The organism is Pseudomonas sp. WS 5411 (genome assembly GCF_012985595.1).
Lineage (GTDB): Bacteria > Pseudomonadota > Gammaproteobacteria > Pseudomonadales > Pseudomonadaceae > Aquipseudomonas > Aquipseudomonas shahriarae.
In genome coordinates, this window is record NZ_JAARMC010000023.1 from 1 (window position 1) to 54,596 (window position 54,596).

Sequence of the window (54,596 nt, forward strand, 5' to 3'; positions counted from 1 at the left end):
ACTGTCCGGAGGACGTGGCCGAGCGGACGAGAATAGCGGGCTCGTCGCCCGAGTATTTGAAACCCAGCTGTGCCGAGTAATCGTCAGTGATATAGGGGAAGTTCAGCACAGACACATAGTTGCCGAAAGTCGACTCACCACCAGAAAACGAGTGAAAACCACCCCCTAACCCGATCTTGTCGATATCCCCAACCTCGGCAGTGGTGCCGCCCAGGCCTAGATAACCCTTTTGAAGACCATCTGTAATACCGAACCCTTTCAAGGTCGTCGGGTTGCTCCCCGAGACGACGATCCCACGCTTATTGATCGTGACTTTGTAATAACTGCCCGCCGTTTTATCAGCAGGCAATACCGTATCGATCGAGCGATCCACATACTCCCGCGTTGCCAACACAATCGCCGGATCGATCTTCAACACCACATTGGTGATGCTGGAAATGATGAAGTTCATCCGCACAATCTGCGTGCGACCGGAGCCCTGAGACAACATCGGCTTGAAGCTAGGCGCGCAGTTGGCGACCGCAACCAGATCGCCGTCCGCGTCATACAGGCCGATCTCCCGCACCCACCAACCACCGACGTCGGCCGGGATCACCTGCTCGGCAATCAGCACCGAGGGATTGAGCGGGTCGACCATCAACTGATTCAGCGGTGCCCGGCGACGTTCGTTGATCAACTTGGTCTGTAGCCGATCCGGGATCGGATCAGTGCCGTGGGCATCACCAACGCCCATCAGGGAAATGTTCCAGGGAATACCCAACGCATCCGCGTTGGCCTGTTTCGCCTCCCCTACCTTGGTGAGGATGGCGAAGAATTGCGAGTTAAGGTCAATCATGGGTACACGTCCAGGGTGTCAATGGTGTGCTCACGCCCTACCGCGCCAATGTAGCCTGTGACGTCAATGTCACGTTGCATCGGTGGGTAGACGTTGATTTCATCGCCCTCATAGAGGGCGACGCCAATGTTTAAAGCGCCTCGGGTTTCAAGACTGATTGCCAAGCCCGTCATGGAACGACTGACGGGCTTGGCGTCATCTATCAGTCGCTCCAGCTCCTGGTACATCTCTTCGGTAATACCGGAGTCCAGCACGCCCACCTTCAAGGCAAAGGTGCCTGGCACCCCTTCGGGCACCGTCTGCCACCACTCCATGACCTCGATCAGGTAGCCAAGCGGCTCAACGACACGGCGCAGGGCGCCAATAGTTCCTTTGTGCTTGTGGATGTAGTAGGAGGCCTTGATAGCGGCGCGCTTTGTCGCTTCAGACCACCGATAGTCCCAACGGTCTACCGACCAAGCCCAGGCCAAGTGCAGCAGCAAGTGGGCCGGGCAAGTGTCAGCGTTGTAGAGGGTGCGCAACGGAACAATGGTTTTTTCAAAGAACGCCGCCTCCATGGCCCGTTCCAACGGCGTGCTGTTACTCGGCAGTAGACTTTTCATGTCAGCCCGCCAAATTCACATCGAAACCAGTGCAGAACGCCGCCTGTGCTTTCGTTGGCTCCAGATCCTTCCACCCGGTCAACTCCACCCGAGAAACGCCGGCTACGTGCAACTGTGCGTCTACAGCGGAACGCGCAACCACCACCCCCAACCGCTTGCGGGGGTTGATCCATGCTGCCAAGCGGTTCTTTGCTTCGGTCAGACTGGCATCACCCTCAGGCCCGGCACTGTTCATGTGTAGGATGGCGTCAATCCGGTAGGGAAGAATTTGCGCCCCCTGTACAGTCACTCGATCACCAAGCGGACGCACGTCGTCGTCATCGAGCGCCGCCGCGACAGTCGCAAGCAACGCCGGCGACGCTGTACCGTCTCCCTCTGTACTCAGCACCGTTACGGTAACGCGCGCCGGCGAGGGACTTTCCGCCGTGGCATCCCTCACCAACCCTGACGCGTTACGCGCATGCAGGATGTAACTGTTACGCGGTCCCGCCGTCGTCAGCCCCTCGTAAGACAGCTGGATACGCTCTCGAAACGAATCATCATCCTCAAGCACTTCCTCGACGGGTGGCACCGCCAGCAGATTTTCGGGCCGAATGACCAGACGCTTCAGATTGACGTTTGCGCCAAGTTGATCGAGGTCACCGCGTATGGCATGGGCCAGTAGCAACGCCTTGCAGCCGTCGTTAACACGCGCCCGGTTGGAGACCTTGATATAAGCCGCAAGCTCAACCAGCTTGGTGACTGGATCGCTCTCAAGGGCCGCCGTCCAGTTTTCGCCCATGGCGCCGCGAAACGCGGCCAGCCCTTCCTCGTAGGTCTCTTCAAAGTCCAAGGGTTCCAGCACCTCCGGCGCCGGCAATGCCGACAGATCCACGATGCTCATACACTTACCTCCAAGACAAAGCTGTCGCCCAGGTACTCACCGGAAACGCTCATGTTGATTTTCCCGTCCAGCAGAGAAAGCGCTGTAACTTGCTCCAGCTTAAAGCGAGGCTCGAAACGCCCCAGGGCCCGGACAGCCTCTGCCTGGACCGAGCTTTTCCAACCGGCGTTTATTGGTAAATCAACAAACAGGCGCAACTTGCTGCCGTATTCCGGCCGGTGCCGGCGACTGCCCAGGGGAGTGCCCAAAATATCGGCGATGGACTGTCGCAAATGCTCAATGCCGGATATGGGCTGGCCAGTGTGGCGGTCCATTCCGATCATCTGGCTTAGCCCTCCTGGGCGGCGTATTCGGCACTTTTTTGCAGGAAGGCCACAGCCTCTTTGTCAGACTCCGGCACCACTACCAGGCCCTTGGCCACTGGATAGGTTCGGGCCGTTTCAGGCACTACCAGGGTGCGCGACGTGTACACCAGATCGCGGAAGGTCAGCGTCGCCGGCGCAGCCGGGGTTTGATCGTCGGTTACGGGCTTCTCGATGGTCTTGGCCATGATTTCTCCAGGCATGAAAAAGCCCGCGCGCGGCGGGCTGTGAGTGAGTGGGGTTAATGCTTGTGGTTGGGGCTGTTGCCGCCTGCATCCATGATCTTGCCGAGGCCGGTAACATCTCCCGTTACCAGCAAAGGCCCGTCAACTTTGACCGCACCAATCAGGCCGATGTCGCCAGCCGTTACCGTAACGGAAGAATCATCCACCACGGCCGAAGTGCCACCGACCGAGATTGTTACTGTGCCACTGGGCACGGTGATGGTGTAGGACTTGGCCTCCCAGTCGTAGACCAGCGAGCCACCATCGTCAAAGCGCCAAACCTCTACATGGTCGCGGTTATCCGGCTGCCCGCCGGCATTGCCATACAGGCCGGGAATAAACGTCCCCATGCCCGCCTGGCCACTTGGATTGAACAACACCCCCTGTTCGCCCAGACTGGGCGCCCGCCAGTGCCGCGCCTTGCCAGCCGCCAGGCTGTGCCAGCGCACCCAGGCACTTGTCCATTCACCATCACTGACACGCACCGCAGGGGCCGCCAGATCCACGCCGACCACCACGCAGGGCATCAGCATGGCGGCGATCATGCGGTCATGTTCCGCATTGGCATAGTTCACGGCGGGTCACCAGCCGGGAAAAAGTCTTCTCTCGGGTCATCATTGATGCCGAGCATCAGCGAGCCGGGCGGCTCATCGGGCCACGGCCAATGAAATTCACCCACTTCAAATGGCTGAATCCACTGCACCGACCACATCACAAATTGCTCCAGACTCTCCTGGGGGGCTTCTGGCTGGGCGTGAATATGCTCCGGCGGCCCAGTGACAAAATCCAGCCCCCCCCAAAACTGATCTTTCAGAATCACCGCCAATTGAGACGCCAGAATAGCGGCCTGTAGCGATGCCCTGGGGCGGTCGGCCTCAATCAAAATACAAGACTGAAAACGGCCAATCAGCGCCGTTTTACCCTCCCCCCGATCAGTGCCCAAAGTCATGTCGGTAATGCCGTACAGCAGCGCCGGCGTTTGGACGTCGGCGTCCAACTCGGGGAACTGCTCAACGTGCAAAACCTTTGGCATACGCTCGCTGATAATGCGAGTGATCGCATCATGTAATGTCGTCAGTTCGCTCATTGCTCACACTCAACACCAGATCAATCATGCCAGAGCCATCAGGCTTCAGCCGAAAGACCTTGTAGCGACCGCCGCCCAGCGAGGGCGGCAGATCAATGGTCAGGTAGTCACCCTTCTTGACGCCTTGCACGTCGACCACTCGCGCGGTCAGGGTGGGCTCTAACACCTCGTCGGCATTGATTGCCCCGCCCAGGCGTGCAGCACCGGTTTTCCCTCCGCCGATTTCGGCGCCGACAAAGGGGGAGGCAAACGCACCGAAGACTCCACGCCCGTCTGCAAGCGTCGCCGGATCGCCCAGGCGTTCAACCGCCAAGGCGTCCATGCGATCAGCCAGGGCCCGAAAGCTGCCGGGCATTACTGGATCAACAGGGCTTCAGCGAAGCCGCCAGATGCGTCAGTCAGCAACTTGCCGAATGGCACAGCGTCTGCTGTGCCGTCCGCGACCAAACCGCCGGCCAACAGACTGACCTTGGCGCCCAGCTTCAGTGCACCAGTAACCGGCAACTGCCACGAACCGCCCAGCGCGGCCACGCACGTCTCGCCCTTTTTGGTAGTGTCCAGCGGAACCACTACCATGGAGTTTATAGCCAGCGGAACGCCGGAAGTCGTCCCGGCAGTTGGCGAAGTAAAGGTGACCGTCTGCCCGGCGCCTTGATAATTCTTAGACATCGTTCAATTCTCCAGAACGCAAAAACAACAAACCCCGCACTAGGCGGGGTTATCAGGGACAGTGGTTATTACTTGCCGGCGGCGCTGTACAGGCCACGGAAGTCAGCAGGCGCAACACCTGCGTCGATACGCACCTTACTGGCCACACCATCGACGCTGAAGCCGTTTTGCTGCTCCACATACGGCGTATCAATGCCGTTGAGGTAAGCCACTTCAATGGTGTCGCTACCCTGCTTCGCAGCCATGTACCAGGCCGTTGCCGACGCGTCATCAAGGCGCGGCTCACCGATCACTTTGGCAAAGCCGCGGATTGGGTTGATGATGCCAGAGTTAGCATCAGCGCCCGGCACAGAGGCCGAGTTGATGATCTGGTTGGCCTTGTCTTCCAGGGCCACCGGGGTCAGCACGTAAGCAGGGCGAATGTTCAAGGTGCGAGGCTTGCCACCATCAACCTGGGTCTTTTGCGAGGCCATTGCAGTCTTACCAGCGATCAAACTGGCAATGGACAGCTCAGACGCTGGACCGGCCGCGTTGTTCTTACGCGAACTGTCGAACAACGACTTACCGTCGCGCATCTTCGGCGGACTGGTCAGCACCGCGTAAACCAAATCGCCGATGGTCGCGCGCGCTGCCTGGCCCATCTTGTAAGGCACGTCACTCAACATCGACAGGTCATCGTTGATGATCGCTTGACGGGTGATCGAAAACAGCTCGCCGTAGGTGGCCAGCGTGATCGGCTCGCCGCGATCACTCAGGGTGATGTGTTTGTACTCGGCGCCCGGGCGCACTTCGCGCAAGCTCGGGAACTCGCCCAATCCGACACGCGAAGAGGTTTTGAAGTCGCTCAACTGGCCTTTTTTGGTCCAGAGCTGGAACGTCTCGGGGGCTTCTTCCCAGCCGGTCAAAACCGACTTTCCGGCGATATCCAACAGGATTTGCCCGAAGTCGCTGGAGCTGTGAGTGAAGGCCATGCCGACCATCTGCATCGGGTTGAGCGTCGCCACCAGAATGCCACGCTCGGTCAGGGAGGCACGCGCCAGCTCGTTCAGGCGCATATGATTGAGCCCGTTACTGGCTTCGATTTGGGCAATGCCGATACGCGCCTCCAGGGAAGCACGCACCGAATCGCCAACCAGATTGCCGTTGGAAATATGACCGTGCAGGCCCGGAATATTGGACGGTGTGGACTGCTCGCCCAACTTAGCCAGCAGCTGCGTTCGGGCACTTTCAACAGTGCAGGTCATGTCAGCTACGCAAGCCTGCAACAGCTCAGCATGAGCCGTCGCAAAACCGCCGAAAGCGGCAGTGATGCCGGTACGGCGCACGCCTTCCTCGGCAATGACCTGGGCGCGAATCTGATCAGCGGACAAGGAATTTGCCGGAGCCGGTGCAGGCGCGGGTGCTGGAGCCGGGGCCGGGGCCGGGGCCGGCACTTGGTTACGCGGGTTCATCAGGCTGTTAAAAGCTTCTGGCGGCATGTGTTCAAACTCCTGCATGCGTTTCGATTTGAGTTGTGCGGCAGCTACCAGCGGATCAATCAACTGATCAGCGAAGCCGGCTGCCACCGCCTCGCTGCCATCCATCCATGTTTCATCCTTCAATAGCGCGTGGATTTCCTCCGCGCTCTTGCCGGTCTTGCTGCCGTAGGCCTGCACCAACGTACCTTCAACCTTGTCGAGTAGGTCGGCATAGCGGCGCATGTCGTCCGCATCGCCGCCCTGCGCACCCCAGGGCTTGTGGATCATCATCATCGCGTTGGTAGGCATGTAAACCTTGTCGCCTGCCATCGCGATCACGCTGGCCATTGAGGCCGCCAGGCCGTCGATGTACACATCTACGCGGGCCGGGTGGGCCTTGAGCGTGTTGTAAATCGCCATACCGGCAAACACATCGCCACCGGGCGAGTGAATCCGCAGATTGATTTGTGACACGTCACCACAAGCCGCCAGATCCTGGGCGAACTGCTTGGCGGTAATGCCCCACCCGCCGATCTCGTCATAAAGCAGAATCTCGACACTGCCGCGTGCCATGGCACGCATCGAGTACCAACTTTCCACTGGCTGGTTGGCGGCCGTGATTACGGACGAGACCGACGACTGAGTCGACGCCCTGGGCATCAGCAGCAGCGGGGTTTCACGCTTTCTCTTTTTCGTTTGATAAGTCTGCATTGACGGTCACTTTCCCATAGAACTTGTGATAGGCGTCGGAGCTGAAAACCAGCCCTTTCGCCCGGTTGCTTTCGATTTCCGCCTGACGCGAACGCTTAAGCTCTTGCGGGTTGCGCCCACGCGCTCGCGCCACCTCGGCCTCATCGGCAAACCCAGCCTCAACCAGCAAGTTCCAGGCGCCGGCCTCATGCACAGGGTTAATCCAGGGCATCACCGGCCCCTGATAAACCGCGCTGTAAACCGAATCCATGTTCACGTCACGCGGCGGCACAAGTACGCCGCTGACTAATGCCATTTCGATAAAGGCCCGATAAACCTTGCGCGACCAGTAGTCTATGAATTCGTGTTGCAGCAGGTCGTAACCCAGCTGTGACTCCACCAGTTCCTGACGCTGGGCCGAGTAGGTGCCGGTATAGCTTCGGGTCGCAGTGGAATAGCCAACTCGCGTGCCGGCTGCTACAGCCCGCAACTGACCGTTGCGGAAGCTCTCCACAAACTGGCTGGGTCGGTTGCTTTCGATCATCCCAACGTCTTCGCCGGGCAATAGCCCGTCAAACACCATGCCTGGAGCAATCGGAATACTTCGGGCACCAGTGGCCTGTCCGTCCTTAGCGGCAGTCGTAGGCGCAACCACGTAGTCGTCGGTTGAGCCCTTCTTGATGAACATCGCCAAGGCGGCGCTGATACGGGCGGCAATGCGCTCGCTTTCCTCGTAGTCCTTAATATCCGCCAAACGCGTCAGCACTGCGTGCAACAGCGGCTGGCCACGGTTCTGCCCGATCCGCTTGCGGTATGCGATGTGCAGCATCCGATCCGCCGGCACAAACTTGGTATCCACCGACATGCTGAAACCCAAGGCGCTGCCAGGGTGACGCTTCAGCAGGTTGTAACCGGTGACCCGGCGCCAAGCGTCACGCGTAATGCCCTGACAAATCCCTTTTGATTCGTCGTTGTAGCTCCAGGGTAGATAGTCCGGCTCCAGCAACTCCAGGGTGAAAGGCACTTTGTGCAGATGCTTGAAGTTGGGCACCTTGCCCAACAACTGCTGGGCCAGCGCCTCACCATCACGTAGCCAGGTGCGGCACACCAGCCGTTCCATTTGCGCCCGAGTCAACTCACCCGACGTTTCCGGCCGCAACGACCACTCAGCCCACAGGTCTTTAATCTGGGCCGCGAACGCCAAGTGAATATTGCCCGCGTGGTCCAACGGCAGTGGCTCAACCGCAATACCCCCCCCCCCGACTACACGTTCTTCTAACCGGTCATAGATACCGGTAACAAGGTCGTGATCCTCGTCCAGTTTGCGGGACTGGCCGCGCAGCGATTCCGCGTCACGCTGCAACGAGCTGTCAGCGCTTCGGGTTTGTCGCTTTGCCTTGTGTGTGCGGGTGACTTCGGCAGCCTCAAACGCTTGAATGCCACTACGTGCAGCCAGGCGCCGTAACCCAGCACCAGGGCTAACCGCCGCAATACAGCGGTCGAGGAAGTTCAACGAAAGTCAGCCAGGGCATAGCCCGGACTGCCTTGCGCGGCGGCGCGCTGGGCGTTAACCCGCCGCTCCCATTCGCGTCGACCTGATTGGATCTGCGGCAATTCGGCCATGGTGTGGGTCCGCCCATTAAAAATGGTCGTTTTACCCAGCAAAATGGCGGCTTCTGCCTCCAGGTACTTGTCCAGCATCTCCTGCGCGTTTATAGCCATCCGTTACTTTCCACGTTATGCCAGTCGCCAGGAGGCGCGGCTTGAGTTGATGGGGGCTCAGGCCGCGCCGACTCAATCGGAGGCTCTGATTCTTCTGGCTCATCCATCTCCAGCACTTCGGGCACCTCCCACGCGCCGGTAGCCGGGACGAACTGAGCCTCTAAAGCCAATTGCTCCAAATCCAGGCCGAAGCGCTCCTGACTGATCCGCAGAGCGGCCAGTGCGTACACAAAACAGTCGAGGGCTTCGTTTCGGCGGCGGCCGCTGGTCCAGCGTTGAACCCGGCGGCCTTTGGAGACCACCCATTCTTTACGCTCGCTGGTCAGCTGCTTCATTTCGTCTTCGTCACACACCAGCTCGTTAAGCGGCAAGTGGATGCACTCAGGCACCGGGCGGTCGCCGTCCGGTTCGATTTTCAAGCGGCTGTAGATCAGTTCCTTGGCGTTGTCCGTGCCTACCTCAGTGAGGTACACCCGGTCGCCCTTGGTCTTTTTCTTCGGAAAGGTGGCAATCTTCTTGCCGTAGGTCGCAGCGCCGAACACCGGGATAACCCAGGTGACGCCGTGCTTTTTACTTTCCTTACGCACTTCGTCCGAGTAGTGGCCGCCGGAGTCCCAGCACCAGCGCTCTACACGCATTAGCGTGCCGTCTTCGCGGGTGAACTGGCGGCGTATTTCTTGACCTACTTTCTTGCGCAGCTCAACGCTTGCAGGGTCGCCGGTAAGCACCCAACGGTGAATCAACCACGCTTCCTCACCGGCGCCGAATGCCCACACACGGCCTTCATACCGGTCATCTTGCGTATCAATCCCACCGAACAATGCAACGCCACGGGCGGGCACCTTCAGGTAGTTACTGCGCCGTTTGGCCAGCACTTCCCATTCCAGTTTCTCGCCTTGGTCCTCTTCCCAGGCTTCGCCCAAGGTAGTGTTGATAAAGGTCTTGAGCTTTCCCCGGTCCTTGCCGACCTTCAGCCATTCACTGACCACCGAAGCCCAGGTAACGAACTCGGAATACACGGTCCAAATGTGGAACGTGACAGATCGCGGCGTAGTGATCGGCTGATCATCAGCAGAAAACCACTCAATGCCGTCGCGGGTCCAAATGCCTTGGCGCTCGCAGATGTAGCGCCCAGTAACTGATGCCTGGATCATTTCGTGGTACTCAAACGAGCAACCGTTACCGGACTCGCACAAGTACCAGGCCTTTTCTACCTGGCCATACCCATCGAGCCGCCAGCGCATGCCGTAAGGCTTGTCGAAGGCGCCCCACTTCAGGTGCTGTTCTGTGCCGCAGCATGGGCACTTAATGTTGAACCGCAGGAAGTGCGGCGATTCATCCGCCGCGCGGCTGATTTGGCAGCCCTCCCCCACTGACTCGTCGTCCTCACCGCCGGCAACAATCACCCCAGGCGTTGACCCGCGAATCGACTTAGGGAACGTTGCACCCTCAAGGCGCTTATCCCCCAGCATTGTCGGGGAGCCTTCCCCCTCAATATCGGCGTCGAACTTCGACAACTCGTCGTAGATAACTTCATCCGGGCTTTTCTCCCGGTAGTTGCGTGCGGCTTTGCCACCTAGGCACCACAACATTTTCGAGTTATCAAAACGCTTTTCGTCCAGGGTGTTATCCCGGTGCTTCACCCCGTACCAGGGCGCCAAGGCACGCACCAGGGGAACGTCACGGATCATCGTTTCGATGTGCCGCTTCATCATGGTGTCGGCATCGGGGTCCGTTGGGCACCACGACAATACGTTGCGTTTCTTGTGCTGGATTTTGTAGCCCTTGTTGGCCACCAGCATCTTGGTGTAGCCCACCCGCGCCGACTTCAACACGTTGACTACTGCGATCAGGTCATTGCCCATCGCGTTGAGAATGGCGACCTGAAACGGCGCCGTGGTCCATCGCCCTTCCTGATAGGAAGACTCGGAAGACAGATAAAAATGCTTATCGGCCCACTCAACCGCAGTCAGTGGCGGTTCCTTGTAGAGGCCGGTCAGGCCCTTACGGACGCTATCAATCAGCGCCCTCATCCAGGGCTTCGACGAACTCATCTAGAAGCTCCGGCAAGGTGTCGGCCAGGTTGACCGCTTCGTTCCGCGTGACGGCTATTTCACGTTGGATAGCCTCGATGTGACGCACCTCGATATCCGGGTGCTTGCGTTTCACTTTGATGTGAATGGTGTCCAGAGTTGAGCCGAGCATCGCGCTCAACTTGCCCAGGGCGAACAGGCAGAAGTCCACCGGCACCAACTTTTTAGCCTTCACCCTGTTACGCATTTCCTGGGCATCGGCTTGCTCAGTGGTCAACCGCAGTTTTTGCTGTGCTTGCTTGTACTCAATCAGCGGATCAATAGGTTGGCCGCCGTCGTCGAGCGGTTGTTGTTTCTCACCCTTGTGAACCAACCGGTTATCCAGCACAGAACGCACGTCATAAAACGACTCCCTGCCGATCTTGGCGATAGGTGTCACGCCCCATTTATCGAAGGCTTGCGTGGTAATGCCGAGGCTGTCCGCCATGCGTGACTTGTTCAGCCACTCAGGTTTACGGGTGATCGATTGATTAGCCATAACTACACAACAACCAACCTTTGAAAATGGGTCATATATAGCGAAGACGCGGGGCCCGAATTACCCCCATGAGGGGTGGGGCTCCGGGAGTACCTTCGGCTTTTCGTCCTGGCTGACCTGTCAAGCGAAAAAGGCGATAAACCGAAGAAAAGGTCACTTTTTTCACCTTTTCTGATTTCCCGGCAACTACGGTCATCAACGAGCCGAAGCCATCGCTTCAGCCCAGGCAGTCGCCGCGTCAGCCTGATAGTTCGCGTTGACGATGTTTTGCCCGATTTTGAAGAACGGGAAAATGGTTCGATATCTGGGCGCGGAATCACTGAAGATGAACACCGGCCGTACCGCATCGCCCATACCCATCGACTTGCGCTCCCACACGCCTTGCGTGCCGTCGACCTCACCTGAGAAGAAACGATGAGCATTGCCCTTGCGACGACTCCGGGCGCTACCTGTAGCGTTCGCCTGATAGCCTCTCGACGACTCAGCAGCACCAAGGCCCGACAGGATCTTTAGCATCGTGCCGCGAGATACGTTGCCGTATTGGTTCATGAATGCCGTGGCGGGCACTGCGTATTGACCGCTGCGCATGATGCCGCGCGCAATCAACGACTTCTCGAAACGTTTGTGAGGTCGTAGGCCACCGCTCACCGCCTGCTGTAGGTAAGTGTCGGCAGGAATGCCCGACGCCCATGAGTCCTTGAAGTAGACCTCAGCAGCTCGTGTTTTGGTGGCCATCTTCACAAACAGACTGTTCAGCGTGGTCGGGGTCGGCCTGTCCAAACGTTTCTGCATCACCGTGATCGTGCCCTTCTTGATCCGCTGGGCCAACAAGGTCGCGGTACGGGCCATCACAAAAGGTATGTGCCTTTTCTCTAGCTCCCGCATACCCGCAGAAACGGGGAGCGCGTCCAGAGACATATCGACTTTGAACATCGTCCAATCCCCGCCTCGTCGATCTATTGATCGTTAGTAGTGCTACCTGAAGCCGGGTCACTAACACCCGCCTTGCGCGCCAAGAACTGCGTGTAAAGGCCACCTGCAACGTCTGCACCTATCACGGCGATTACGATGCCTAAGCCGGCCGAAAGGTACAGGTTGCTCCAAAGAGCCATTGCGAGCAGCAACGTCGCCATACCCAGCAGGCCAGAAGCGAGGAAACGTAGTGCTACTCGTTGAAGGATTTGGCGTAGGCCGAGGTCGCTGCCTGATGCCCGCAGCATTTCTCCAGACAACCCTGCGAGACTCAGCAGAACCAACAACCACAGAGGTACATCGGTCAGTGCCTGATGCTCGGAGTTCATCTTGAGTCCTCAAATAGGTCGGCCTCCACGTCGCTGGCATCCGCTTTAGGCAAGGAGACAGGCGTGGGGCCGAAAACAAAAAAGCCCTGCTCAAGGGCAGGGCTTGTAAATAGGAACAAAACCCCGGCTCAGTGGCCGGGTTTTGCAGGCGTCTCGCTGCGTTCACAGCAGTTCACGCTGCAATGAAAACAAATCCATTCCGCGCGGAAAAGCTTTTTTCTCACTTATAGTCGACTGAGGATATGCGCTCTCGACAACCCCCTTTAGAATGGCATCAGTAGATAGACTCAGCCCCCAAAAAAGGAAATTTCCAGGCTAATGACTAACAAAAATCCAACCTTTCACGGAGCAGAACCGTCGTGGGCGAACGCCTGTGTCGGTAACAACGGTCAACCTAGTTATGTTGAATATTCGGAAGGCTTCTCGAAAGCTGCAAATATACTAATTGACTTGGTAATTAAAGATCGAAGCATTCACCTCAGTGTCGACGAGTTCGTGTACCCAGTCTGCTTCAATATGCGCCACTCAGTTGAACTAAGACTGAAAGGCGCCATTGATGAATTAATTGAAATTGCCAAATTCAAAAACATCAACATTCAATTCAACTCATCCGGCTCACACGACATAAATATCATTTGGAGTTTCTTCAAAACACAATCAGAGAACATTGACAAAAGATATATAGCTGCAAACCAAAAAGCCGAGACAACCATTTTAGACATTGCAGAAGTTGATCCAACTGGTCAAACCTTTCGCTACCCAATCAGCAATGACTCTCAGAAGCACTTAACAGACATATCCGTAATAAACTTTATACTCCTTAAGGAAAAGTTTAACGAACTCGAAAAAGACCTCGACTCACTTCACAAACTTAATAGATGGCTGCACTCGGAGTACAACCAAGGTTCCTTTACAGAAAAACTGTCTCGGCCAGAAATTTTTAAAATTGCCAAAGCGCTGCCACGAGTAGAGAAATGGAGAGATGCAGAATTCACTACTATAAAAGATCATATAAAAGCAGAGTATCGCCTTGGAAGCAGGGATTTCTCGAAAGCCGTAGACATTATTAAAAAGCATTATAATCTCGCCCCACTAATCAATGCCCCCCTCCCACTCAGAGGGATTTCGGAAGAAAAACTGCTACATTTCATAGATATATGGTTCAAGGAGAACCCCGACTTTCGAAAAGATCGAGACAAGCCATACACTGAAATGAAATTTGACAGAACGAGTATGCTAGCGAGACTCATAGCCAGATCAGCCCCGCAAAATCAAACATGGGACTTATTCAATACTGAAGTTGATGCCGAATATCTCGCGGGAATCGAAACTTTATTTTACTTCGCTCGAGACAGGGAGTTTGTTGAGTATTACGACAGACTCTATGAAAGCCAGCTCGCACAGGCCAATAGCACTTTGGCACACAACGCCAATCTGAAAGACGACTTTATGCATATCTTCAGCAAAAGCAATGCTATTGATAATTTTTTGATATCTCTCTTTGCTCTGCACCACATAGGGCTTGCAGAAAGAATCATTGGTACTTACGGGCTAGAGGGTGCATTCAAATGGTTAGACGACGCCCGATCCGGCAGACTATTTTCTTATCCGGATTTTGCCAGTTATTAATTAGATACCATTCATAGCTGAGGTAAAATATCTGCCGGCGCGAGTTCGGCAGATATGCTTTCAACACATCATGCCACGCTATACATCGGGCATACGACGCAATCAATCCAAGCTACTCCTGCACGGACCAGCTCCCGAGCCTTTCCCTCACTTATTCCGTAGTACTTTCCTACTCGCAACATGGGCCATTTGGCACCAAAGTAAAGCCAGATCACGTCCCCCATCTGCTGATCTCGAAGGGCCAGCCTTGCTACTGCGCGGTCTATTGCCGTCGCCCACTCGTCAGTAATGCAATAGCTCTTGCACGATGATGGGTAAGCAGTAGCCTGCCGCATCAGCGCGAGAGTAGGCGATGTGTAACTTGGCATCCCAACACCATCCATCCGCCACCAACCCCACTGTTCAAGCAGGTACTCGGTATCCCCCAATGGTCGCCCTGCCGGTTTACGAATCATCATGCTCTCAATCCCCTGTGTAATTTGTTCCGCCTGCTCCCAGGCGGTTTGGCTGTTCGTATTGGCTGTGAGGCCCTATAAGTGCTGGAGGTGTCTTTAACGCCAAGACTTCGCGCTGTACATGCTGCAATTTGAAACTCAATTGGGTGACCAATTCTTCGACAGAAAGCACCAACCTGGTCCCCTGAACAACCCAACCTGAGCCGTTGCAATCCGTGCAAACCAGCTCATAAAACACCCCCGCAACTACCGCTCTCCCCTTGCAGATAGAGCAGGGTTCAAGCTCGATCCGCTCCCGCTTAAAGCCAGGCCCCTGTCGTTTCTGCACGTTTTAATACCTCGCCCTTAACAAATTGTGGTTCTGGCTCGCAGGCCCCGCCGTTCAAGGCGTCTACGAGGTTTTGCGAATCTTCATATCTAACGCCTGTCTGCATGTGGATCGCCTTGAAGCCACGCTGATCTAACCAGTTGTGCCACTTCACCAGGGCCAGGCGGCGCTGTTCCTTGGCCTGGGTGTTGATGTAGGTGGAGGCGATCTTGCCCAGGGAGTGGTTGAGCAGCATCTCGCCGATGTGGCCGTCGACGCCGAGGTCGGTCCATGCGGTACGGGCCACCTTGCGCAGGTCGTGACTGGTCCAGGCGCCCTGCCCTAGCCGCGTGAATACCGCGCTCGCTTGGTGGTCGCTGAGCGCCTTGCCACGGCGGGACGGAAACAGGAGCGGCCCCTCGTAGCCCTGGGCGTTTTGTCGGGCGCGGTATAGCTGTAGGAGCGAACACACCTGATCGGTCAGCGGCACCCGCAGCTCGGTTTTCGTCTTGGTGTGTTCTGCCGGGATGAACCACTCACGCTCTGGCAGCGCGATATCAGCCCAGCGGGACTGGCGGGTCTCGCCGATCCGGGTGCCGTGGCACAGCATCATCAAGGCCAGCATGGCGTCACCCGGTGCACTGTCGAAGCGCTCGGCCAGCAGGGTCACCAGGTCCTGCAACTGCACGTCACGCAACCGCGCCGGCTTGGGCAGGATCCGCGCCGTGGTGAAGTTGACGAACTTCAGTTCCGCCATCGGGTTGACCGGGATCAGGTCCAGCTTGCGGGCCTGACGGAAGGCCACCGCGAGCAGCCGGTACAGCTGCTGCACATAGGACAGCGACAATTCGGCCTGGGCCGGCCACATCAGCAGCTTGTCGAGGGTCTGGGCGCTCACGTCGCGTAGCAGCAGATCGTCCAGGCGCGGCTTGAGCTGGCAACTGATAGCCGACTTGCCCGCAGCCCGGCGCTTGTCGGACAGCGAGCGCGACTTGGCCATGCGATCACCGAACCAATCGAGCAGTTCACCCACGGTTACCCAGCCCGAAACACTGGCCGCGCCATCGGCAGCGACCCGCAGGCGCACCGCCGGCAGTGCGGCGATCACCTGCTTGGTATTCAGGCCGGGAAAGCCGCCGATGCGATGCCATTTGCGCTTGTTGAGCAGGTACCAGGAGCCGCGCGTGCGATTCTTGGCAAAGCGGAAGTGCAGCGCCGGGTGGCCGGCGTCCCGCAGGTCGCGCACATGCTCAAGCTTGGCATTGCGGGCAATCTCGGCATCCGACAGCTTCACCGTCAGGGTTTTGATGAGGATGTTCAAAACGCGCCCTCCTCCGGATCAAGGAGGTCGATAACCTCAAACGTCGACGGCCACATCTGGCCGCCGTATCGAACGGCCATGGCCTTATCAAAAAAGAGCGCTAGGGCATGATCTGGTGCGCTCCCCAGGTCTATCTTGGAAGAACAGCAAAACACCGCGTAGCGGTACAGGTCAGGCTTGGGAACGGCAAGGCGGGGATCTGCCATTAGAATTGATCCTTTTGTTTGTAGCGGTCAGCCATGCTGGTGACCTTTGCAGGCTTGGACGGCTCAACCCATCCAGCAGCCAGTTGTTCAAATCGGCTGTACTGCCCGAGGAAAGCGGCACGCACGGTGCCACCGGCGATGTCACGGCCCTTGCCAATGATGATTTCGGCAATGCCCTTCGCTTCGGAATGCTCGTGGTAAACCTCGTCGCGGTAGACGAACAAGATGATGTCGGCGTCTTGCTCAATGGCGCCGGATTCGCGCAGGTCAGAGCACATTGGGCGCTTGTTGGGGCGTTTTTCGCACTCACGCGAGAGCTGGCTGAGCAGAATCACCGGGATGCCCAGTTCGCGAGCCATCAGTTTCGCGGTGCGGGTCATGTGGCTAACTTCCTGCTCTCGGCTGAACGTGCGCGAGTCGGAGTCCACCAGCTGCAGGTAATCGATCACCATCAGGTCCAGGCCGTATCGGCGCTTGTGACGGCGGGCAGCGGCGCGCATCCGGTTCATCGACATCGATGCACGGTCTGACAGGTACAGATTGGAATGTTTGAGTTTCGCGGCAGCACCCATCAACTCGGCGCCGTATTCGTGCGGGGCTTTACCGTTCTTGATCAACTGGAGCGGTACTCGCCCTTCGGATGCCATGAAGCGGTCCATCAGGCCCGTGTTGTCCATTTCGAGACTGAACGCCATCACGCTCTTGCCCTCACGAATGGCGGCATTGGATGCGATGTTCATGGCCAGGGTTGTTTTACCCATGGCTGGGCGGCCCGCGATAATGATCAGTTGGCCAGGCTTCAAGCCCTGCAGCTTCTCGTCCAGATCGGGAATGCCGGTGGATAGGCCATCAATTTCGTCACCCCGGTCAGCTCGAGCCTGCAGTACCTCGATGTAGCCATCCAAGATGTCCTCAGCCTTGATCACCTCGGACGTGGCCGACTGGCTGTCGACCGCCTGGGCCTCGGCCTGCACCGCTGCAACCTTGTCAGCCGTGGGCTGGTCGCCATAAGCGATTTCGTTTATCCGAACGCTCAATTCAATCAGCGACCGGTCCAGGCTTCGCTCGCGGACGGTTCCCGCGTAGGAAGCAGCGTTCGCAACGCTCGGAGTGTTGCGGGAAATCTCGAAAGCGTAGGCGAAGGCGGGAGAGCCACAGGGCAATTCGCCGATGTGAGCGCCGATAGTCACGATATCGACCGGTTGGCCGGCGCCGTGCAAGTCCAAGATGCCGCGATAGATTGCGGCGTTGTCCTCGTAGTAGAAATCCTCAACCGCCAGGTCAGCGCTTAGCAAGTCGATCAGCTCGGGGCGCAGGAACATCGCTCCCAGCACGCCGTGTTCGGCCTCGAGGCTGTATGGATCACGCATTGTAATTACCCTCCACGACCTTGACGAAGTTGCTCGGCTTGATCAGCCAATCGAACGTGGCCCGGAAAGGCTTGGTCCCATCCCTGCCCTCGCCTTCCCCCATCAGAAACGGGCTCGACCCGACTAACTCGAAGAACTCAGCCCAAAACCCCAGGTCCTGGTGAACCGTGCTGTCGTTCCATCGCGCAGAAATCTTTGTGATCCGGTCTTTGGTCAGCATCGCTACCTGAGGGAGCCCGGGAAGCGTTTTGTTGAACAGGTCGACGATTGCTTGTGACGGGCATTTCGGCTTCGAGACTTTCGACGGACTCTCATCGCCGACAGGAGGTGATGGTTCACTTGATGGTTCTATTACGGTTCTGGGTGCATCTGCTGCGGGGGTTTCTGTCGTGAGCTGCGGGGGTGGCGGTGCATCTGCTGCGGGGTGCGTGTCTTGCGGGGGTGCATATGCTGCCGGGGTCAGGGTGTACATTGTCGAGCGACCCATCCGCTCACGGACAGACAAGATGCTCGCTTGCCCTAGCCACTTGATGGCGCCCTGAACGGTCCGTTCTGCGAGACACGTCCGCTCGGCGATACGGGCTACCGAAGGCCAGCAAACACCCTCGTCGTTTGCATTGTCAGCCAGGGATATCAGGACAGCTTTCTGCGGGCCGCTCATTCCTTGCAAAGGCCAGCACAGGCTCATGATGATGGTGCTCATGCGGAAACATCCTGGGCAGGAGCCAGGGACGCCTTCAAGTGATTGAGGCATTCTCGGCGGAATTTGGTTTTGGACGCGAGCGAGTACTGTCCGCCAATCATGAGGGCGGCATTCATCGCGGCGGTTTGATTGATGGTGAGGTGTCGAGACACCTTGTCAGGCTCGTCGAAAAGCGTCTCGACATCCCCAGAACTATTGACTGCGGGGGCGTTGTTGGTCATTATTCACCTCGTTCTAAAGCTGCACCGAACCGCCCTGCCAGGCGGTTTTTTTATGTCTGCGATTTGGTCACTGTATGAATTAACAGCTAACCCCAAATCTCTATCTGGCCTTCCCGCCAAAGCGGAAAATGGCCCCATCAAACGATCAGGCTACTGAGCGCTGAGATGGGAATGGCCGGACCTCTTCCGCAACAAATGAACCGTCTTCACGCTCCGTTACGAAAATGTCGCGGCCGACTCGCAGAGCCTTATTAAGTGCACCCTGGCTCATGCCCAGCAGCGCCGCAGCTCGCGTCTGACCCTTTTCCACCGAGAACTGTTTGAGAGTGATGCGGCTCATCGCCATATCTCCATTGGTATCCATTGCGCGAGATTATCTCCCATGGAGATACATTGCAACTCCATTGGAGATGGCTAACTATTTCCCTTGGGAATATTCTTGCGAAATGAATAAAGAAAGACGCCAATTGCTTGATTGGGAGCGGGACGAGTGCGCAGCCTTGAAAAAGGCAATTGCGGACTACAATTCCGCGCGCCCAAAGGACAAGCGCCTGACTCAAGACGAGATAGCGCATGCCGTGGGGATGAGTCAGGGGACACTTGGAAGCCATCTAAACGGCCATCGCCCCCTAACCCAAAAGCTGGCCGTTTCAATGGCGGAAATGCTTGGTGTGCCTATTGGGTCTTTCAGCAAGAGAATCGAGGGCGACATAGGCCGGATGGCTTCTGCCGCTGGGCTTAATCAAAGTGTCGCTGAACCACGTACCGACGAGCGCACTCCCCCGCGAAGCTTCGACCTCCAGGATGAACCGGCCTACACCGGTGTCTTGCAGCTGACCGCTCGCGGATCTACAGGAGACGGCGACGATAATTCGCATGTCGAGATCCGCGGCGTGATGGCGTTCAAGTCTGCATGGCTGCGGGCAAACCGCCTCAACCAGAAAGACCTCGACGTTATCTACGCCAACGGCCATAGCATGGAGCCAACCATCAATGATGGCGACGTGCTGTTGATCGACGAATCAAAGATAGAGCCGAAAGACGGGCAGATTTTCGCCATGCAGAGCGCTTCCAAGGGGACGATTGTGAAGCGCCTGGTTAAATCCGACTTCGATGGGTGGATCATTCGTAGCGATAACCCAGACAAGGCGCGCTACGGCGACGAGACGCTGCGCGATGGGGAGATAAACGAGGTTCGCATTATTGGCCGCGTAGTTTGGCGAGGCGGGATGCTGTAACGCCTTACTTAGAAAGTAGGTGACGGACTGTTTTTTGGCTCATCAGAGGCCCTCGCATATCAAAAAGCCACCTAATCTGGAAGGGGTAGGAACATGGATAAAAACGAAGAAATGAAGCTCCGCTTGCTCGTATCGCGACTTCATGGCCTGGCGGTGGCCAACCTCGAAACAGTTATGAGCCTGAGCACTGCAATGGTCAACATTCCAGACCTGCCTGACTTTGCTCACGGGCATGCGGTGAAAGCATTCAACAGCGTCCAGAAACAGATCGACATCCTAAAGGAGCTTTCATTCATTTATGGTGTTGACGAAGAGCTGCCATGAAAAATGTTGATTACACCGCTTTCGGCGAGATGATCGAAAAGCGCGAAAAGGAGCTGGAATCAATAAAGGCCGCGGCGAAGGGGGCGGCTGATGACATCAACGCTCAATCGGGAGATACTCATCCTATGAACGATATCACCCGTGACGAACTCAAAGCCCACCTCGAGAACCAGGACCTCAAGGTAGACGCGCGCCTGGCTAAATTTGAGCAACGCGTAGCGGACGGCCTCAACGAAATGAATCACAGCCTGCAAATGCTCGACAAAGATTTAGCGGGGGTGCGGGGACTAAAAAGCACAATTATTTTGAATTCCGTGCTTTCGGTTATTGCCGTCGTCGGGATAGTTATAGCTGTAATGGCCTACGGGATTTCAAGCTTTGACTCTGGTCGAGATACCTCTCAGCTCCTTCAGGAAATGCGGCAGCAATCTTATGAGAATAAGGTCATGCTCGAGCAGATAAGGGCCAACCAACCTCTCCCACAAAAGTAAAGATCAGTAGCAGGCGCTAGTCGCATGGTGTTTTACCATCGCCGATCTGAATCCATAGCCCGCCCTAAGCGGGTTTTTTATTGCCTACAGAAAATATTATCTCCATTGGAGTTGACATGGATATTTCCATGGGAGATATTTGCCCCGTCGCCGGATAACAACCGGCCAGATGGAAGGCAGCGATGAACCGGCCTCAACGGTTCAGAGGGTTGGCAACTGACCCGGGTGTGCAGCGTAAAACACCAAGACGAGTTATCCAGCGGGAGAACAAGCCGAAAGGCCCGCGGCTGGACGAATAATTTGATGGGGCCGGCGGCAGCGCCAGTAGCGGGAAGCCGGCAAGCGACACCAGAAGATTTCACGTCAGCGCCTGTATCGGGCGCTTTCGGAAAACAACCGGGAGTCACAACGATGGAAGCAACAATCGTTAACGGCGCATGGAAGGGTCATCTCGGCCGTGGTCTTGCGCCGCGAGAACTTCAGTACTTGCTGTCCGCTGCCCAGGGCAAGACGGCAAAGGAAATTGCCAGGCAGTACGACGTGGCGGCCTGCACCGTGGCCAAGCGTCTTTCCTGCGCCATGTTCAAGCTTGGCGTAACTCGCCAGACCGCGATGGTGGCCGAGGCCATGCGCCGGCAGATCATCTCGCCGATGTGCTTTGTCTTGGCCAGCCTGATCGCCATGCACACGATGATCGGTGACGACGCGATGCGCCGTGATCGCCGTGTACCGGAGCGCCGTACCGCCCAAGTGCGGATGGTTCGCCGTGCCGAGCAGCCAGTGCTGCTTGCCTGATTCAACCACCAGAGGATCCATCCATGAAGCACTCAGCAGCAATAGCTCAGCTCGAAATCCACGCCTCCAACTGCGAGAACAACGCAGTTATTCAGGAGCGCGAAGGCAAACACGAAGACGCAGCCAACAACCGCTCCAACGCTTCGGACTATCGGCAAGCAATCGAAGCTCTTCAGGCTCAATAGGCATCACTTCTGCCCATTCCATGAGTGGGCAGCGGGATGGCGAAAGCCTACGGAAATGGGCGAACTACACGTATGAACCCCATATAAAAGTAATGGTGACGTGGAAGTCCGGTGCAAGCCCGGGCCCGAGCACCTGGTACTCCCCAGCACCAGGCCGCATCGGATATAGCTCGGCCCTCTGGCGTGATAGCAGGGTGGCCACCTTGCCCCGAGCCTGAGCGGATTCTGTCGCGGCGTAGACGGGCAACACCCAGAGGGATTAGAGCTATATCCGATGCGGACGAACACCCGGCCTTTCGCCGGCCACCTGCATTCAACCCACGCAGCACGGAGGATTGGCAGCCATGTAAACCACACACACCCTAGACGCCGAAGCGTCTGCCTGCGTGACATAGGGAGGTCTATGTAACGCAACGAAAAGCCCAGTCCCTACTGGGCTTTTTTACATCTCGCGTTTACCCGTCAGCACCCTCCCCTGGGCCAACCGGCACCCGCCAGGCGGTCAGGGTGCTGACGAATACACGCAACCCACTGAGGTATCCACCATGCACGCATTAATTCAACAGCGCGTAGACGGGGTTGCGGCCCTGCACGTGCGCTCCCGCATCGCCACCGCCGAGTTCTACGCCCTGATCGGCAAGGAGGCGCCAGTGCAGAAGATTCGCTTTCAGATCCGCACCGCCGGCAAGGCATACCACATCGTGGAGATCGCCACCGGCAAGGTAAAGGGCTTCCGCTGGACCTGGAAGAAGGCAAACAACTTTGCCCAGGAGTTGGAATCTCGGGCCGACGGCGTGAAGGTGACGCTGTCAGGCGGTGCGCAATGATCGGCGCCCCATTGCCCGACCCGCGACACTCGATCATCGACAACCTCAACCAGCAGCTTGAAGCGTTCTTCGGCTCCGGCAAGACCGTCCAGGTTATCCCGAGCGGTGTTGGTGTCGATGGTCCCTTCAACGGCACCACGGCGCACCACGAACGCCTTCGCAAAGAACGCGACAAGCTGGCCCCAGCCGTGCGCGCCGAGGCAGACAAGGGCGTCGTGGCAAGTGTCGCGGCGAAGAACCTGGGCATGCACATCAAGCGCGTGACGCTGATCGCCCAGGAAAACGGCTTCAAGTTCGCCGACACCCCATGAGGCGCCTCAGCAACCAGGTGCGCCAGCGCCTTCGTCAATCGCAATTCAATCTTCCACCCAGCGGCCTCTTGGCCATCCCGGAGAAACAGCCATGTCCACAGCAACAGATACAGCCGAGTTTCTTGAAGAACTCAACGGTGGCGCCTTCGCCAGCCAAATTGGCCACGCCATCTCCGAAGTAGCCGCCGGGGTTGTCGACTATGGCAAGGCCGGCAAGCTGGTTATTACCTTGGACTTCAGCCAGATCGGCGAATCGCACCAAGTGAAGATCAAGCACAAGCTCGACTACAAGGTGCCGACCAAGCGTGGCACCCGCAGCGAAAACACCAGCCTCGACACGCCTATGCACGTTGGGACCGGTGGCCGCGTGACCCTCTTCGCGGAGAAACATGACCAGCTATTCAGCCGCGACGACGCGCCGATCCCTAAGCGCACCTGATCTACCCCTCCCTCCGCAATCCAAGGAAATAACCGATGTCACTCACCAAAGAAGCAATTCAGCTCATCACCGATACGGCGCTGGAAGCCAACGGCAAGAAGCTGCCGACACTGGTCCCTACCGTGGTGCTGCCGGAAAGCGCAAAAGTTGTAGACCTGGAGAAATTCCAGGCTGGCCGTAGCCGCTTCCGTGGCACCTACAGCACCCATTCGCTGGCAGATTTCAGCGCCTACGTGGTTGAGCGCGCAGCGCTTGGCGCACGCGGCTTCATTGATCAGGACGCAATGAGCTGTGCCCTCCTGTTCAACCTGGGCACTGCCGATGTACCTGGCCACGCCGATGACCGCGCCGTCCTCAAGCTGAAGCCAACCGCCGGCTACACCGCAGCCCAGCAAATCGGCGGGCGCGGTATCAGCCAAAAGGATTTGAGCGACTGGATCGAAGACTGGCACCAGTACCTCACCCCGGTTGATGAGGCAGGCAATGCAATCCCTGTCGCCAAGGCCATTGCGGCAGTGCGCACCATCACCATCAAGGCGTCGAGCGAATCGGAAACCACGGTAGGCGAAACCAGCGCCAGCCGTAGCGCCATGGACCAGATCGAGGCGCGCAGTAAGGAAACCCTGCCGGTCTCCCTGCAATTCCGCACGGTCCCGTTTGAAGGCCTGACCGAACAACAGATCACCCTTCGCCTTTCGGTGATCACCAGCGGCTCGCAGCCGGTGTTGAAATTGCGCTGGGTGGGCGAAGAGGTACAGCGCGAAGACATCGCTCAAGAGTTCAAATTGGTTCTTCAGGACAAGATCGGTGAGGCAGCGACGTTGTCTCTCGGCGCGTTCGATCCGAAGTAACCCGCTCCCGCACCACCAGGCGCCTATGGGCGCCTTTCTCTTTCTTGGTGCGACGGACCGAAGGCAAGGACACGCCACCGCGCCAAGTCAGCGATCAGTTGAAGGCCGTGGGCCACCTCGACCTCTAGCCTTTCCTCGGGAAGGCTGAGTAGCCGAACAACCTCATCGCCTATCAGGCGTATCGCTTCAACATCAGTTTTCGCGCTCATCGTTTTAACCGCCGGACCTGTGACGAGTGCAAATTAATAGCCTAGTTTGATGAGCTGCGCCAGGTTCGAGACTAGCCAGGTACTAGTTGCCTCTAAGGAGTTTAGATTTTAATTCCCTATCAGCCTGCTTCGTCAGTTCGTCAATTTTCGTAAGCTGCTGCGCGGATATTTCGAGCCATTTCTCTTGCTCAAACTGCTCATAATATGTGCGCAAGGATTGGGCAAAAACATCAGCGTACATGCCATCTTTATCTAATCGAATCCATTTAAAAAAAGTTCTTAAGCACCCAGAAAAATTCTCTGTGAAATTCAGAAACTCGTTGTACTGGTTAGAAAACTCATTACCCCATATGGCGCGACACTCCAACAACACTGCCAAAAACTCCGCTCTAGAGTTTTGACTTGCTTCAAGCCGCTCTTCCATCTTCGAGATAAAACTATCCAACATGCCTACTGGCAGGCCTTCGACACCAACATTGAATTGCATTACCGCAAATTGCGCATCCCCAAATGCAATCCGGGTTGTCTCTTTATACCTTAGTGCTGCAACCGCAACGCGTTGAGCCAATGCATGGTCTGCCTCAGCGCTAACTTGCTGTCGCCATGCATTCACTCCTACAAACGCAAGACCAACGGCTAAAACCGTTGCTATTGATGAGAAAATTTCGAACAGGTCGTGTACATCTTTTACTTTAAAAAACGCGGTTTCAATCGGAGTCATCCCCCAAACAACTCCGGAAGCAAACAACAGTAAACATACGAACCAAATCATCCAATCATTCTTCAACTCGCTCTCCAAAATCAAAAATTCAGACGATTATGCCGAAGCTACCTGCTGTCGGCGAGGATCTCCTATGCCAGCACAACAGATCGACGAAAAGAAGCTCGAACGCGCAATCCGCAAGATCAAGCACTGCCTAGCACTTGCACGGAGCGCCAACGAGAACGAAGCCGCAACGGCGCTCCGGCAGGCACAGGCATTGATGCGCGAGTACCGGCTGACCGAGATGGATGTAAAGCTGAGCGACGTCGGTGAAGTTGAGTCAGCCCTGTTCCGCGCCAAGCGTCGACCAGCCTGGGATCAGCAGCTGAGCATCGCTGTAGCAGACGCATTCGGCTGCACAACCCTGCGACGCCGGACGTGGTGTTCCGCGAAAGGCCAAATCATTGAATGCGCGACATTCATCGGTGTCTCTCCCGCACAGAACATCGCCCTGTACGCGTATGAGGCACTGCACACCAAGCTTACTCAGGCGCGCAAGGAGTACTGCTCGGCCGTCAGGTCGGGAGTCCATCGCAGCCGGTATTCGGCAGAAACTGCCGGCGATCACTTTGCGCTGGCGTGGGTTTGGGAGGTCCAGTCGAAGCTGAAAGCTCTTGTGCCTCAAGGCGACGATGATCCGCTCGGGCACCCAGCCACCGGCCAAGGCCTGGTCGCGGTTGAGGCGCAGGACAAGGCATTGATCAGCGAATATCTTGCTACCCAGGAAATCGGGAAGTCCAGGAAAGGCAAGGCGGTAGAGCTGGACCTAAACGCCCAGATCGCCGGGATGCTTGCTGGCAGCAAGGTAGAACTACACGCCGGCATCGCGCGTGGTGGTGAGGATGTCCTCGCGCTATCCGCAATTGCCTGATCCCCCTCCCCTCAACCGCCAGGGGATGGCCAGACCGGACTCACCTTACCCGCAGAAAACCTATAGGCCTGCCCCAGCTATCAACCGGGCCCCGACCTCACGCCCAGCAACCTGCGCCAGGCCACGGTCAACATAGGTTCGGTCACCCGCAACAACCGGCACCACCACCTCAGCACCGCGCTTCACCTCGACGTTGATTCGCCAGGTCTCCCGGCCTTCCTCGTCCTTGTCGCACTCCATGTAGTTCCAAACCTGAAAGCCTTCGATCTCATCGTAAATATCGTGCTTGGTCATGGTCCTGCCCATTTGTAGGAAGGGGCCATCGTAGCACCACACCGCCCGGGCATGGCCCGGCAAGGACTCCCCTTGCCTACAGAAACCAAACTCACCCTGAAGCAGCAGCGAGCCGAGCAGGTCAACCAGGTGATCCAGATCATCGGCACCCACGGCCGGCGCTTCTTCTACAACCAGGTCGCTGATCGCTACGCCAGCATGGAAGTGGATCAGCGCGGCAAGGTCTGGTTCATCGACGACTACAGCGCCCGGCGGATCTTCACACACAAAACAACCTGGGGCGGCCGGTGGCGCGGTTTCAGCCATGGCGGCACGCTTCGGGCCCTCGTCGAAGGGTTCAGGGATTACATCCGCACCGGGGAGCCAATGCACCCTGGCTACCTCGGGCCGGAGCGGTTCGACGACAGAAACATCTGGGGTTACGACGCGGAAGGCATGAAGGCTGTACGCGAACAGGCCGGCGCCCTACCAGTGTTTCGCCAGCCAATCGCGGAGGCAGCATGAAGCGAATCTACCTCAGCGGCCCAATGACCGGCCTGCCCGGCCTCAACTTCGCCGCCTTCCACGCCATAACCACCAACCTGCGCGCCGGCGGCCACACCGTCACCAACCCCGCCGAGATCAACCCGGACGGCGGCACCTGGAACGACTGCATGCGCAGCGACATTGCAGCCCTGATGGACTGCGACACCGTGGCCACCCTGCCCGGCTGGCAAGAATCGAAAGGCGCCCAGCTCGAAGTCCTGATTGCCAAGCACCTCGGCATGACGGTTGTGAATGCCCATGATCTGGTAACGAGGGAGGCTGTATGAGCCACAACGAAACGATTGACGGCGTCTCGCGAAAGTCTCTTGAGCAGGCGCTGAAGCTGGCCGCTGTGTTCGATGATGGCGGCGATGGGGCGGATGCGGAAAGCGCTCGCGGCGTTGTCTGGATACTGCGCGCCCTACTGGATGCGGAGCCGGAAGACTATCCACCCTGCGACTATTGCGGAATCGTACCGGCCTATCATCCTTGGCACGGAAGCGGACCTCTCGCAGGTGCCGAGAGTCCGCATATACACGCCTGCAATGAATGCCGACACCTCCTGCCCGCCCCCCAGCCCAAGGGCGAGCCGGTGGCATACGATCCAGCGAAAGAAAACAAACAGTTCGAAGCCTGGGCGCGTACCCAGACTCAGGTTGATCTTCGGTTGTGTGATATAGGCCTGTACTACGAGCGCCAGACGGGGCTTGCACACGATGCGTGGCAGCACCGGGCCAAACTGGCCGATCAGCCCGAGCCGGTAGCGGTGGTGCTGCCTGAGCGATCCAATCAGGACTATGCCATTGAGCATGCCGAGTACATGGCCAAGTCAGCCGACGAGGTGCTGGCGAAGTTCCAGGCATACGGCTTGGCTCTGCTGGCCGTCGATGAGGGCGGTGACGACGGCGAAGATGAGCTGTTTGAGAATATCGACTCCGCTCGCGGCGACCTGCAGGAGTCTCTAGTCGATCTGCGCAGCATGGTTTACGAGTTCCGAAAGCGTGCCGCCAAATCCCGATAGGAGTACATCCGTACTCCTCCCGCAAAACCTGTAACCCCTCCCCCTTCAAAGTCAGCCGCTATAGCGGCAAGGACGAAGTCATGCCTGAAGAAAAAGTCGTGATGTACGAATCCCCACAAGCTGCCAGCATCCAAACCGTGACAGGCTGGGTAGGCGCTGATGGCCGCTTCTGGGGCAAAGATGAGCATATGGCGCGCTGGTGTGGCGCCACCCATCGCCAATGCGAGAAGAATCCGGATCACCCGATCCACGAGATTCGGAGCTACTGCCAGCAGTGTCACCAGGAAAGCCGCGAAGCGAAGTTCGCAGCGATGCCTGTCAAGGAGTGGTCCGGCGAGCCTCTGGTTATCTTCGATGGTGACCAATACTTCTTCGACGAAGACAGCCTGCGCGACTACCTCATCGACAGCGATATCGATCTGGCCGACCTGCAGCTCTGCATCTGCGAGCCAAACTACCCCAGTCAGATCGACCCGGCGGACCACTTCTGCGACGACTTGCCGGAGGACGGAGAAATCCGCGACGACCAGTTGCTCGCGGCATTCGAGCTGCTGAACGAGATGATCCGCCAATCTGAGCCGTTGTCGTGGAGCGAGGGAGAGTTTGCTGCAAAGCTCCCCCAGGCACTCCTCGATGAGATCGCCGCAGCCAGGGTGGCGTGATGCGCCTGAAGAAAGCTGAGCGCGAGCAAGTGCGCCTGAAGTACGGCGGGCACTGCGCCTACTGCGGCGTGCTGCTGGGTGAACGGTGGCACGCCGATCACCGAGAGCCGGTGATCAGGGTCAGTGATGAGCGCGTGGCCGAGCAGGCCGAGAATCACAACCTCGACAACATGATGCCGGCCTGTGCGCCCTGCAACATCAGTAAGGGGCGGCAGACGCTGGAGGGCTGGCGGTCCTGGATCGCCGGGCACATCAACTCTCTCAACAGCTACCACCCCATCTATCGCCTGGCAAAATCCTACGGACTGATCGCAGAGACAGGCGCGCCAGTGGTGTTCCACTTCGAAAAGGTGTCGCCATGAAGCTCACAGAGAAGCAGCAACTCGTCCTCGATGAGTTGCGCAAGATCGGACGTGAAAACGCATATCGCTATCGCGGCGTCACGCCCTGCCTGCATAACGATGCATGCGGCAGGATCGAAAGGGGTGATGAAGCCTGCGCCTTCGGCCTGGGCGGCCTGACATATCAGGTTGGTGGCCGACTCAGTATCGAGGCTGGCTCTGTGCTGAGCGTCTTCAAAGCGCTTCAGCGCAAGGGGCTGGTGCTTCGTGAAGAAAGCTATCCGGAGTACCAGCGCCCGCGCTACTGGTGGCCCGTGGGCTTGGCTGCCGAACTGGCCGAAGAGCTGATCCCGAAAGCTGAAGGGGTGACGCCATGATCGCCACCCTCTGGTTCGCCTACGTCTTCATCTACAAGGGGCCGAGGCCATGAGCATCGTTCGCGAAAACTTGATGACTCGTCCCGGCTACACCCCGTACTGCGGCAACAGCCATTGCAGCATGCCGCGCACCAATTGGACGGGCGAACAGTTCAAGTGCCCCTACTGCAACTGGGTATCGCAATTCCCGGCGGACTTCATCGCCGAGTACAAAGCGAAGTGGCACGCTGGATTTAGGCCGTGAAGCGGTTCCTCCGGCGCAAAGCCGAGGCATGGCTGATCCTGCTGGCAGCCAAGATCCTGATCGATCGCAACGTCCAGCGCGCAGCAGTGGTATCCCGTCGCGACAACAACGACATGTGGAGCATGGCCGAAAAGCTCGAAGCCATCGCCCAGCGCATCAGCAAGAACTACCCCTAACCCCAATCCCCCTACATGCCTGCCGGTGAGCGAACTCACGGTAACTGGCTGTCGATCCATCGTTCCGCAGCTGCCATTGCGTCACCCAGCGCCGCCGGATAGTCAGGCCATGGGCCCGTCAGCTCGGCGGCAACTTCGCCCAATCCTTCAACGGATGCCGGCTCAATGATTCTGGCAAATGCGGGTACGTCATCGTTTGGTCGCCTCCATTCGAACTTGAGAAACAACGTATGCCCCCGATAGGCGTGAACAACTGGAACATCGAGATTGTGTGACACGCGCCCTCCCTGACACATGAGCAAGTTGAACAGTATTTGTAGCTCTTTTTCGCACCCTTCGCCATCGAGGCACTTCGCTATCAACTTCTGCTGCCCAGAGCGGCAAGGACACCCCATGTACGCAACGAAACTCACCCTGCTCCTGACGGCCATCGTGTTGTACGTGGCGGGGTCCACCTTCTGGTTTTTCTGGCAGGTGCCGGAGCTGCTCTCGACCGGTACCGACCAGACCCTGGTCGCAGCTTTCGCCGGCACCGTCGCCTGGATGCTGCTCACCTTCGGTTTCATCATCCACATCATCAAGACAGCGCGGCCCACTGCGGCCGGCGGGAGGCAGTAATGGCAGAGGCCCAGGAAAGACCGGAAACGTTTCAACTCGACAAAGTGCCAGAGGCGCGAATGGCCGAGATCATCGGAACCACCAAGCGGGCGCTGGAGGGAAAGCGCGACCGTGGGGTAATCCCAGAAGGTGTCTGGAACAAGATAGATGGGCGGATTTTTTACAGCATCAGGAGATATGAGACATGGCTAGAAAGCCAATGGGCCTGCCCACAGGAGTTGAGTTTGCCGGCCAGTCAGTCCGAATTCGCTTTACTTGGCGAGGGGAGCGACGCTGCGAGACTCTCGCACATCCCCAAACACCAAAAGGCATCAAGGCGGCAGCCGATCTACGTGATCAAGTAATCAGCCTGGCGAAACATGGGGTTTTGGATGATCAGCGATATGCTGAACTGTTCCCAAACTCCAGCTACAACCCGATGTCGCTGGTGATGACCTTCGGCGAATACGCCCAAGCATGGATCAATAGCCTGGAGATCGTACCTGGGACACGTAGAAACTACCTGGCAACGATCAACGCCTACTGGATGCCTTGGCTGGGCCAGCTCCCTATCAACGCAATCACGCCAATGGTCCTGCGCAAAGTAATCAGCCGGACGGTGTGGGAGTCCCCGTCAGTCAAGCGTGAGGCAATCTCCCGCGTAACATCCCTGCTAAAAGCTGCTGTCCAGGACGAGTTGATAGATCGGAACCCGGCCACGCCCATAAAACTGCCCAAGAAGGTGCGGAAACAGGTAGAGCCGTTTTCAAGCGAGGAAGCGGACGCAATCATTGAATGGATGTATGCGAACTTTCAAAAGCCAGCGGCACGGATCTATGCAGCCTACTTTGAATTCGCCTTTTACAGCGGGATGAGGACTGGGGAGTTAGCGGCGCTGCGCTGGGAAGAGGTCGACCAACAAAAGCGCGTAGCGCACGTTTGCCGGATCGTTGTTGATGGGGAGGTAGAAGAGCGCACTAAGACCAAGTACGCAAGAACGGTGATGCTCAACAGTCGTGCGCTGAAGGCACTTGAACAGGCCCGGCAGATTGCGGAATCCCGGGCGACGCAGCGGCGAAGAGTGAGCAAGGAGTCGCCGTACGTGTTTCCACCATCGGGAGGCTCGGAGTTTATCCGATGGGCAAACCGGTCAGGTGACCAGTTCGTCAAGGCTCTGGAAGCCCTGGAAATAGCCCCACGGCCTCAGTACAACTGCCGCCACACATATGCCACTATGTGCCTAATGGCCGGCATGAACCCGGCATTCATCGCGGACCAGCTTGGACACAGTGTCCAAGTGCTTCTGACAACCTATGCCAAATGGCTGTCGTCAACTACCGACTGGTCAGAAGTTGGCAAGCTTGAACAATCCATGATTGGTACAAAATTGGTACAACCCTAACCAATCATCGGCTTACAGCCTTTATTTAAAGGCTCTCTATCAGTTTCTGATCCATACTAATAATATGTAACGTCATTTTTCATATAGCCGGTCACACCCGGTATTTTTCTACCTTTTAGCGAGTTCATCCGCGTGAATATTCGTCTTTCTCTTGTCAGCCTGTTCTTCGCATTCGCAGGCACCGTCGCCAACGCCAGCGAAACCACCCTGGCCCCACGGGACACCTCGCAACTGCACATCGCTTCGGGCAGCGCGATGTTGGTGGACCTGCAAACCAACAAGGTGATCTACGCCAGCAACCCCGACGTAGTGGTGCCGATTGCTTCCGTCACCAAATTGATGACCGGCATGGTGGTGCTGGACGCCAAGCAGAATATGGACGAGTACATCTCCATCAACATCAGCGACACCCCGGAAATGAAAGGGGTGTTCTCGCGGGTCAAGCTCAACAGCGAGATGCCGCGCAAGGAGATGTTGCTGATTACCCTGATGTCCTCGGAAAACCGCGCCGCCGCCAGCCTGGCCCATCACTATCCGGGCGGCTATGCCGCGTTTATTGCCGCGATGAACGCCAAGGCCAAGGCCTTGGGCATGAACAGCACGCGCTATGTCGAGCCGACCGGTCTGTCGATCCATAACGTGTCTACCGCCCGCGACTTGAGCAAGCTGGTGCAGGCCGCGCGCAAGTACCCGATGCTCACGCAATTGAGCACCACCAAGGAAAAAACCGTGTCGTTCCGCAAGCCCAACTACACCCTGGGCTTTTCCAACACCGATCACCTGGTCAACCGTGCCAACTGGGATATCAAGCTGACCAAGACCGGCTTCACCAACCAGGCCGGCCACTGCCTGGTGCTGGTGACCAGCATGGGCAATCGCCCGGTGTCGCTGGTGATCCTCGATGCCTTCGGCAAGTTCACACACTTTGCCGATGCCAGCCGCATCCGCAAGTGGATTGAAACCGGCAAGAGCGGCTCGGTGCCGGACGTGGCCCTGCAATACAAGGCCGACAAGAACCTCAAGGCCCGCCAGACCGGGGTCGCCCAGTCCCACTGAGGCACGGTTGGCAGGCACAAAAAACGGCGCCCTCGGGCGCCGTTTGCATTATGGCTGCTTCGGCCTTTCGGCCATCACCTTGAGTGCCTGGGCGGCCGCCTGTTCCTGGCCGGCCTGGGCCGTGGCATTGGCGGCCTGCTGCCATCTACCCACATCCAGGTTGGCCGGCAACTGGCTTGGCCGCTGGACCAGCACCGCCCACTGGCCGGCGCTTTTCCAGGCGGACTCGAAGTCGCTGAACGCCACTGGGCGTCTCCGGTCCCTGGCAACTCGCAACACCACCGTACTGTTTTGCTGATTAAACCCCACCAGCACCGCATAACGCGGCTCGGCCCATAGCGTCGAGCCCTCGGTAATCCGCACCATCACCGGGTAGCCCGCCGCCACCTGCGCCAACAGCGCGGTCAGCTTGGGGTCCAGCGGATACACCAGCATCCCGTACTCACGCGCCAGTACCTGCATATTGCGCTCAAGGTCGGCTTCCCCGCCCGGCAAGTGCAATGGCTTATCCAGCAAGCCCGGTGTAATCACAATGCCTTGTTGCGACAGCATGCTAGCCAAAGCGGCCGGACCACCCTGATAGGTGTCACCGCGAAACGCCGGCACCCCGTTGAGCTCTACGCGCTCGGGCAAACCGCGGAGGTTCGAGGGAGTGGGATGCCCCGCACACGCGGCCAAGCCGAGGACGCAGGCAGCCACCAACAAGGATGTTTTGAGGTTCGACCGTAAACGCAACTTCTTCACTCTCTTGATCATCTGCGGGCTGGGGCGTTGATCATAGGGCGCCCGGGGACGCGGGTATAGCCTTGGGCCACAGTAAAAAGCCCGGCATAGAGCAAACAAGTTGGATGTACACGACCATTGGTCAATAGCACGCAACCGGGAGGCAGCTAGACTGTCCATTGCAAAGACAGTGAGTGCCCTGCACAGGGCAAAAGGAGGCACTTATGAGCCTGACAACCACGATTTTCATGCTGGTGCTTGGCTGGCTGGCCGTCGCCGGCGCCATGTTGTGGGGGGTGTTGCGCGTGACCCGCCGGCACCATCATCCACAACCCAAACCCGCTGCACACGCCAAGAGCCACAAGCCGGTCGCGCATCACGCCTGAGCCCAGGCAGGAGCCGGCAGGCAGCCGGCCCCTACAGATCTAGGCCAGCTGTTTGCGAGCGACCGCAACTGACGCTGCCAGCATCGCCCGCAGTAATACCGCGCACCCCGCCGCCAGGTCATCCGGTGCCGCATTTTCGATCTCGTTATGGCTGATCCCGCCTTCACACGGCACAAATATCATCCCCGCCGGCCCCAGTTCAGCGACGAAGATCGCGTCGTGCCCGGCGCCACTGACGATATCCATATTCGACAACCCCAGGCCATTGGCCGCCTCACGCACTGCATCGACACAGCCCTCATCGAAATACAGCGGTGGGAAATCGGCGGTGGGCACCATTTCGAAGGTCAGGCCGTGCTTGGCGCAGGTGTCGTCGATCACCTGCCGCACCTGGGCAATCATCGAATCCAGGCGCGCCGGTTCCAGGTGGCGGAAGTCGAGGGTCATGCGCACTTCGCCGGGGATCACATTGCGCGAGCCCGGGTAGGCTTGCAGGCAACCCACGGTGCCACAGGCATGGGGCTGATGGCCGAGGGCTGCGGCATTGACCGCAGCCACCACTGCCGAAGCGCCGACCAGAGCGTCCTTGCGCAGGTGCATCGGCGTCGGCCCGGCATGAGCCTCAACGCCGCGCAGGGTCAGGTCGAACCATTTCTGGCCAAGCGCCCCCAGCACCACGCCGATGGTTTTGCGTTCGTCTTCCAGGATCGGCCCCTGTTCGATATGGGCTTCGAAATAGGCCCCCACCTTATGCCCGCTGACCGGCCGGGTGCCCGCATAGCCAATCGCATTCAGTGCATCGCCCACCGTGACGCCCTCGGCGTCGGTCTTGGCCAGGGTGTCTGCCAGGGTGAATTTCTCGGCGAACACCCCGGAGCCCATCATGCACGGTGGGAAGCGCGAGCCTTCTTCGTTGGTCCACACCACCACCTCCAGCGGCGCCTCGGTTTCGATCTTCAGGTCATTGAGCGTGCGCAACACCTCCACACCCGCCAATACACCGAAGCAACCATCGAACTTGCCGCCAGTGGGTTGGGTGTCGATATGGCTGCCGGTCATCACCGGCGCCAGCGCCGGGTTGCGCCCCGGACGACGGGCGAAAATATTGCCCACCCCATCGACGGTCACAGTGCACCCCGCCGCCTCGCACCACTGCACAAACAGATCCCGGGCCTGACGATCAAGGTCGGTCAGGGCCAGGCGACACACACCGCCTTTGGGGGTAGCGCCAAGCTTGGCGAGGTCCATCAACGACTGCCACAGGCGGTCGCGGCTGATGTGCTGATGGGTGGATTGCAGAACGTCGATGGCAGCGTTCATGGGGATCTCCTCAGGCAATATTATTGTTTGAGTCGGCGCGATATCCGTGGGGGCTGGCTTGCCTGGGATGGCGGCGGGTCAGTTACCACCGCTATCGCAGGCAAGCCAGCTCCCACATTGACCGCATTTACGACGGAAATTTAGCGGCGATAGGACTGGTTTTGCGCTTGCTGCACAGCCCGTAATACAACACCCCGCCCAATGCCGATCCGGTAAACCAGCCGTAGCTGTAGAACCAGCTGAAGGCATCGCTGCCCAACGACAGCAAGGTCAGCACCACCGGCACACCGAAAGCGATAAAACCCGCCACGTTCCAGGCCGGGTACACGTCATCGCGGTACAGCCCCGCCAGGTCCAGTTGCTGGCGACGGATCAGGAAATAGTCCACCACCATGATCCCGGCAATCGGCCCCAACAGGCTCGAATAACCCAGCAACCAATTGGAATACACGGTTTCCAGACTGACATCGGACACGATCAGGCCGAGCTTTTTCAGCAGTTCGTGGGCCATCAACGCCAGCCCCACCAGGCCGGTGAGTATCACGGCGGTGGTGCGGTTGATCAGCTTGGGCGCGATGTTCTGGAAGTCGTTGGTGGGCGAGACAATATTGGCCGCCGTGTTGGTCGACAGCGTGGCAATGATGATCAGCGCCATCGCCACCGCAACCCACACCGGGCTCTGGATGTGCCCGATCAGGGTCACCGGGTCGGAGACGCTGACCCCCACCAGTTTCACCGAGGCGGCGGTCATGATCACGCCCAGGGCGGCGAACAGGAACATGGTCAGCGGCAGGCCGAAAATCTGCCCCAGGATCTGGTCCTTCTGGCTTTTGGCATAACGGCTGAAGTCAGGAATATTCAGGGACAAGGTGGCCCAGAACCCGACCATCGCGGTCAGCCCGGCCATAAAGTACCCCGTCAGGCTCGCCCCTTCGGGCCGCTTGGGCGGGATCGCCATCAACTCGCTGAGCGACACATTGGGCAACGCCCACACCAGCAGGCCGATACCCACGGCCACCAGCAGCGGTGCCGACAGGGTTTCCAGCCATTTGATCGACTCGGCACCGCGCAGCACCACCCACAGGTTCAGCACCCAGAAGATCATGAAGCCGATCACCTCACCGGTGCCGCCCAGGCTCTTCCAGCCCTCGAAGATCGAGCCGAGGAACAAGTGGATCGCCAGCCCGCCGAACATCGTCTGGATACCGAACCAGCCGCAGGCCACCAGCGCTCGGATCAGACACGGCACATTGGAACCAAGGATGCCGAAGGATGAACGCAGCAGCACCGGGAACGGAATGCCGTACTTGGTGCCCGGAAAGGCATTCAGCGTCAGGGGCACCAGCACCACGATATTGGCCAGCAGGATCGCCACCAGCGCCTCGCCCACCGACAAGCCGAAGTACGCGGTGAGCACCCCGCCCAGGGTGTAGGTCGGCACACAGATCGACATGCCGACCCACAGCGCGGTGATGTGCCACTTGTTCCAGGTTCGTTCGTGCACCTTGGTCGGTGCCATGTCGTGGTTGTAACGGGGGCTGTCGAGGACGTCGCTGCCGGCGTCGAGTTCATACAGGCCGTCGCGTTCTATGACTTGCGATCTGTTCTGTTGCATGGCCGCTCCACGGTTTTTTTGAATTATTGTTGCTCATCCGGCGTTCAACGCTGGATGGCCGCAGTCCCGCATGGACAACATGACATCACGGACCCGGCCAACCGGCAGCGCACTCAATTACCGTGCCGCACACCGTCACCGCATCCGTACCGCTTATATAACTGGCTGATGTTTATCAGCTTTATTTTGTTTACCGAAAAGTCCCACGGCACTTTCAACGTTACTCAGGCCAAATAACGCAGAAGTTGTCCGAACAATCAGGACTCAATCTGGTGCAACACAATTATTTTTATTACTGCCTGCCGTCAAGAGGCAACTCTCAAGCGTCTGATTTGCAATAGGAAATGTTGCTCATATTGGGAACCTGTCAAGTGCGTCAAAATGGTGAGAGGTCGCTACATTTTGGTGATTTTCAGTTTTTATCCTTATAAATCAATAAGTTATTACAGATATATACTTATAAAAAATAATCTTGATCATTCGAAAAACTCGGGCTAGTTTCTATTCCTGTCACCGATGACAAGAATAGATTCTGTACGGTGAGCAGAACTACAACACTTAGAACTGGCATAAGCCGGTCAAGCCCCTGAGGAACTCGGCATGTCTCTGTTGATCCGTGGCGCCACCGTTGTTACCCATGATGAAAGTTATCCAGCCGATGTCTTGTGCGCAGACGGTCTAATCCGCGCTATTGGCACTGATCTGGAGGTGCCCGCCGGCACCGAGATACTCGATGGCAGCGGCCAATACCTGATGCCCGGCGGTATCGACCCCCATACCCACATGCAACTGCCCTTCATGGGCACCGTGGCCAGCGAGGACTTCTTCAGCGGTACGGCAGCAGGCCTGGCGGGCGGGACCACGTCGATCATCGACTTCGTGATTCCCAACCCGCAACAGTCGTTGCTGGAGGCCTTCCATCAGTGGCGCGGCTGGGCCGAGAAGTCGGCGGCCGACTACGGGTTTCATGTCGCGATTACCTGGTGGAGCGAACAGGTGCGCGAGGAAATGGCCGAGCTGGTAAGCCACCACGGCATCAACAGCTTCAAGCACTTCATGGCCTACAAGAACGCGATCATGGCCGCCGACGACACCCTGGTCGCCAGCTTCGAACGCTGCCTGGAACTGGGCGCGGTGCCCACCGTGCATGCAGAGAACGGCGAGCTGGTGTATCACCTGCAACGCAAGCTGATGGCCCAGGGCATCACCGGGCCCGAAGCCCATCCGCTGTCGCGCCCTTCACAAGTGGAAGGCGAAGCGGCCAGCCGGGCGATCCGGATTGCCGAAACCATCGGCACGCCGCTGTACTTGGTGCATGTTTCGACCCAGGAAGCCCTCGACGAAATCACCTACGCCCGCGCCAAGGGCCAGGCGGTCTACGGCGAGGTCCTGGCCGGGCACCTGCTGCTGGACGACAGCGTGTACCAGCATCCCGACTGGCAAACCGCAGCGGGCTACGTGATGAGCCCACCCTTCCGCCCCCGCGGGCATCAAGACGCACTGTGGCGCGGCCTGCAATCGGGCAACCTGCACACCACCGCGACCGACCACTGCTGCTTCTGCGCCGACCAAAAGGCCGCCGGGCGTGACGACTTCAGCAAGATCCCCAACGGCACCGCCGGCATCGAAGACCGCATGGCGTTGCTGTGGGACGAAGGCGTCAACAGCGGGCGCCTGTCGATGCAGGAGTTTGTCGCATTGACCTCCACCAACACCGCAAAAATCTTCAACCTCTACCCACGCAAGGGGGCGATCCGCGTCGGTGCCGATGCCGACCTGGTGCTGTGGGATCCCCAGGGCACACGGACCATCTCGGCCAAGACCCACCACCAGCGGGTGGACTTCAATATCTTCGAAGGCAAGACCGTACGTGGCGTACCCAGCCACACCATCAGCCAGGGCAATCTGGTGTGGGTCGATGGCGACCTGCGCGCCGAGCGTGGTGCCGGGCGCTATGTCGAACGGCCGGCGTATCCGGCGGTGTTCGAGCAGCTGCGCAAGCGGGCCGAGCATTCCAGGCCAGTCGCGATAAACCGCTGAAATCGCCACTCGCAGGCAAGCCAGCTGCCACCCGTTGATAGGTGAACCCGATCAAATGTGGGAGCAGGCTTGCCCGCGATGAGGCCAGTGCAAACAACAAAAAACCAATGCCCGCCAGAGGCAAAAAAAACCGTGAGGCCCTTACCGTGATCCAGACCCTGAACCACCTCCCCCACCCCAACGAAGATGGGGCGACCCTCGCCAGCCATTTCACCGACCTGGCACCGCCCCTCAATGCCCGCCAGGCCCACCTGGAAGCCTCGCGCTGCCTGTATTGCTACGACGCGCCGTGCGTCAACGCGTGCCCCAGCGAGATCGACATCCCCTCGTTCATTCGCAATATCCACACCGACAACGTCCAGGGCGCGGCGCAGAAGATTCTCTCGGCCAATATCCTCGGCGGCAGTTGCGCCCGGGTCTGCCCGACAGAAATCCTCTGCCAGCAGGCCTGTGTGCGCAACCACAGCGACGAATGCGCCCCGGTGCTGATCGGCCTGTTGCAACGCTATGCCATCGACAACGCGCACTTTGAGCAACACCCGTTCCAGCGCGCCGCCCCTACCGGCAAGCGCATCGCGGTGGTCGGTGCCGGGCCTGCGGGGCTGTCCTGTGCCCATCGCAGTGCCTTGCATGGGCATGACGTGGTGATTTTCGAAGCCCGGGAAAAGGCCGGCGGCCTCAATGAATACGGGATCGCCAAGTACAAACTGGTGGATGACTTCGCCCAGCAGGAGCTGGATTTCCTCTTGCAGATCGGCGGCATCGAAATCCGCCACGGCCAGCGCCTGGGCGACAACCTGAGCCTGAGCGACCTGCACCAGCAATTCGACGCGGTTTTCCTCGGCCTGGGCCTGGCCGCCAGCAAACACCTGGGCCTGCCCCACGAAGACGCCCCCGGCCTGCTCGCCGCCACCGACTACATCCGTGAGCTGCGCCAGGCCGACGACCTCAGCCAACTGCCCCTGGCCGACCGCTGCATCGTGCTCGGTGCCGGCAATACCGCCATCGACATGGCCGTCCAAATGGCTCGCCTGGGCGCGCGGGACGTCAACCTGGTATATCGCCGTGGCCTTGCCGACATGGGCGCCACCGACCATGAACAGGAGATCGCCAAGGCCAACCAGGTCCGCCTGCTGACCTGGGCCCAACCCGACACCGTGCTGCTGGACGACCACGGCCAGGTACGCGGTATGCGCTTTGCCCGCACGCGCCTGGAAAACGGCCGACTGCACACCACCGGCGAAACCTTCGAGCTGGCGGCCGATGCGATCTTCAAGGCCATCGGCCAAGGCTTCGACGAGCAGGCCTTGCACGATCCCCTGGCCCAGCAACTGCAACGCCAGAGTGAACGGATCTTTGTCGATGCGCAGCTGCAAACCAGCATCCCCGGCGTGTATGCCGGCGGCGATTGCATCAGCCTCGGGCAAGACCTCACCGTCCAGGCCGTGCAACACGGCAAGCTGGCCGCCGAGGCCATGCACGCTCAACTCATGCTCAACGTGGAGGCTGCGTAAATGGCCGATCTCTCGATTGTCTTCGCCGGTATCAAAGCCCCCAACCCGTTCTGGCTGGCCTCTGCGCCACCCACCGACAAAGCCTACAACGTGGTCCGCGCCTTTGAGGCCGGCTGGGGTGGCGTGGTCTGGAAAACCCTGGGTGAGGACCCGGCGGCGGTCAACGTCTCGTCCCGTTATTCGGCGCACTTTGGCGCCAACCGCGAAGTGCTGGGTATCAACAATATCGAGCTGATTACCGACCGTTCCCTGGAGATCAACCTACGGGAAATCACCCAGGTGAAAAAGGACTGGCCGGACCGCGCACTGATTGTGTCGTTGATGGTGCCGTGCGTCGAAGAGTCATGGAAAAACATTCTGCCCCTGGTAGAAGCCACCGGTTGCGATGGCATCGAACTGAACTTCGGCTGCCCCCACGGCATGCCGGAACGGGGCATGGGCGCGGCCGTGGGCCAGGTGCCAGAGTACGTGGAACAGGTGACACGCTGGTGCAAGACCTACTGTTCGCTGCCGGTGATCGTCAAGCTCACGCCCAACATCACCGATATTCGCGTGGCCGCCCGTGCCGCGTATCGCGGGGGCGCCGACGCGGTGTCGCTGATCAATACCATCAACTCCATCACCAGCGTCGACCTGGAACGCATGGTCGCCCTGCCGATCGTCGGCACCCAAAGCACCCACGGCGGCTACTGCGGCTCGGCGGTCAAGCCGATTGCCTTGAACATGGTCGCCGAAATTGCCCGTGATCCCCAGACCCAGGGCCTGCCGATCTGTGGGATCGGCGGCATCGGCAACTGGCGCGATGCCGCAGAATTCGTCGCCCTGGGCTGCGGTGCAGTGCAGGTGTGCACGGCGGCGATGCTGCATGGTTTTCGGATTGTCGACGAGATGAAGGATGGCTTGTCGCGGTGGATGGACAGCCAGGGCTACAGCAGCCTGCAGGATTTTTCCGGGCGCGCGGTGGGCAACACCACGGACTGGAAGTACCTGGACATCAACTACCAGGTCATCGCCAAGATTGACCAGGCCGCGTGCATCGGCTGCGGGCGTTGCCATATTGCCTGTGAAGACACCTCGCACCAGGCGATTGCCAGCCTCAAGCAGGCCGATGGCACCCACGTGTACCAAGTGATCGACGACGAATGCGTGGGCTGCAACCTGTGCCAGATCACCTGCCCGGTGGCGGATTGCATCGAGATGGTGCCGATGGACACTGGCAAGCCGTTTCTCAACTGGACTCAGGATCCGAGGAACCCCTATCGGGAGGCGGTGTAACCTTTTAAATCGCTATCGCAGGCAAGCCAGCTTCCACATTTCAATGGTGTGAATCCAATCCAATGTGGGAGCTGGCTTGCCTGCGATGAGGCCCTCAACCTCTCCCCAAAGCTCAGGGTTCCAAGCCAATCCCCCGCAAAATCACACTGGTCACCGTCTGCACCGCCCGCTCGAACTGCATATCCGACAGCGCCTGATGGTCGTTGAGGATCATCACCTGGTGATCGAAGTCGGCATAGTGCTGGGTCGAGGCCCAAATCATATACAGCAGGCTCGACGGCTCCACCGCGAGGATGCGCTTGTCTTCCACCCATTGGCGGATCTTCGCTTCCTTCATCTTGGCCCAATCGTAGAGGCTCGCATCCAGCGCTTCGCCGAGGGTCGGCGCGCCGTGGATGATTTCATTGGCCCAGACTTTCGAGCCATAGGGGCGGCTGCGCGAGTGCTGCATCTTCGCCCGGATGTAGCTGCTGAGCACCACCCGTGGGTCATCGAACATTTCGAAGCACAGCGCATCCTGCTTCCACACTTCCAGCAGGTCGAACAACACCGCGCTGTACAACTCGCTCTTGGTGCTGAAGTAATAATGCAGGTTGGAGCGCGGCAGTTGTGCCTGTTCGGCAATGTCGGCCATGGCGGTGCTGCCATAGCCTTTTTCGGCGAAGACCTTTTCAGCGGCCAGCAGAATCTTTTCGACGTTGACCCGACGGATACCGATCTTGTGATTGCCCATAGGGGCTCCCTGACAACGACATGCCTGGAAGACTACCATCCGCTCTAGATCGGGGCGACAGCCTGAGTGGAAACTTCGTACACTGCCCGCTCCTCCCCTTGATAGGTAGTGCACGATGTTGATCAAGAACACGTTGATGGCGGTTGCCTTGCTGACCTCTCTGCTGGGCGCCCAGGCGGCCTTGGCCCACGCCCACCTGAAAAGCACCACGCCGGCGGCCGACAGCACCGTCGCGGCCCCCGCCGACGTGCGCCTGGTGTTTTCCGAAGGCGTCGAAGCCACGTTCACCAAGGTGTCCCTGAGCAAGGACGGTACCGAAGTGGCGGTCAAGGGCCTGGAAACTCCGGACAAAGACAAGAAAACCCTGGTGGTGACCCCGGCCGCCCCGTTGGCTGCCGGCACCTACAAGGTCGAGTGGCACGCCATCTCGGTCGATACCCACAAGAGCGCAGGCAGCTACAGCTTCAAGGTCGGCCAATAAGCCATGGCAACCCTGCTGGTGCTGTGCCGTTTTCTGCACTTTATGGCGGTGCTGCTGATGTTCGGGGCCAGTGTGTTCCGGCCCTTGCTCCTGGGCACCAAGCCCCAGCCGGCAGTGGACCGGCAACTGGCGCGCCTCACCGGGCCACTGGCCTGGCTGGCCCTGGGCAGCGGCGTGGCGTGGCTGCTGTTGATCAGTGCCAGCATGGCCGGCAGCGACTTGCTGGCGCTGGACCTTGCAACGGTGCAATTGGTGCTGGGCAAGACTTTTTTCGGCCAGGTCTGGAGCGTGCACCTGCTGTTGAATGGCCTGTTGGTGCTGAGCCTGCTGACACGTTGCAACCGCGCGCGCCTGCCCCTGACGGCGCTGCTCCTGGCAACCCTGGCCCCCGTGGGCCATGGCGCCATGCTCAGTGGCCTGAGCGGGCAATTGCTGATCCTCAACCAGGCGGTGCACCTGCTCTGCGTCGGTGCGTGGCTCGGTGGGTTGCTGTTGTTGGTCCTGCTCCTGCGTCAAACGCAGCACACGTCCCTGCAAGAGATTCTGCAGCGCTTCAGTGGGGTCGGTTACGGGCTGGTGGCGGGTTTGCTGGTCACCGGGCTGATCAATATCCGCGTGCTCACCGGGCAATTCTGGCCTACCCCGCTGTTCAGCGGGTTTGCCTTGATCCTGTTGATCAAGGCGCTGCTGGTGGCGGGCATGCTCGGCCTGGCATTGCTGAACCGGCTACGGACCCAGGATTGCCAGCAGCGACGTGGCCAATTGCAGGCCAGCGTGTTGCTGGAATGGCTGTTGGGCGCGGCGGCGGTGGCGGCCGTTTCCCTATTGGGCACCCTGCCACCGATGCTGTAGGAGCATCATCTAGTTCAAGGCGGACTGTTCTTCAAGCGCCCCGCCGTGTCGATACTCACCACCACCGACAGCCCCGGTCGAAGGCGTTCGCTTTGCTCCTGATCGGGGTCCACCGTGATCCGCACCGGCACGCGCTGGGCGATCTTGACGAAGTTGCCGGTGGCGTTATCGGCCTGCAACAGGCTGAACTCAGACCCCGTCGCCGGCGAAATACGCTGCACCGTGCCATGAAACTTGCGGTGGTCCAGGGCATCCACGGTAAACGTCACAGGCTGGCCCACCTGCACGTTGTCCATCTGGGTTTCTTTCATATTGGCGATCACCCACAACTGGTTCGGCACCAGTGCCATCAACTGCGCGCCGGAGTTGACGTAGGCCCCCAGGCGCACACCAATCTGCCCTAGCTGGCCGTCCCGGGGGGCCAGGACGCGGGTGTTCGACAGGTCGATCCGCGCCAGCTCCACCGCTGCATCGGCACTGGCCACCGCCGCTTCCAGGGAACCGCGATTGACGATTACCGTCTGCAGGTCCTGGCGGGCGATTTCCAGGCTGGCCTGGGCCTGGGCCACAGCGGCGATGGTTTGCGCGTTGGCGGCGCGGGTCACGTCCAGTTCTCGGCGCGACACCGAGCCGTCGCTGATCAGCTCTTCGTTGCGACGCAGGTCCGCAGTACTTTTGCGCGCCTGGGCCTGGCTATCAGCCAGGGCGGCCTGGCGCAGCTTGATGGTCGCCTCGGCACTGTTGCGCTGTTGCACCACGTTGGCCAGGGCCGCTTGCTGCACCGCCAGTTGCGCCTGGGCCTGGTCCAGGCGTTGCTTGTAGATGCGGTCGTCGAGGCGTACCAGCAAATCCCCAGCCTTGACGTGCTGGAAGTCCTGCACCGGCACCTCGAACACATAACCGCCCAATTGTGGGCTGATGATCGTCACCTGGCCGCGTACCAGAGCGTTTTCGGTGGTTTCCACGGCGCTGCTGAACGGCGGCAATTGCCAGGCGTACAGCACAATCAACACGCCAACGATGGCAATCGCGGCAAAGCCCAGGGACGAGACGATGCGCACGCCCAGGGAGCGCGGTTCGGTGGCCGTCGCACCCGGTGGCGTGGTGCCCTCCGGGGTGGCGGCAATGGCATTGGTGGTGGTAGCCGTAGGTTCGCTCATGAAGGAAGTGCGCCGCTAGGTTGAACGGAAGGCGCTGCACTGGCGGCAGCTTTCTTGGTGGTGCTCATCAGCCACAGGCTGCGGGTAAAGATCCACAACATGGTGAGGATCGCGATGATCGCGATCAGCATAAACACGTCGTTATAAGCCATGACATTGGCCTCGCGGGTGGCCGCCGTGGCCAGGCTGCGAATGCCCATCAGGTTGCGCAGTTCCGGATCGGCAATCACCGAGCCGTAGGCCGAGCCGCCGCTTTGTACACGGGCCGCGACCCGCGGATCCAGCAGGGTCAGGTGTTCGACAATCATGCTCGAATGAAATTTCTCCCGCACCACCTGGAAGGTGCCGAGCAACGCCGCGCCCAACAGCCCGCCGAGGTTCTGGCAGATCCCGAACAACACCGAGAAACTCACGAGGTTGCGCGGGTTGGCCAGCACATTGCGCATGCCCAGCACCATGGTCGGGCCGAGGAAGAAGGTACCGCCAAACCCCAGCAGAAACTGGCTCAGGTACATGTTCTGCGGCCGCGTCAGGTTGCTGGAGAAGCTGTCCATCACCGAGCCCGTGGCCATCAGCGCCAGGGAAATCACCAAGGGCATCAGCAAATGTGCCGGGTTGATGGTCAACGCGCTGATCACCAGGCCACTGATCGCCCCCAACAGCATCACCAGGTACAGGGTGCGCATCTGCTCACTGCTCATATTCAGCGCCTGCAAAAAGCCCACGGCGCCGGTGGATTGCTCCGACAGCACCATGCGGATCAGGATTACCGCCAGGGCCAGGCGAATCATCACCCCGCCGCCCAGCCAGCGGGTCATCAGCAGCGGGTTGGCGCGGTTATGTTCGATGGCCAGCCCGGCCATGATCAGCACCAGGGAACAGGCCGAGGCCACGCCGATCCAAGGGGCTTCCAGCCACCAGTCGATGCGCCCCAGGGACAGTACCGCGCAGAGCAATGCCACGCCTGAGGCGAGCAAAGCAAAGGTCAGGAAGTCGAGCTTTTCAAAGGTCTTGAAGCGATCGCCCGGCGGCAACTTGAGCAGGAACACACAGCCCAGGCAAGTCAGCGCCATGCCCAGCTCAAACAGGTACAGGCCGCGCCACTCGGCAATCTGCAGCAAGTCTTCGGAAAACAGCCGCGCCATCGGCAACGCCAGTTGCGCGGTACCCAGGCCCAGTACCAGAGCCTTGAGCCGCCACTTCGCCGGGAACGCCTGGACCATGTAGTACAACCCCAGGGAACTGAGGGCCGCACCCACCATGCCGTGGGCGGCACGCACGGCGATTGCCGAACTGAGGTCATTGACGAACAGATGGCCAAAGGTGACCAGGGCGTAGAGCACCAGGAACACTTCGGTAAACGCGCGCAAGCCGAACTGCTGGCGGAACTTCACCAGCAGCAGGTTCATGGACACGTTGGTCATCACATAGGCGGCGGGTAGCCAGGCCATTTCGGCGGTGGTCGCGCCCAATGCCCCTTGCAGATATGGCAGATTGGCGATCACCAGCGCATTGCCCAGGCCGCCGGTGATTGCCACCAGCACCCCAACCAGGGCAAAGGCCCAGCGTTTGAGCGTGGGGTGATGGGGCGTCGACGGCGACCCCGGCAAGCTCGGACGCTCGTGGGGTTGCCAGGTGTGCGGGGTGTATTTATCCATTCGTGACCTTGATGACCGACGCACGAGGCCGGTAAAACCCTGACTCAGAGCTTAGTAGACCTGAGCGGGGTTCATCTTGTCATCTTTGTGGGAGCTGGCCTGCTCCCACATTTGATTTGTGATGTGGCGCAAATACGTGCCCAGCCGCCCCCCCTGTGGGAGCGGGCTTGCCCGCGATAGCGGCGGTTCAGGCGCTATTTCTGGCGGCTGACACACTGCCATCGCAGGCAAGCCAGCTCCCACATTTGATTTGTGATAGGGCGCAAATATGTGCCCAGCCGAGCCCCCCCTGTGGGAGCGGGCTTGCCGCGATAGCGGCGGTTCAAGCGCTATTTCTGGTGGCTGACACACTGCGATCGCAGGCAAGCCAGCTCCCACATTTGATTTTTGATGTGGCGCAAATATGTGCCCAGCCGCCCCCCCTGTGGGAGCGGGCTTGCCCGCGATAGCGGCGGTTCAGGCGCTATTTCTGGTGGCTGACACACTGCCATCGCAGGCAAGCCAGCTCCCACATTTGATTTGTGATGTGGCGCAAATTATGTGCCCCAGCCGAGCCCCCCCCTGTGAGAGCCAGCTCCCACAGGAGGTTTTAGATCCAGCCCAGCCAGCTCCAGTAGGTGGCGGCAAACAGCAGCATCAGCAGATAGCCAATCACCGTGACCAGCAAGCCCACCTTGGCAAACTGCCGCGCGGTAAAGGTGCCGGTGCCCAGGCACACCATGTTCTGCGGGGCGTTGATCGGCAGGATAAAACCGTAGCTGACCACAAACCCGAGCAACATGGTCATGCCCAGCCGGCTGAAGTCTCCCGGCAGGGTTTGCAGTACGGCAATCAGGATCGGCAACAACGCCGAGGTCAGCGCGGTAGCGCTGGCAAAACCCAGGTGAATCACAATCAGGAATGCGCCGAGGATCGCAAACACCCCCAGCGGCCCCAGTTGATCCAGGCCGGTATGCCCCACCACCTGCGCGCCCAGCCATTGCCCGGCCTGGGTGGTGAGCAACGCGGTACCCAGGCTGATGCCCACACCGAACACAATCACCGTGCCCCAGGGGATACGCGACTGCACGTCCTTCCAGGTCATCACGCCGATCCCCGGCAGCAGCAGGAACACCAGGCCGGCGTAGGTGGTGGAGGTGGTATCGAAGCTGTGCAGGCGCCCTTCCGTGGCCCAGGCCAGCAGCAGCAATACCGAAACGGTCAGCAAGCGCTTCTGCGGCCCGGTCATCGGGCCGATCTCCACCAGGGACTGCGCCACAGCTTCCTTGCCACCGGGAATGCTATTGCTTTCCGGGGGCAGCAACTTGAGCACCAGAAACAGCAGTACCGCCGACATAATCAGCGCCCACGGCGCCCCGGCGATTAACCAGTCGATCCACGACACGCGCTGGCCGAGCATCTTGTCCATAAAACCGACCGTCAGCAGGTTCTGCGCGGCGGCGGTCTGGATCCCGACGTTCCAGATACTGGTGCCCTGGGCGACGACGATCATGATTCCGGCGGCGATATTCGAGCGTTTGTCCACGCCAAACGCGGCAATCACCCCCATCATGATCGGCACCACGCAGGCGCTGCGGGCGGTGGCGCTGGGCACCACCAGGCTGAGCAGGATGGTCACCGCAATCGCGCCCACCAGGATCCCGCGAGTGCTGGTGCCGACCCGGGTCAGGGTCACCAGGGCAATACGCCGGTCGAGGCCGGTGTGGGTCATGGCGGCAGCGATAAACAACGCACCGGCCACCAGGGCCAGGGCCGGGTTGGCAAACCCGGTGAGCGCCATGCTGATAGCGGGGCTGGAACCGATCAGGTGCGTCGGGTCCTGCAAGGACGGTGCGGTGCCCAACAGAAAGGCCATCAACGAGGTGATCATGATCGCACTGGCTTCGTAGGACACCGCTTCGGTGATCCACACCACCACGGCAAACGCGAGGATCGCCAGCATCCGCTGGCCGGCCACCGGCAAATCGGCGGGCAGCGGCAACAGCAGCACGCCGACCATCACCAGTACGGCAATCACCAGGCCCATGGGCAACTTGAATGATGCAGCGGTTGTTGCGGGGCCGTTCATGGGGTTCTCCGTCAGCCTTCAAATCAGGCCGACAGCATGAGGCAAAGCACCGCACGCCGTGTTGACGGGTATCAACGTGCCAGGCCAACACGTGAGCCCAGCCCCCTCCTATCGGCCAGCCGGCCGCAGCAGAGCATCGACCTGCTCAGCCACGCTTAGCAAAAGGCTGTCGTTTCTAAATCCTCCGATTATTTGCAGCCCTACCGGCAGCTCTGCAGTTTTGCGCACAAGAGGAATATTCACTTGCGGCAATCCAAATGCCATCCAGAACTTGATGAAATCCGACGGCCCAGTGGCGCCAAGGCCCAACGGGGCGACGATGCCGCAGCTCGCCCCCAGGACGGCGTCAAACGGGCTGAATATCTCCTCCAGCACCGGCGCCAACTGTGCCAGACGCCTCTTGGCCGCTGACTCTTGCTCCCAACTGGTCCGCTCGGCGCGGGCGAACATATCGAGGATTTCCATGCTCATCTTGTCCGGATGTCGATTGAGCTCAGCGGCCAATGAGCGGGCGCCCTCACAATCGTTTATCAGCAGATGGTCATCAAACACTCTGGCAAACCCCTCGGGCAACACCACCTCGCTCACTCGGTGCCCTGCCGCACGCAGCGTATCCATAGCGGCTTCCAGTGCCAGGGCCACGTCCTTGTCCACCTGATCCCAGCGCGCCGTACGGCAAAAACCCAACGACCGTAGCGGGCTTTCCGCGGGGCGCGCCGGGAACCCCGGGATCAGGACTTGCGCAATCAGGCTCAAGTCACGCACCGAACGCCCAAACCAGCCGGCCGTGTCGAAACTCGGAGCCAGTGGCTTGACCCCCTCAAGCGAGACCAGCCCATAGCTGGGTTTGAAGGCGTGCACCCCACAGTAAGCGGCAGGTTTGATCAATGATCCGGCCGTCTGCGTACCCAGGGCGATGGGAAAGAATCCAGCCGCCAGCCCCGCCGCCGAGCCCGCACTCGAACTCCCAGGCGTGCGTCGGGGGTCCCGGGGATTGCGCGTCGGCCCGGTGTGCATATAGGCGAATTCGGTGGTATGGGTCTTGCCCATAATCAGCGCCCCCGCCTGGCGCAGCAGCGAGACAACCTGTGCGTCACGGGACGGGCGGTTGTCCTCATAGATCGGCGAGTAAAAAGCGGTGGGATGATCCACGGTGTCGTAGTTATCTTTGACCCCCACCGGAACACCTGCCAACAGACCTCGGGCACGCGTCCCGGTCAATTGCCTCGCTTGAGCACGAACCGCGTCGGGGTCGAACGAAACAAAGGCCTGTATTGTCGACTCCTGGGCCTCGGCACACCCAAGGAAGTGTGCGGCGACTGTCTCTTCGCTCACCTCACCCGCACAGACCCGCTGTGCCAGGGTGGTGGCATCCAAATGATCAAAACGGTACATGGCATTCCTCTGTTACAGGCCTGTCTGCCCAAGGGCTCAATGCAAAATCTGCGGGTTGTCGAAGAAGTCATTGGGCGCCGAGGTCGGCTCGTCGAACAGTATGATTTTCGGCTTCATGCACAGGGCACGGGTAATCGCCACGCGCTGTTGCTGGCCGCCCGACAATTGCCCCGGCAACTTGTGGGCCTGCTCCGGGATGCGCACGCGCTCCAGGTTCCGTCGCAGCCATTGAGCAACTTGACGAGTTCACGTCCTACCGTTGGCTGGCGTGCCCAAAAGACTTAAATCAACTTAACGTCGTTTGCGTAACATGCGTTAAACAGCGAACGCCGATTGCAAATCACAGAAGCCTTTTATCTCGATGGGATTGCCGGCCGGATCCAGGAAGAACAGGGTTGCCTGCTCGCCCGGTCCGCCGGCAAAGCGTAGATAAGGGGCGAGGACAAACTTCACCCCGCCCGCGATCAAACGGTCCTTTAACACCAGCCAGTCCGGCATCTCCAGCAACACCCCCAGATGAGGCATCGGTACCAGATGGTCGCCGACCCTGCCTGTATCAGTGACGGCAAAGGGCTCACCCAGGTGCAGGGATAATTGATGCCCGAAGAAATTCACGTCCATCCATGTATCCGTGCTGCGCCCTTGTGCGCAACCCAGCAAGTCACAGTAGAACTGACGTGAAACTTCCAAATCGCGAACATGGTAGGCCAGATGAAAAATCGACTGCATGGAGCGCTCCTTAAATCACCATCTATTTAAATGACAGTGGAATAAGGCAAAGTTTGTGCTGCTTTTACAGAAACACACAGCATGTAATTTTTATTCAGAGCGAAAGAATTTTTAACGATAGCCCCGTACAAGAGCAGGGAGTATTGCCCTACCCCAGTAACTGGCTCAACACCGCCCGCAACTTACCTGGCTTGACCGGTTTGTTCAGCAACGGTGCTTCCAGGCGGCGCAGGGCGCGGCGGCACTGGTCGGTGCGGTCCGCCGTGATAATCACAGCGGGAATGTTCTGGGCGAAATGCTCGCGCAACTGCTTGACCACCGCACACCCCACCACCCCATGGTCGAGGTGATAGTCAGCCAGGATCAGCTCCGGCGCCCGGCCCTGCAACGCCAGCAAGGCACCGGCCTGGTCGGTGGCGGTCACCACCTCGCAGCCCCACTGCCCGAGCAGCGCGCGCATGCTTTCAAGGATGCTCAGCTCGTTATCGATCACCAGCAGGCGCCGCCCGGGCAACGGATTACCGGTGCTCGGCTGTGTCGGCAACTGACTGATGGCCAGGGGTACCTCGGCACTCAACGGCACCTCGATGCTGAACATCGAGCCGCGCCCCGGCCATGAGCGTACTGCCACCGGGTAACCCAGAATCAGCGCGATACGCTCGACAATCGCCAGGCCCAACCCAACGCCCTTGCGATCCGCGGCGCGGCCGACATCGAGTTGGTTGAACTCCAAAAAGATCGAGCTCAACCGGTCCGCCGCAATTCCGCGCCCGGTGTCCCAGACCTCCAGGCGCAGGCGATCACCGCGTCGCCGCGCGCCCAACAGGATGCAACCCTCATCGGTGTAGCGGCAGGCATTGCTGAGGAAGTTGCGCAAAATACGCGTCATCAAGCGCAAGTCCGTGCGGATCGCGTAGCCGGCAGTGCGCGCCCGCAGCTTGAGGCCCGCCGCCTGGGCCACCGAATGGAACTCCGACACCAGCGGCGCAAACAGCTCATCCAGGCGGTACAGCGCCACGTCCGGCTTGACCGCCGCCTGGTCCAGGCGCGAGATATCCAGCAAGTCGGTCAGCAGGTCCTCGGCCCCTTCCAGGGCCTGATGGGTGCGCTCCACCAGCACTTGCTCGACACTGGGCAGGTTGCGTTCACGCAGGGTAGAGATCAACAGCCGCGCCGCGTTGAGCGGTTGCAGCAGGTCATGGCTGGCGGCGGCCAGGTACTTGTCCTTGCTGCGATTGGCGGCCTGGGCGGCGTCACGGGCGTCGCGCAGGTCTTGTTCAGTCTGTTCGCGCCGGGCGATCTGCTGTTGCAGGTTGTGGTTGGCTTCGAGCAGCTCATCGGTGCGCGCCGCCACCCGCTGTTCCAGCTCATCGTTGAGGCGGATATAGCGTTTGCGCTCGGCCTCCAGTTCATCCAGCCGCGCCGTCAGCTCCGGGTAGTGGCTCTTGCGCGCCGAGTGATCGCCCAGCCCCAACAGCCCGGCCAGAGCCCGCTGCTGGTCGTCAGAGAGCTTCGCCATAGACGACCTCGACGTCACGCTGGCTCGACTCACGCGGGTTGGTCAGGATGCACGGGTCATGCATGGCGTGTTGCGACAAAAACGGAATATCTGCCACCCGCACCCCGTGCAGGCCGAGAGTTTCATGGAAGCCGATGGCGTGCTTGAGGGCAATCAGGTGCTCCACCAGCCGCCCGCAGATCTGCCGGTGGTTGAGGCCCCGGCAGTCGATGCCGAAGGTCTCGGCAATCACCTTGAACCGTTCCGGCGCCGAGTTGTAGTTGAACGCCACCACATGCTCCACCAGCACCGCGTTGCACAGGCCATGGGGCAAGTCGAGAAAGCCGCCCAGGCTGTGGGACATGGCATGCACCGCGCCGAGGATCGCATTGGAAAACGCCAGGCCGGCCTGCATGCTGCCGAGCATGATTTTCTCGCGCAGGGCGATATCGCCGGGGTTGGCGATCATCTGCACCAGGTTGCCATTGATCAGGCGCATGGCTTCCAGCGCATGGGGGTCGGTCAGTGGGCCGTGGCCGGTGGACACAAAGGCTTCGATGGCATGCACCAGCGCGTCGATCCCGGTACAGGCCGAGAGGAACGGGTCCATGCTGGCGGTGGTTTCCGGGTCGATCAGCGACACATCCGGCACCACTGCCTTACTGACGATGGAAAACTTCATGCGTTCCTGCTGATTGGAAATGATCACGAACTGCGACACATCGGCCGAGGTGCCGGCGGTGGTCGGGATCAGGATCAGCGGCGGGCTGGGCACGCGGATGGTGTCCACCCCTTCGAACTCAAGAATGCTGCGCCCATGGGCGACCACAATACCGATGGCCTTGCCGCAATCCATCGGGCTGCCGCCGCCGACGGCGACGATCACATCGCAATGGTTCTCGCGGTAGACCTCGGCGCCCTGCATCACTTCTTCGACACGCGGGTTGGGTGACACCGCGGTGTACAGGCAGTACTCGATCCCCAGGGCCTGCAGGCTGGCCTCGACATCCGTGACCCAACCGGCAGCGACCACACCCGGGTCGCTGACCACCAGGACCTTGCGCGCACCAAAGGTCTTGGCGTAATTGCCGACATTGTGCCGGGAACCGGCGCCGAAGATGATTTCTGGGGAGACGAATTTACGCAATTGGCTGAGGCTATGGCTCATTGGAAAGCCTGTTTTTATTGTTTTGGAAGATACGGGCCACACTAACGCATCCGCTGGCGAATGCAATCAGACCAATGGGCTAGCCCTTATCCCTGCAGGAGCCGGCAGGCCGGCTCCTGGGATGGTTTCAGCGGTTGGCGAAATACATGGTCACTTCAAAGCCGATACGCAGGTCGGTGTAGGCGGGTTTGGTCCACATGGGAGCGTTCCTCTTGTTATACCGGGAGAGTCCGGTACAGGCATTAATACATGGGTGGGCTGGCGAGCGAATGCTACTTTCGAACGAACCGGTCGCAGTCGTTAGTCTCGGATGGACATGGATCAAACTGTGGGAGTTGGCTTGCCTGCAATGGCCATAGGTAACTACATATCTCTTTCGTGGTTCTTAGGTTTGTGTACATATCCGTTGCTGCGGTAACGGCGGCTATTGGTTCCGCCCTTACGGCGGGTCACTTTTGGAAAAGAGCCCCAAAAGTAACCAAAAGGGCTCTTGCCCCACCACTCGGTGCCTCGCCTAGGCTCGGCATGCCCGCAGTCAGGCATTGCTCCGTGGGCCCGCCGCGATCGGCCATCCATGGCCGTGTCGCGGCTACCCCGGCATCCATGCCGGGGTGCCCACTGCGCAATACCTGCCTGCGGCCAGCGTGGTTTAACGGGGCGCCTGAGATCAAGATCAAAAGCCAGATCAACAGCAGAGCAACAGCAATGCCAGAGCGCGAAGCTGCATTCCCCCCTGTGGGAGCTGGCTTGCCTGCGATGGCGGCGGGTCGGCCAGTACATTTATCGACTGATACACCACCATCGCAGCGATGCGGCGATCCGACAAGCCAGCTCCCACACTTGATTGCATTTCAAGCAGGGAGGCTGATGTCTACCCATCAAAGGGTGGAAGCTGGCAGTTCAATCAGGCGATCAGAAGAACCCCAGCGGGTTGATGTCGTAGCTCACCAACAGGTTCTTGGTCTGCTGGTAATGATCGAGCATCATCTTGTGGTTCTCACGCCCTACCCCAGACTTCTTGTAGCCACCAAACGCAGCATGCGCCGGGTACAGGTGATAGCAGTTGGTCCACACACGCCCGGCCTTGATCGCCCGGCCCATGCGGTAGGCGCGGTTGATATCGCGGGTCCACAGCCCGGCACCCAGGCCGAATTCGCTGTCGTTGGCAATCGCCAGGGCTTCGGCTTCGTCCTTGAAGGTGGTCACACCCACCACCGGGCCGAAGATTTCTTCCTGGAACACGCGCATTTTGTTGTGGCCCTTGAGCAGGGTCGGCTGGATGTAAAAGCCGCTGGACAGGTCGCCCGCCAGGTGTTCGGCGGCGCCACCGGCCAGCAGTTCGGCGCCCTCTTCCTGGGCGATGGTCA

67 protein-coding genes and 1 pseudogene (1 of these 68 running past the window's edge) are annotated in these 54,596 nt (G+C 59.2%); 28 read left to right on the plus strand and 40 right to left on the minus strand.

Annotation, left to right across the window (positions count from 1 at the left end):
• From HBR93_RS22270 to HBR93_RS22345, 16 genes are all read right to left on the minus strand, one after another.
• Positions 1-835 (minus strand): phage tail protein (locus HBR93_RS22270; protein ID WP_169961082.1); only part of this gene is annotated, 835 nt, incomplete at its 3' end.
• A complete protein-coding gene (locus HBR93_RS22275; RefSeq protein WP_169877884.1) occupies positions 832-1,437 on the minus strand; it encodes a phage tail protein I in 606 nt (201 codons plus the stop codon). The genes HBR93_RS22275 and HBR93_RS22270, both read right to left, overlap by 4 nt.
• Before the next feature lies 1 nt (position 1,438).
• The gene (locus HBR93_RS22280) at positions 1,439-2,320 is read right to left on the minus strand and encodes a baseplate J/gp47 family protein (protein ID WP_169877883.1); all 882 of its coding nucleotides are present in this window, start codon (positions 2,318-2,320) and stop codon (positions 1,439-1,441) included.
• Positions 2,317-2,643: a GPW/gp25 family protein gene (locus HBR93_RS22285; RefSeq protein ID WP_169877882.1), complete on the minus strand. Its 327-nt coding sequence runs from the start codon at positions 2,641-2,643 to the stop codon at positions 2,317-2,319. Before HBR93_RS22285 ends, HBR93_RS22280 begins: the two co-directional genes overlap by 4 nt.
• A 5-nt stretch (positions 2,644-2,648) precedes the next feature.
• Positions 2,649-2,870 carry a hypothetical protein gene (locus tag HBR93_RS22290; protein ID WP_169877881.1) on the minus strand — a complete coding sequence of 74 codons (222 nt, stop codon included), beginning with the start codon at positions 2,868-2,870 and terminating at the stop codon, positions 2,649-2,651.
• A 53-nt stretch (positions 2,871-2,923) separates the two neighbouring features.
• Positions 2,924-3,481, minus strand: a complete 558-nt coding sequence (locus tag HBR93_RS22295) for a phage baseplate assembly protein V (RefSeq protein ID WP_169877880.1) — start codon at positions 3,479-3,481, stop codon at positions 2,924-2,926.
• Positions 3,478-3,993 (minus strand): hypothetical protein, encoded by a 516-nt coding sequence (locus HBR93_RS22300; protein ID WP_262377359.1) that lies wholly within the window; start codon positions 3,991-3,993, stop codon positions 3,478-3,480. Before HBR93_RS22300 ends, HBR93_RS22295 begins: the two co-directional genes overlap by 4 nt.
• Positions 3,968-4,348, minus strand: a complete 381-nt coding sequence (locus tag HBR93_RS22305; protein ID WP_169877879.1) for a hypothetical protein — start codon at positions 4,346-4,348, stop codon at positions 3,968-3,970. The genes HBR93_RS22300 and HBR93_RS22305 overlap by 26 nt, the downstream gene beginning before the upstream one ends.
• The gene (locus HBR93_RS22310; protein ID WP_169877878.1) at positions 4,348-4,662 is read right to left on the minus strand and encodes a capsid cement protein; all 315 of its coding nucleotides are present in this window, start codon (positions 4,660-4,662) and stop codon (positions 4,348-4,350) included. The genes HBR93_RS22305 and HBR93_RS22310 overlap by 1 nt, the downstream gene beginning before the upstream one ends.
• 68 nt (positions 4,663-4,730) lie before the next feature.
• Positions 4,731-6,779 (minus strand): ClpP-like prohead protease/major capsid protein fusion protein, encoded by a 2,049-nt coding sequence (locus tag HBR93_RS22315; RefSeq protein ID WP_169877904.1) that lies wholly within the window; start codon positions 6,777-6,779, stop codon positions 4,731-4,733.
• 16 nt (positions 6,780-6,795) lie between these two features.
• Positions 6,796-8,322 carry a phage portal protein gene (locus HBR93_RS22320; protein ID WP_169961083.1) on the minus strand — a complete coding sequence of 509 codons (1,527 nt, stop codon included), beginning with the start codon at positions 8,320-8,322 and terminating at the stop codon, positions 6,796-6,798.
• Complete coding sequence (locus tag HBR93_RS22325) at positions 8,319-8,531, minus strand: primosomal replication protein PriB/PriC domain protein (protein ID WP_169877877.1); 213 nt, start codon at positions 8,529-8,531, stop codon at positions 8,319-8,321. Before HBR93_RS22325 ends, HBR93_RS22320 begins: the two co-directional genes overlap by 4 nt.
• Positions 8,522-10,585 (minus strand): terminase gpA endonuclease subunit, encoded by a 2,064-nt coding sequence (locus HBR93_RS22330; RefSeq protein WP_169877876.1) that lies wholly within the window; start codon positions 10,583-10,585, stop codon positions 8,522-8,524. Before HBR93_RS22330 ends, HBR93_RS22325 begins: the two co-directional genes overlap by 10 nt.
• Positions 10,548-11,102, minus strand: a complete 555-nt coding sequence (locus HBR93_RS22335) for a terminase small subunit (protein ID WP_169877875.1) — start codon at positions 11,100-11,102, stop codon at positions 10,548-10,550. The genes HBR93_RS22330 and HBR93_RS22335 overlap by 38 nt, the downstream gene beginning before the upstream one ends.
• 195 nt (positions 11,103-11,297) lie before the next feature.
• The gene (locus tag HBR93_RS22340) at positions 11,298-12,035 is read right to left on the minus strand and encodes a hypothetical protein (protein WP_169961084.1); all 738 of its coding nucleotides are present in this window, start codon (positions 12,033-12,035) and stop codon (positions 11,298-11,300) included.
• A gap of 23 nt (positions 12,036-12,058) precedes the next feature.
• Positions 12,059-12,403 carry a phage holin family protein gene (locus HBR93_RS22345; protein WP_138726046.1) on the minus strand — a complete coding sequence of 115 codons (345 nt, stop codon included), beginning with the start codon at positions 12,401-12,403 and terminating at the stop codon, positions 12,059-12,061.
• 318 nt (positions 12,404-12,721) lie between these two features.
• Between HBR93_RS22345 and HBR93_RS22350 the strand changes: the two genes are divergently transcribed.
• On the plus strand, positions 12,722-14,032 hold the full coding sequence (locus tag HBR93_RS22350; protein ID WP_169961085.1) for a hypothetical protein: 1,311 nt from the start codon (positions 12,722-12,724) through the stop codon (positions 14,030-14,032).
• 68 nt (positions 14,033-14,100) lie between these two features.
• Here HBR93_RS22350 and HBR93_RS22355 read toward each other — a convergent pair whose 3' ends face one another.
• The 7 genes from HBR93_RS22355 to HBR93_RS22385 all read right to left on the minus strand — a co-directional run bounded on the left by HBR93_RS22355 (position 14,101) and on the right by HBR93_RS22385 (position 18,955).
• Entirely contained in the window at positions 14,101-14,490 is a 390-nt protein-coding gene (locus tag HBR93_RS22355; protein WP_169961086.1) for an antiterminator Q family protein, read from the minus strand.
• Positions 14,491-14,786: 296 nt separating this feature from the next.
• Positions 14,787-16,115: a site-specific integrase gene (locus HBR93_RS22360; RefSeq protein WP_169961087.1), complete on the minus strand. Its 1,329-nt coding sequence runs from the start codon at positions 16,113-16,115 to the stop codon at positions 14,787-14,789.
• The gene (locus HBR93_RS22365; protein ID WP_092239141.1) at positions 16,112-16,321 is read right to left on the minus strand and encodes a hypothetical protein; all 210 of its coding nucleotides are present in this window, start codon (positions 16,319-16,321) and stop codon (positions 16,112-16,114) included. The genes HBR93_RS22360 and HBR93_RS22365 overlap by 4 nt, the downstream gene beginning before the upstream one ends.
• A complete protein-coding gene (gene dnaB, locus HBR93_RS22370; RefSeq protein WP_169872145.1) occupies positions 16,321-17,691 on the minus strand; it encodes a replicative DNA helicase in 1,371 nt (456 codons plus the stop codon). The genes HBR93_RS22365 and dnaB overlap by 1 nt, the downstream gene beginning before the upstream one ends.
• Complete coding sequence (locus HBR93_RS22375) at positions 17,684-18,394, minus strand: helix-turn-helix domain-containing protein (RefSeq protein WP_169961088.1); 711 nt, start codon at positions 18,392-18,394, stop codon at positions 17,684-17,686. The genes dnaB and HBR93_RS22375 overlap by 8 nt, the downstream gene beginning before the upstream one ends.
• Positions 18,391-18,615 carry a hypothetical protein gene (locus HBR93_RS22380; protein ID WP_169872147.1) on the minus strand — a complete coding sequence of 75 codons (225 nt, stop codon included), beginning with the start codon at positions 18,613-18,615 and terminating at the stop codon, positions 18,391-18,393. The genes HBR93_RS22375 and HBR93_RS22380 overlap by 4 nt, the downstream gene beginning before the upstream one ends.
• Positions 18,616-18,760: 145 nt before the next feature.
• Entirely contained in the window at positions 18,761-18,955 is a 195-nt protein-coding gene (locus tag HBR93_RS22385; RefSeq protein ID WP_169961089.1) for a Cro/CI family transcriptional regulator, read from the minus strand.
• A gap of 106 nt (positions 18,956-19,061) precedes the next feature.
• Here HBR93_RS22385 and HBR93_RS22390 point away from each other — a divergent pair, with 106 nt between their 5' ends.
• The 9 genes from HBR93_RS22390 to HBR93_RS22430 all read left to right on the plus strand — a co-directional run bounded on the left by HBR93_RS22390 (position 19,062) and on the right by HBR93_RS22430 (position 24,076).
• Positions 19,062-19,853: a LexA family transcriptional regulator gene (locus HBR93_RS22390; protein WP_262377360.1), complete on the plus strand. Its 792-nt coding sequence runs from the start codon at positions 19,062-19,064 to the stop codon at positions 19,851-19,853.
• Between the two features lie 93 nt (positions 19,854-19,946).
• The gene (locus HBR93_RS22395; RefSeq protein WP_169961090.1) at positions 19,947-20,177 is read left to right on the plus strand and encodes a hypothetical protein; all 231 of its coding nucleotides are present in this window, start codon (positions 19,947-19,949) and stop codon (positions 20,175-20,177) included.
• On the plus strand, positions 20,174-20,668 hold the full coding sequence (locus tag HBR93_RS22400; RefSeq protein WP_169961091.1) for a hypothetical protein: 495 nt from the start codon (positions 20,174-20,176) through the stop codon (positions 20,666-20,668). The genes HBR93_RS22395 and HBR93_RS22400 overlap by 4 nt, the downstream gene beginning before the upstream one ends.
• A gap of 411 nt (positions 20,669-21,079) precedes the next feature.
• Positions 21,080-21,463: a LuxR C-terminal-related transcriptional regulator gene (locus HBR93_RS22405; protein ID WP_169961092.1), complete on the plus strand. Its 384-nt coding sequence runs from the start codon at positions 21,080-21,082 to the stop codon at positions 21,461-21,463.
• A gap of 23 nt (positions 21,464-21,486) precedes the next feature.
• Positions 21,487-21,648, plus strand: a complete 162-nt coding sequence (locus tag HBR93_RS22410; protein WP_169961093.1) for a hypothetical protein — start codon at positions 21,487-21,489, stop codon at positions 21,646-21,648.
• 545 nt (positions 21,649-22,193) lie between these two features.
• On the plus strand, positions 22,194-22,475 hold the full coding sequence (locus HBR93_RS22415) for a hypothetical protein (RefSeq protein ID WP_169961094.1): 282 nt from the start codon (positions 22,194-22,196) through the stop codon (positions 22,473-22,475).
• A complete protein-coding gene (locus tag HBR93_RS22420) occupies positions 22,472-22,786 on the plus strand; it encodes a hypothetical protein (protein ID WP_169961095.1) in 315 nt (104 codons plus the stop codon). Before HBR93_RS22415 ends, HBR93_RS22420 begins: the two co-directional genes overlap by 4 nt.
• A 91-nt stretch (positions 22,787-22,877) precedes the next feature.
• Positions 22,878-23,225: a hypothetical protein gene (locus HBR93_RS22425; RefSeq protein ID WP_078467578.1), complete on the plus strand. Its 348-nt coding sequence runs from the start codon at positions 22,878-22,880 to the stop codon at positions 23,223-23,225.
• A 35-nt stretch (positions 23,226-23,260) separates the two neighbouring features.
• On the plus strand, positions 23,261-24,076 hold the full coding sequence (locus tag HBR93_RS22430; protein ID WP_169905305.1) for a DUF2303 family protein: 816 nt from the start codon (positions 23,261-23,263) through the stop codon (positions 24,074-24,076).
• Positions 24,077-24,367: 291 nt separating this feature from the next.
• Here the strand turns inward: HBR93_RS22430 and HBR93_RS22435 are convergent, their stop codons facing one another.
• On the minus strand, positions 24,368-25,072 hold the full coding sequence (locus HBR93_RS22435; RefSeq protein WP_169961096.1) for a hypothetical protein: 705 nt from the start codon (positions 25,070-25,072) through the stop codon (positions 24,368-24,370).
• 67 nt (positions 25,073-25,139) lie between these two features.
• Here HBR93_RS22435 and HBR93_RS22440 point away from each other — a divergent pair, with 67 nt between their 5' ends.
• Positions 25,140-25,919, plus strand: coding sequence for a DUF2786 domain-containing protein (locus HBR93_RS22440; RefSeq protein WP_169961097.1), 780 nt, complete (start codon positions 25,140-25,142; stop codon positions 25,917-25,919).
• Positions 25,920-25,979: 60 nt separating this feature from the next.
• Here HBR93_RS22440 and HBR93_RS22445 read toward each other — a convergent pair whose 3' ends face one another.
• Complete coding sequence (locus HBR93_RS22445; protein ID WP_169961098.1) at positions 25,980-26,213, minus strand: hypothetical protein; 234 nt, start codon at positions 26,211-26,213, stop codon at positions 25,980-25,982.
• A gap of 72 nt (positions 26,214-26,285) precedes the next feature.
• On the opposite strand from HBR93_RS22445, the gene HBR93_RS22450 reads away from it, so the two are divergent.
• From HBR93_RS22450 to HBR93_RS22485, 8 genes are all read left to right on the plus strand, one after another.
• The gene (locus tag HBR93_RS22450; RefSeq protein ID WP_169961099.1) at positions 26,286-26,717 is read left to right on the plus strand and encodes a hypothetical protein; all 432 of its coding nucleotides are present in this window, start codon (positions 26,286-26,288) and stop codon (positions 26,715-26,717) included.
• Positions 26,714-27,025, plus strand: a complete 312-nt coding sequence (locus tag HBR93_RS22455; RefSeq protein WP_169961100.1) for a DUF4406 domain-containing protein — start codon at positions 26,714-26,716, stop codon at positions 27,023-27,025. The genes HBR93_RS22450 and HBR93_RS22455 overlap by 4 nt, the downstream gene beginning before the upstream one ends.
• A complete protein-coding gene (locus HBR93_RS22460; protein ID WP_169877855.1) occupies positions 27,022-27,759 on the plus strand; it encodes a hypothetical protein in 738 nt (245 codons plus the stop codon). The genes HBR93_RS22455 and HBR93_RS22460 overlap by 4 nt, the downstream gene beginning before the upstream one ends.
• A gap of 80 nt (positions 27,760-27,839) precedes the next feature.
• Positions 27,840-28,421 carry a hypothetical protein gene (locus HBR93_RS22465; RefSeq protein ID WP_169877854.1) on the plus strand — a complete coding sequence of 194 codons (582 nt, stop codon included), beginning with the start codon at positions 27,840-27,842 and terminating at the stop codon, positions 28,419-28,421.
• Positions 28,421-28,783 (plus strand): HNH endonuclease, encoded by a 363-nt coding sequence (locus tag HBR93_RS22470; protein WP_169961101.1) that lies wholly within the window; start codon positions 28,421-28,423, stop codon positions 28,781-28,783. Before HBR93_RS22465 ends, HBR93_RS22470 begins: the two co-directional genes overlap by 1 nt.
• On the plus strand, positions 28,780-29,139 hold the full coding sequence (locus HBR93_RS22475; protein WP_169877852.1) for a hypothetical protein: 360 nt from the start codon (positions 28,780-28,782) through the stop codon (positions 29,137-29,139). The genes HBR93_RS22470 and HBR93_RS22475 overlap by 4 nt, the downstream gene beginning before the upstream one ends.
• 49 nt (positions 29,140-29,188) lie before the next feature.
• Entirely contained in the window at positions 29,189-29,383 is a 195-nt protein-coding gene (locus HBR93_RS22480) for a hypothetical protein (protein WP_169877851.1), read from the plus strand.
• Positions 29,380-29,559 (plus strand): hypothetical protein, encoded by a 180-nt coding sequence (locus tag HBR93_RS22485; RefSeq protein WP_169961102.1) that lies wholly within the window; start codon positions 29,380-29,382, stop codon positions 29,557-29,559. The genes HBR93_RS22480 and HBR93_RS22485 overlap by 4 nt, the downstream gene beginning before the upstream one ends.
• A gap of 35 nt (positions 29,560-29,594) precedes the next feature.
• On the opposite strand, the gene HBR93_RS22490 is transcribed toward HBR93_RS22485, so the two are convergent.
• Positions 29,595-29,837 carry a hypothetical protein gene (locus HBR93_RS22490; RefSeq protein ID WP_169877850.1) on the minus strand — a complete coding sequence of 81 codons (243 nt, stop codon included), beginning with the start codon at positions 29,835-29,837 and terminating at the stop codon, positions 29,595-29,597.
• A 115-nt stretch (positions 29,838-29,952) separates the two neighbouring features.
• Between HBR93_RS22490 and HBR93_RS22495 the strand changes: the two genes are divergently transcribed.
• From HBR93_RS22495 to pbpG, 3 genes are all read left to right on the plus strand, one after another.
• A complete protein-coding gene (locus tag HBR93_RS22495) occupies positions 29,953-30,177 on the plus strand; it encodes a hypothetical protein (protein WP_169877849.1) in 225 nt (74 codons plus the stop codon).
• A gap of 184 nt (positions 30,178-30,361) precedes the next feature.
• Entirely contained in the window at positions 30,362-31,558 is a 1,197-nt protein-coding gene (locus HBR93_RS22500) for a site-specific integrase (protein ID WP_169961103.1), read from the plus strand.
• Positions 31,559-31,690: 132 nt separating this feature from the next.
• Positions 31,691-32,614, plus strand: a complete 924-nt coding sequence (gene pbpG, locus HBR93_RS22505; RefSeq protein WP_057441495.1) for a D-alanyl-D-alanine endopeptidase — start codon at positions 31,691-31,693, stop codon at positions 32,612-32,614.
• A gap of 48 nt (positions 32,615-32,662) precedes the next feature.
• Here the strand turns inward: pbpG and HBR93_RS22510 are convergent, their stop codons facing one another.
• Entirely contained in the window at positions 32,663-33,349 is a 687-nt protein-coding gene (locus HBR93_RS22510; RefSeq protein ID WP_169961123.1) for a peptidase C39 family protein, read from the minus strand.
• A 212-nt stretch (positions 33,350-33,561) separates the two neighbouring features.
• Between HBR93_RS22510 and HBR93_RS22515 the strand changes: the two genes are divergently transcribed.
• Positions 33,562-33,723: a hypothetical protein gene (locus HBR93_RS22515; protein ID WP_164844848.1), complete on the plus strand. Its 162-nt coding sequence runs from the start codon at positions 33,562-33,564 to the stop codon at positions 33,721-33,723.
• A 39-nt stretch (positions 33,724-33,762) separates the two neighbouring features.
• Here the strand turns inward: HBR93_RS22515 and HBR93_RS22520 are convergent, their stop codons facing one another.
• Together HBR93_RS22520 and HBR93_RS22525 are read right to left on the minus strand one after the other, a co-directional pair.
• Positions 33,763-35,043, minus strand: a complete 1,281-nt coding sequence (locus HBR93_RS22520) for a Zn-dependent hydrolase (protein ID WP_169961104.1) — start codon at positions 35,041-35,043, stop codon at positions 33,763-33,765.
• A 127-nt stretch (positions 35,044-35,170) separates the two neighbouring features.
• Complete coding sequence (locus HBR93_RS22525; RefSeq protein WP_057441488.1) at positions 35,171-36,658, minus strand: NCS1 family nucleobase:cation symporter-1; 1,488 nt, start codon at positions 36,656-36,658, stop codon at positions 35,171-35,173.
• 600 nt (positions 36,659-37,258) lie between these two features.
• Here HBR93_RS22525 and hydA point away from each other — a divergent pair.
• The 3 genes from hydA to preA all read left to right on the plus strand — a co-directional run bounded on the left by hydA (position 37,259) and on the right by preA (position 41,487).
• The gene (hydA, locus tag HBR93_RS22530) at positions 37,259-38,698 is read left to right on the plus strand and encodes a dihydropyrimidinase (RefSeq protein WP_169961105.1); all 1,440 of its coding nucleotides are present in this window, start codon (positions 37,259-37,261) and stop codon (positions 38,696-38,698) included.
• Between the two features lie 146 nt (positions 38,699-38,844).
• Positions 38,845-40,212 carry an NAD(P)-dependent oxidoreductase gene (locus HBR93_RS22535; protein ID WP_169961106.1) on the plus strand — a complete coding sequence of 456 codons (1,368 nt, stop codon included), beginning with the start codon at positions 38,845-38,847 and terminating at the stop codon, positions 40,210-40,212.
• A complete protein-coding gene (preA, locus tag HBR93_RS22540; RefSeq protein WP_057441482.1) occupies positions 40,213-41,487 on the plus strand; it encodes an NAD-dependent dihydropyrimidine dehydrogenase subunit PreA in 1,275 nt (424 codons plus the stop codon).
• Between the two features lie 112 nt (positions 41,488-41,599).
• On the opposite strand, the gene HBR93_RS22545 is transcribed toward preA, so the two are convergent.
• Positions 41,600-42,220, minus strand: coding sequence for a TetR/AcrR family transcriptional regulator (locus HBR93_RS22545; protein WP_029298440.1), 621 nt, complete (start codon positions 42,218-42,220; stop codon positions 41,600-41,602).
• A 115-nt stretch (positions 42,221-42,335) separates the two neighbouring features.
• Between HBR93_RS22545 and copC the strand changes: the two genes are divergently transcribed.
• Both copC and copD read left to right on the plus strand, forming a co-directional pair.
• On the plus strand, positions 42,336-42,701 hold the full coding sequence (copC, locus tag HBR93_RS22550; RefSeq protein ID WP_169961107.1) for a copper homeostasis periplasmic binding protein CopC: 366 nt from the start codon (positions 42,336-42,338) through the stop codon (positions 42,699-42,701).
• A gap of 3 nt (positions 42,702-42,704) precedes the next feature.
• Positions 42,705-43,553, plus strand: a complete 849-nt coding sequence (gene copD, locus HBR93_RS22555) for a copper homeostasis membrane protein CopD (RefSeq protein WP_120733518.1) — start codon at positions 42,705-42,707, stop codon at positions 43,551-43,553.
• Between the two features lie 14 nt (positions 43,554-43,567).
• Here copD and HBR93_RS22560 read toward each other — a convergent pair whose 3' ends face one another.
• From HBR93_RS22560 to HBR93_RS22605, 10 genes and pseudogenes are all read right to left on the minus strand, one after another.
• Positions 43,568-44,713 carry an HlyD family secretion protein gene (locus tag HBR93_RS22560; RefSeq protein WP_169961108.1) on the minus strand — a complete coding sequence of 382 codons (1,146 nt, stop codon included), beginning with the start codon at positions 44,711-44,713 and terminating at the stop codon, positions 43,568-43,570.
• Positions 44,710-46,371, minus strand: coding sequence for an MFS transporter (locus HBR93_RS22565; protein ID WP_120733519.1), 1,662 nt, complete (start codon positions 46,369-46,371; stop codon positions 44,710-44,712). Before HBR93_RS22565 ends, HBR93_RS22560 begins: the two co-directional genes overlap by 4 nt.
• A gap of 589 nt (positions 46,372-46,960) precedes the next feature.
• Positions 46,961-48,439: a DASS family sodium-coupled anion symporter gene (locus tag HBR93_RS22570; RefSeq protein WP_120733520.1), complete on the minus strand. Its 1,479-nt coding sequence runs from the start codon at positions 48,437-48,439 to the stop codon at positions 46,961-46,963.
• A gap of 108 nt (positions 48,440-48,547) precedes the next feature.
• A complete protein-coding gene (locus tag HBR93_RS22575; RefSeq protein WP_169961109.1) occupies positions 48,548-49,834 on the minus strand; it encodes an amidase in 1,287 nt (428 codons plus the stop codon).
• Positions 49,835-49,912: 78 nt separating this feature from the next.
• Positions 49,913-50,059: pseudogene (locus tag HBR93_RS22580) on the minus strand (ATP-binding cassette domain-containing protein); the annotation flags it as partial.
• Positions 50,060-50,149: 90 nt separating this feature from the next.
• On the minus strand, positions 50,150-50,563 hold the full coding sequence (locus HBR93_RS22585; RefSeq protein WP_057439400.1) for a VOC family protein: 414 nt from the start codon (positions 50,561-50,563) through the stop codon (positions 50,150-50,152).
• Between the two features lie 148 nt (positions 50,564-50,711).
• On the minus strand, positions 50,712-52,082 hold the full coding sequence (locus tag HBR93_RS22590; RefSeq protein ID WP_115128518.1) for a hybrid sensor histidine kinase/response regulator: 1,371 nt from the start codon (positions 52,080-52,082) through the stop codon (positions 50,712-50,714).
• The gene (gene ercA, locus HBR93_RS22595; protein WP_057960071.1) at positions 52,066-53,229 is read right to left on the minus strand and encodes an alcohol dehydrogenase-like regulatory protein ErcA; all 1,164 of its coding nucleotides are present in this window, start codon (positions 53,227-53,229) and stop codon (positions 52,066-52,068) included. The genes HBR93_RS22590 and ercA overlap by 17 nt, the downstream gene beginning before the upstream one ends.
• A gap of 127 nt (positions 53,230-53,356) precedes the next feature.
• Positions 53,357-53,428, minus strand: coding sequence for a pyrroloquinoline quinone precursor peptide PqqA (gene pqqA / locus HBR93_RS22600; RefSeq protein WP_003243383.1), 72 nt, complete (start codon positions 53,426-53,428; stop codon positions 53,357-53,359).
• Between the two features lie 713 nt (positions 53,429-54,141).
• A protein-coding gene (locus tag HBR93_RS22605; protein WP_169961110.1) for an aldehyde dehydrogenase family protein crosses the window boundary here: on the minus strand, positions 54,142-54,596 show its final stretch. It continues 1,066 nt past the right edge of the window; only the last 455 of its 1,521 coding nucleotides appear in the window; the start codon falls outside the window, past its right edge; the stop codon is at positions 54,142-54,144.

Coding starts and splice junctions, on each gene's coding strand:
- HBR93_RS22350 (WP_169961085.1), top strand. CDS start 12,722: ATGACTAACAAAAATCCAACCTTTCACGGAGCAGAACCGTCGTGGGCG.
- HBR93_RS22465 (WP_169877854.1), top strand. CDS start 27,840: ATGCCTGAAGAAAAAGTCGTGATGTACGAATCCCCACAAGCTGCCAGC.
- HBR93_RS22345 (WP_138726046.1), bottom strand. CDS start 12,403: ATGAACTCCGAGCATCAGGCACTGACCGATGTACCTCTGTGGTTGTTG.
- HBR93_RS22470 (WP_169961101.1), top strand. CDS start 28,421: ATGCGCCTGAAGAAAGCTGAGCGCGAGCAAGTGCGCCTGAAGTACGGC.
- HBR93_RS22325 (WP_169877877.1), bottom strand. CDS start 8,531: ATGGCTATAAACGCGCAGGAGATGCTGGACAAGTACCTGGAGGCAGAA.
- HBR93_RS22305 (WP_169877879.1), bottom strand. CDS start 4,348: ATGCCCGGCAGCTTTCGGGCCCTGGCTGATCGCATGGACGCCTTGGCG.
- HBR93_RS22400 (WP_169961091.1), top strand. CDS start 20,174: ATGAAAAATGTTGATTACACCGCTTTCGGCGAGATGATCGAAAAGCGC.
- HBR93_RS22315 (WP_169877904.1), bottom strand. CDS start 6,779: ATGCCCAGGGCGTCGACTCAGTCGTCGGTCTCGTCCGTAATCACGGCC.
- HBR93_RS22460 (WP_169877855.1), top strand. CDS start 27,022: ATGAGCCACAACGAAACGATTGACGGCGTCTCGCGAAAGTCTCTTGAG.
- dnaB (WP_169872145.1), bottom strand. CDS start 17,691: ATGCGTGATCCATACAGCCTCGAGGCCGAACACGGCGTGCTGGGAGCG.
- HBR93_RS22585 (WP_057439400.1), bottom strand. CDS start 50,563: ATGCAGTCGATTTTTCATCTGGCCTACCATGTTCGCGATTTGGAAGTT.
- HBR93_RS22280 (WP_169877883.1), bottom strand. CDS start 2,320: ATGAGCATCGTGGATCTGTCGGCATTGCCGGCGCCGGAGGTGCTGGAA.
- hydA (WP_169961105.1), top strand. CDS start 37,259: ATGTCTCTGTTGATCCGTGGCGCCACCGTTGTTACCCATGATGAAAGT.
- HBR93_RS22285 (WP_169877882.1), bottom strand. CDS start 2,643: ATGATCGGAATGGACCGCCACACTGGCCAGCCCATATCCGGCATTGAG.
- HBR93_RS22290 (WP_169877881.1), bottom strand. CDS start 2,870: ATGGCCAAGACCATCGAGAAGCCCGTAACCGACGATCAAACCCCGGCT.
- HBR93_RS22455 (WP_169961100.1), top strand. CDS start 26,714: ATGAAGCGAATCTACCTCAGCGGCCCAATGACCGGCCTGCCCGGCCTC.
- HBR93_RS22330 (WP_169877876.1), bottom strand. CDS start 10,585: ATGAGTTCGTCGAAGCCCTGGATGAGGGCGCTGATTGATAGCGTCCGT.
- HBR93_RS22310 (WP_169877878.1), bottom strand. CDS start 4,662: ATGTCTAAGAATTATCAAGGCGCCGGGCAGACGGTCACCTTTACTTCG.
- HBR93_RS22590 (WP_115128518.1), bottom strand. CDS start 52,082: ATGGCGAAGCTCTCTGACGACCAGCAGCGGGCTCTGGCCGGGCTGTTG.
- HBR93_RS22440 (WP_169961097.1), top strand. CDS start 25,140: ATGCCAGCACAACAGATCGACGAAAAGAAGCTCGAACGCGCAATCCGC.
- HBR93_RS22515 (WP_164844848.1), top strand. CDS start 33,562: ATGAGCCTGACAACCACGATTTTCATGCTGGTGCTTGGCTGGCTGGCC.
- HBR93_RS22340 (WP_169961084.1), bottom strand. CDS start 12,035: ATGTTCAAAGTCGATATGTCTCTGGACGCGCTCCCCGTTTCTGCGGGT.
- HBR93_RS22395 (WP_169961090.1), top strand. CDS start 19,947: ATGGATAAAAACGAAGAAATGAAGCTCCGCTTGCTCGTATCGCGACTT.
- HBR93_RS22520 (WP_169961104.1), bottom strand. CDS start 35,043: ATGAACGCTGCCATCGACGTTCTGCAATCCACCCATCAGCACATCAGC.
- HBR93_RS22475 (WP_169877852.1), top strand. CDS start 28,780: ATGAAGCTCACAGAGAAGCAGCAACTCGTCCTCGATGAGTTGCGCAAG.
- HBR93_RS22425 (WP_078467578.1), top strand. CDS start 22,878: ATGTCCACAGCAACAGATACAGCCGAGTTTCTTGAAGAACTCAACGGT.
- HBR93_RS22275 (WP_169877884.1), bottom strand. CDS start 1,437: ATGAAAAGTCTACTGCCGAGTAACAGCACGCCGTTGGAACGGGCCATG.
- ercA (WP_057960071.1), bottom strand. CDS start 53,229: ATGAGCCATAGCCTCAGCCAATTGCGTAAATTCGTCTCCCCAGAAATC.
- HBR93_RS22445 (WP_169961098.1), bottom strand. CDS start 26,213: ATGACCAAGCACGATATTTACGATGAGATCGAAGGCTTTCAGGTTTGG.
- HBR93_RS22385 (WP_169961089.1), bottom strand. CDS start 18,955: ATGAGCCGCATCACTCTCAAACAGTTCTCGGTGGAAAAGGGTCAGACG.
- HBR93_RS22410 (WP_169961093.1), top strand. CDS start 21,487: ATGAAGCACTCAGCAGCAATAGCTCAGCTCGAAATCCACGCCTCCAAC.
- HBR93_RS22480 (WP_169877851.1), top strand. CDS start 29,189: ATGAGCATCGTTCGCGAAAACTTGATGACTCGTCCCGGCTACACCCCG.
- HBR93_RS22335 (WP_169877875.1), bottom strand. CDS start 11,102: ATGGCTAATCAATCGATCACCCGTAAACCTGAGTGGCTGAACAAGTCA.
- HBR93_RS22415 (WP_169961094.1), top strand. CDS start 22,194: ATGCACGCATTAATTCAACAGCGCGTAGACGGGGTTGCGGCCCTGCAC.
- HBR93_RS22495 (WP_169877849.1), top strand. CDS start 29,953: ATGTACGCAACGAAACTCACCCTGCTCCTGACGGCCATCGTGTTGTAC.
- HBR93_RS22300 (WP_262377359.1), bottom strand. CDS start 3,993: ATGAGCGAACTGACGACATTACATGATGCGATCACTCGCATTATCAGC.
- HBR93_RS22545 (WP_029298440.1), bottom strand. CDS start 42,220: ATGGGCAATCACAAGATCGGTATCCGTCGGGTCAACGTCGAAAAGATT.
- HBR93_RS22365 (WP_092239141.1), bottom strand. CDS start 16,321: ATGGCAGATCCCCGCCTTGCCGTTCCCAAGCCTGACCTGTACCGCTAC.
- HBR93_RS22525 (WP_057441488.1), bottom strand. CDS start 36,658: ATGCAACAGAACAGATCGCAAGTCATAGAACGCGACGGCCTGTATGAA.
- HBR93_RS22575 (WP_169961109.1), bottom strand. CDS start 49,834: ATGTACCGTTTTGATCATTTGGATGCCACCACCCTGGCACAGCGGGTC.
- copC (WP_169961107.1), top strand. CDS start 42,336: ATGTTGATCAAGAACACGTTGATGGCGGTTGCCTTGCTGACCTCTCTG.
- preA (WP_057441482.1), top strand. CDS start 40,213: ATGGCCGATCTCTCGATTGTCTTCGCCGGTATCAAAGCCCCCAACCCG.
- HBR93_RS22500 (WP_169961103.1), top strand. CDS start 30,362: ATGGCTAGAAAGCCAATGGGCCTGCCCACAGGAGTTGAGTTTGCCGGC.
- HBR93_RS22390 (WP_262377360.1), top strand. CDS start 19,062: ATGAATAAAGAAAGACGCCAATTGCTTGATTGGGAGCGGGACGAGTGC.
- HBR93_RS22420 (WP_169961095.1), top strand. CDS start 22,472: ATGATCGGCGCCCCATTGCCCGACCCGCGACACTCGATCATCGACAAC.
- HBR93_RS22405 (WP_169961092.1), top strand. CDS start 21,080: ATGGAAGCAACAATCGTTAACGGCGCATGGAAGGGTCATCTCGGCCGT.
- HBR93_RS22375 (WP_169961088.1), bottom strand. CDS start 18,394: ATGAGCACCATCATCATGAGCCTGTGCTGGCCTTTGCAAGGAATGAGC.
- copD (WP_120733518.1), top strand. CDS start 42,705: ATGGCAACCCTGCTGGTGCTGTGCCGTTTTCTGCACTTTATGGCGGTG.
- HBR93_RS22560 (WP_169961108.1), bottom strand. CDS start 44,713: ATGAGCGAACCTACGGCTACCACCACCAATGCCATTGCCGCCACCCCG.
- HBR93_RS22565 (WP_120733519.1), bottom strand. CDS start 46,371: ATGGATAAATACACCCCGCACACCTGGCAACCCCACGAGCGTCCGAGC.
- HBR93_RS22355 (WP_169961086.1), bottom strand. CDS start 14,490: ATGATGATTCGTAAACCGGCAGGGCGACCATTGGGGGATACCGAGTAC.
- HBR93_RS22380 (WP_169872147.1), bottom strand. CDS start 18,615: ATGACCAACAACGCCCCCGCAGTCAATAGTTCTGGGGATGTCGAGACG.
- HBR93_RS22430 (WP_169905305.1), top strand. CDS start 23,261: ATGTCACTCACCAAAGAAGCAATTCAGCTCATCACCGATACGGCGCTG.
- HBR93_RS22570 (WP_120733520.1), bottom strand. CDS start 48,439: ATGAACGGCCCCGCAACAACCGCTGCATCATTCAAGTTGCCCATGGGC.